Source organism: Mycolicibacterium austroafricanum (genome assembly GCF_902705885.1).
In the GTDB taxonomy this organism is placed as follows: domain Bacteria; phylum Actinomycetota; class Actinomycetes; order Mycobacteriales; family Mycobacteriaceae; genus Mycobacterium; species Mycobacterium vanbaalenii_A.
The window spans coordinates 1-57,671 of the sequence record NZ_CACSIP010000014.1; the positions used below are offsets into that span (position 1 = coordinate 1).

Annotated in this window: 51 protein-coding genes and 4 pseudogenes (1 of these 55 running past the window's edge); 16 read left to right on the forward strand and 39 right to left on the reverse strand. The window is 64.9% G+C overall.

Translation table 11 applies throughout. The annotated features are described in order from the left end of the window. Positions 1-694: 3-hydroxyacyl-CoA dehydrogenase family protein (locus tag BEMPMBAN_RS11175; RefSeq protein WP_234897409.1), on the forward strand; the 694-nt coding region annotated here is incomplete at its 5' end. Positions 695-718: 24 nt separating this feature from the next. Here BEMPMBAN_RS11175 and BEMPMBAN_RS11180 read toward each other — a convergent pair. The 4 genes and pseudogenes from BEMPMBAN_RS11180 to BEMPMBAN_RS32565 all read right to left on the reverse strand — a co-directional run. Beyond that, positions 719-1,081, reverse strand: a complete 363-nt coding sequence (locus BEMPMBAN_RS11180; RefSeq protein ID WP_159230459.1) for a DUF732 domain-containing protein — start codon at positions 1,079-1,081, stop codon at positions 719-721. Positions 1,082-1,327: 246 nt separating this feature from the next. After that, positions 1,328-2,137: pseudogene (locus tag BEMPMBAN_RS11185) on the reverse strand (amino acid ABC transporter ATP-binding protein). A gap of 11 nt (positions 2,138-2,148) precedes the next feature. Next, the gene (locus tag BEMPMBAN_RS32560) at positions 2,149-2,532 is read right to left on the reverse strand and encodes an amino acid ABC transporter permease (RefSeq protein WP_234897417.1); all 384 of its coding nucleotides are present in this window, start codon (positions 2,530-2,532) and stop codon (positions 2,149-2,151) included. A gap of 24 nt (positions 2,533-2,556) precedes the next feature. After that, positions 2,557-3,200, reverse strand: a pseudogene (locus BEMPMBAN_RS32565) (LAGLIDADG family homing endonuclease); the annotation flags it as partial. A 2-nt stretch (positions 3,201-3,202) separates the two neighbouring features. Between BEMPMBAN_RS32565 and BEMPMBAN_RS11195 the strand changes: the two are divergent. Next, positions 3,203-3,702, forward strand: a pseudogene (locus BEMPMBAN_RS11195) (DDE-type integrase/transposase/recombinase); the annotation flags it as partial. Between the two features lie 186 nt (positions 3,703-3,888). Here the strand turns inward: BEMPMBAN_RS11195 and BEMPMBAN_RS11200 are convergent. The 9 genes from BEMPMBAN_RS11200 to BEMPMBAN_RS11240 form a co-directional block, all read right to left on the reverse strand. Continuing rightward, entirely contained in the window at positions 3,889-4,344 is a 456-nt protein-coding gene (locus BEMPMBAN_RS11200; protein WP_159230462.1) for a ribose-5-phosphate isomerase, read from the reverse strand. Next, positions 4,344-6,080, reverse strand: a complete 1,737-nt coding sequence (locus tag BEMPMBAN_RS11205; RefSeq protein WP_159230463.1) for a dihydroxyacetone kinase family protein — start codon at positions 6,078-6,080, stop codon at positions 4,344-4,346. The genes BEMPMBAN_RS11200 and BEMPMBAN_RS11205 overlap by 1 nt, the downstream gene beginning before the upstream one ends. A gap of 38 nt (positions 6,081-6,118) precedes the next feature. Next, on the reverse strand, positions 6,119-7,042 hold the full coding sequence (locus tag BEMPMBAN_RS11210; RefSeq protein ID WP_159230464.1) for a TIGR03621 family F420-dependent LLM class oxidoreductase: 924 nt from the start codon (positions 7,040-7,042) through the stop codon (positions 6,119-6,121). 35 nt (positions 7,043-7,077) lie between these two features. Continuing rightward, positions 7,078-8,241 carry an aminotransferase class III-fold pyridoxal phosphate-dependent enzyme gene (locus BEMPMBAN_RS11215; protein ID WP_234897410.1) on the reverse strand — a complete coding sequence of 388 codons (1,164 nt, stop codon included), beginning with the start codon at positions 8,239-8,241 and terminating at the stop codon, positions 7,078-7,080. Positions 8,242-8,466: 225 nt separating this feature from the next. Beyond that, the gene (locus BEMPMBAN_RS11220) at positions 8,467-9,288 is read right to left on the reverse strand and encodes an ATP-binding cassette domain-containing protein (RefSeq protein WP_159230466.1); all 822 of its coding nucleotides are present in this window, start codon (positions 9,286-9,288) and stop codon (positions 8,467-8,469) included. Next, a complete protein-coding gene (locus BEMPMBAN_RS11225; protein WP_159230467.1) occupies positions 9,281-10,300 on the reverse strand; it encodes an ABC transporter ATP-binding protein in 1,020 nt (339 codons plus the stop codon). The genes BEMPMBAN_RS11220 and BEMPMBAN_RS11225 overlap by 8 nt, the downstream gene beginning before the upstream one ends. A gap of 5 nt (positions 10,301-10,305) precedes the next feature. Further along, positions 10,306-11,190, reverse strand: coding sequence for an ABC transporter permease (locus tag BEMPMBAN_RS11230; protein ID WP_159230468.1), 885 nt, complete (start codon positions 11,188-11,190; stop codon positions 10,306-10,308). Then, on the reverse strand, positions 11,187-12,125 hold the full coding sequence (locus BEMPMBAN_RS11235; protein WP_159230469.1) for an ABC transporter permease: 939 nt from the start codon (positions 12,123-12,125) through the stop codon (positions 11,187-11,189). The genes BEMPMBAN_RS11230 and BEMPMBAN_RS11235 overlap by 4 nt, the downstream gene beginning before the upstream one ends. A gap of 13 nt (positions 12,126-12,138) precedes the next feature. Further along, positions 12,139-13,602 carry an ABC transporter substrate-binding protein gene (locus tag BEMPMBAN_RS11240; RefSeq protein WP_159230470.1) on the reverse strand — a complete coding sequence of 488 codons (1,464 nt, stop codon included), beginning with the start codon at positions 13,600-13,602 and terminating at the stop codon, positions 12,139-12,141. Between the two features lie 678 nt (positions 13,603-14,280). Between BEMPMBAN_RS11240 and yczE the strand changes: the two genes are divergently transcribed. Continuing rightward, positions 14,281-14,880 carry a membrane protein YczE gene (gene yczE / locus BEMPMBAN_RS11245; RefSeq protein WP_159230471.1) on the forward strand — a complete coding sequence of 200 codons (600 nt, stop codon included), beginning with the start codon at positions 14,281-14,283 and terminating at the stop codon, positions 14,878-14,880. A gap of 11 nt (positions 14,881-14,891) precedes the next feature. Here the strand turns inward: yczE and BEMPMBAN_RS11250 are convergent, their stop codons facing one another. From BEMPMBAN_RS11250 to BEMPMBAN_RS11275, 6 genes are all read right to left on the reverse strand, one after another. Further along, complete coding sequence (locus BEMPMBAN_RS11250; protein WP_159230472.1) at positions 14,892-15,860, reverse strand: cyclase family protein; 969 nt, start codon at positions 15,858-15,860, stop codon at positions 14,892-14,894. Continuing rightward, on the reverse strand, positions 15,857-17,677 hold the full coding sequence (locus BEMPMBAN_RS11255; protein WP_159230473.1) for a flavin-containing monooxygenase: 1,821 nt from the start codon (positions 17,675-17,677) through the stop codon (positions 15,857-15,859). Before BEMPMBAN_RS11255 ends, BEMPMBAN_RS11250 begins: the two co-directional genes overlap by 4 nt. A 508-nt stretch (positions 17,678-18,185) precedes the next feature. Further along, positions 18,186-19,082 (reverse strand): pyridoxal 5'-phosphate synthase lyase subunit PdxS, encoded by an 897-nt coding sequence (gene pdxS / locus BEMPMBAN_RS11260; RefSeq protein WP_159230474.1) that lies wholly within the window; start codon positions 19,080-19,082, stop codon positions 18,186-18,188. A gap of 6 nt (positions 19,083-19,088) precedes the next feature. Beyond that, a complete protein-coding gene (locus BEMPMBAN_RS11265) occupies positions 19,089-20,534 on the reverse strand; it encodes an aldehyde dehydrogenase family protein (protein ID WP_200845944.1) in 1,446 nt (481 codons plus the stop codon). Next, a complete protein-coding gene (locus BEMPMBAN_RS11270; protein WP_159230475.1) occupies positions 20,531-21,670 on the reverse strand; it encodes an acyl-CoA dehydrogenase family protein in 1,140 nt (379 codons plus the stop codon). The genes BEMPMBAN_RS11265 and BEMPMBAN_RS11270 overlap by 4 nt, the downstream gene beginning before the upstream one ends. Before the next feature lie 47 nt (positions 21,671-21,717). Then, positions 21,718-22,926 (reverse strand): CaiB/BaiF CoA transferase family protein, encoded by a 1,209-nt coding sequence (locus tag BEMPMBAN_RS11275; protein WP_234897412.1) that lies wholly within the window; start codon positions 22,924-22,926, stop codon positions 21,718-21,720. Between the two features lie 757 nt (positions 22,927-23,683). Here BEMPMBAN_RS11275 and BEMPMBAN_RS11280 point away from each other — a divergent pair. Next, positions 23,684-24,385, forward strand: a complete 702-nt coding sequence (locus BEMPMBAN_RS11280) for an orotidine 5'-phosphate decarboxylase / HUMPS family protein (RefSeq protein WP_159230477.1) — start codon at positions 23,684-23,686, stop codon at positions 24,383-24,385. Here BEMPMBAN_RS11280 and BEMPMBAN_RS11285 read toward each other — a convergent pair. The 6 genes and pseudogenes from BEMPMBAN_RS11285 to BEMPMBAN_RS11310 all read right to left on the reverse strand — a co-directional run bounded on the left by BEMPMBAN_RS11285 (position 24,382) and on the right by BEMPMBAN_RS11310 (position 29,031). Next, positions 24,382-24,993 carry a TetR/AcrR family transcriptional regulator gene (locus tag BEMPMBAN_RS11285; protein WP_159230478.1) on the reverse strand — a complete coding sequence of 204 codons (612 nt, stop codon included), beginning with the start codon at positions 24,991-24,993 and terminating at the stop codon, positions 24,382-24,384. The genes BEMPMBAN_RS11280 and BEMPMBAN_RS11285 overlap by 4 nt on opposite strands. A 106-nt stretch (positions 24,994-25,099) precedes the next feature. Next, a pseudogene (locus BEMPMBAN_RS11290) lies at positions 25,100-25,271 on the reverse strand (IS3 family transposase); the annotation flags it as partial. Between the two features lie 792 nt (positions 25,272-26,063). Further along, a complete protein-coding gene (locus BEMPMBAN_RS11295) occupies positions 26,064-27,551 on the reverse strand; it encodes a 2Fe-2S iron-sulfur cluster-binding protein (RefSeq protein ID WP_159230479.1) in 1,488 nt (495 codons plus the stop codon). Continuing rightward, a complete protein-coding gene (locus tag BEMPMBAN_RS11300) occupies positions 27,548-28,456 on the reverse strand; it encodes an FAD:protein FMN transferase (protein WP_234897413.1) in 909 nt (302 codons plus the stop codon). Before BEMPMBAN_RS11300 ends, BEMPMBAN_RS11295 begins: the two co-directional genes overlap by 4 nt. Then, complete coding sequence (locus tag BEMPMBAN_RS11305; protein WP_159230480.1) at positions 28,449-28,748, reverse strand: hypothetical protein; 300 nt, start codon at positions 28,746-28,748, stop codon at positions 28,449-28,451. The genes BEMPMBAN_RS11300 and BEMPMBAN_RS11305 overlap by 8 nt, the downstream gene beginning before the upstream one ends. Next, complete coding sequence (locus BEMPMBAN_RS11310) at positions 28,732-29,031, reverse strand: hypothetical protein (protein WP_159230481.1); 300 nt, start codon at positions 29,029-29,031, stop codon at positions 28,732-28,734. The genes BEMPMBAN_RS11305 and BEMPMBAN_RS11310 overlap by 17 nt, the downstream gene beginning before the upstream one ends. 135 nt (positions 29,032-29,166) lie before the next feature. On the opposite strand from BEMPMBAN_RS11310, the gene BEMPMBAN_RS11315 reads away from it, so the two are divergent. Together BEMPMBAN_RS11315 and BEMPMBAN_RS32950 are read left to right on the forward strand one after the other, a co-directional pair. Then, on the forward strand, positions 29,167-29,844 hold the full coding sequence (locus BEMPMBAN_RS11315) for a response regulator transcription factor (RefSeq protein WP_159230482.1): 678 nt from the start codon (positions 29,167-29,169) through the stop codon (positions 29,842-29,844). Next, a complete protein-coding gene (locus BEMPMBAN_RS32950; protein WP_272952234.1) occupies positions 29,841-31,238 on the forward strand; it encodes a sensor histidine kinase in 1,398 nt (465 codons plus the stop codon). Before BEMPMBAN_RS11315 ends, BEMPMBAN_RS32950 begins: the two co-directional genes overlap by 4 nt. Positions 31,239-31,436: 198 nt before the next feature. Here BEMPMBAN_RS32950 and BEMPMBAN_RS11325 read toward each other — a convergent pair whose 3' ends face one another. The 8 genes from BEMPMBAN_RS11325 to BEMPMBAN_RS11360 all read right to left on the reverse strand — a co-directional run bounded on the left by BEMPMBAN_RS11325 (position 31,437) and on the right by BEMPMBAN_RS11360 (position 41,413). Further along, positions 31,437-34,541 carry a replicative DNA helicase gene (locus tag BEMPMBAN_RS11325; RefSeq protein WP_159230483.1) on the reverse strand — a complete coding sequence of 1,035 codons (3,105 nt, stop codon included), beginning with the start codon at positions 34,539-34,541 and terminating at the stop codon, positions 31,437-31,439. A gap of 496 nt (positions 34,542-35,037) precedes the next feature. Continuing rightward, positions 35,038-35,493 carry a 50S ribosomal protein L9 gene (rplI, locus tag BEMPMBAN_RS11330; protein WP_159230484.1) on the reverse strand — a complete coding sequence of 152 codons (456 nt, stop codon included), beginning with the start codon at positions 35,491-35,493 and terminating at the stop codon, positions 35,038-35,040. A 28-nt stretch (positions 35,494-35,521) separates the two neighbouring features. Then, a complete protein-coding gene (gene rpsR / locus BEMPMBAN_RS11335) occupies positions 35,522-35,785 on the reverse strand; it encodes a 30S ribosomal protein S18 (RefSeq protein ID WP_159230485.1) in 264 nt (87 codons plus the stop codon). Positions 35,786-35,827: 42 nt separating this feature from the next. Then, a complete protein-coding gene (locus BEMPMBAN_RS11340) occupies positions 35,828-36,340 on the reverse strand; it encodes a single-stranded DNA-binding protein (protein ID WP_159230486.1) in 513 nt (170 codons plus the stop codon). Positions 36,341-36,436: 96 nt separating this feature from the next. Further along, on the reverse strand, positions 36,437-36,727 hold the full coding sequence (gene rpsF, locus BEMPMBAN_RS11345; RefSeq protein WP_003931678.1) for a 30S ribosomal protein S6: 291 nt from the start codon (positions 36,725-36,727) through the stop codon (positions 36,437-36,439). An 84-nt stretch (positions 36,728-36,811) separates the two neighbouring features. Then, complete coding sequence (locus BEMPMBAN_RS11350) at positions 36,812-38,485, reverse strand: glycosyltransferase family 87 protein (RefSeq protein ID WP_234897414.1); 1,674 nt, start codon at positions 38,483-38,485, stop codon at positions 36,812-36,814. Then, the gene (locus BEMPMBAN_RS11355) at positions 38,482-40,986 is read right to left on the reverse strand and encodes a transglycosylase domain-containing protein (RefSeq protein ID WP_200845945.1); all 2,505 of its coding nucleotides are present in this window, start codon (positions 40,984-40,986) and stop codon (positions 38,482-38,484) included. Before BEMPMBAN_RS11355 ends, BEMPMBAN_RS11350 begins: the two co-directional genes overlap by 4 nt. Next, positions 40,979-41,413 (reverse strand): DUF5318 family protein, encoded by a 435-nt coding sequence (locus BEMPMBAN_RS11360; RefSeq protein ID WP_159230488.1) that lies wholly within the window; start codon positions 41,411-41,413, stop codon positions 40,979-40,981. The genes BEMPMBAN_RS11355 and BEMPMBAN_RS11360 overlap by 8 nt, the downstream gene beginning before the upstream one ends. A gap of 134 nt (positions 41,414-41,547) precedes the next feature. Here BEMPMBAN_RS11360 and BEMPMBAN_RS11365 point away from each other — a divergent pair, with 134 nt between their 5' ends. The 3 genes from BEMPMBAN_RS11365 to BEMPMBAN_RS11375 all read left to right on the forward strand — a co-directional run bounded on the left by BEMPMBAN_RS11365 (position 41,548) and on the right by BEMPMBAN_RS11375 (position 44,232). Beyond that, positions 41,548-42,417 (forward strand): DUF1707 SHOCT-like domain-containing protein, encoded by an 870-nt coding sequence (locus BEMPMBAN_RS11365; protein WP_159230489.1) that lies wholly within the window; start codon positions 41,548-41,550, stop codon positions 42,415-42,417. A gap of 120 nt (positions 42,418-42,537) precedes the next feature. Beyond that, complete coding sequence (locus BEMPMBAN_RS11370) at positions 42,538-43,083, forward strand: PadR family transcriptional regulator (RefSeq protein ID WP_159230490.1); 546 nt, start codon at positions 42,538-42,540, stop codon at positions 43,081-43,083. A 69-nt stretch (positions 43,084-43,152) separates the two neighbouring features. Beyond that, positions 43,153-44,232: an inositol-3-phosphate synthase gene (locus BEMPMBAN_RS11375; protein WP_159230491.1), complete on the forward strand. Its 1,080-nt coding sequence runs from the start codon at positions 43,153-43,155 to the stop codon at positions 44,230-44,232. A gap of 102 nt (positions 44,233-44,334) precedes the next feature. Here the strand turns inward: BEMPMBAN_RS11375 and BEMPMBAN_RS11380 are convergent, their stop codons facing one another. After that, on the reverse strand, positions 44,335-44,859 hold the full coding sequence (locus BEMPMBAN_RS11380; protein ID WP_159230492.1) for a helix-turn-helix domain-containing protein: 525 nt from the start codon (positions 44,857-44,859) through the stop codon (positions 44,335-44,337). 65 nt (positions 44,860-44,924) lie between these two features. On the opposite strand from BEMPMBAN_RS11380, the gene BEMPMBAN_RS11385 reads away from it, so the two are divergent. After that, positions 44,925-45,290 carry a hypothetical protein gene (locus tag BEMPMBAN_RS11385; RefSeq protein WP_159230493.1) on the forward strand — a complete coding sequence of 122 codons (366 nt, stop codon included), beginning with the start codon at positions 44,925-44,927 and terminating at the stop codon, positions 45,288-45,290. 85 nt (positions 45,291-45,375) lie between these two features. Here BEMPMBAN_RS11385 and BEMPMBAN_RS11390 read toward each other — a convergent pair whose 3' ends face one another. Further along, a complete protein-coding gene (locus BEMPMBAN_RS11390) occupies positions 45,376-46,602 on the reverse strand; it encodes an enhanced intracellular survival protein Eis (RefSeq protein WP_272952235.1) in 1,227 nt (408 codons plus the stop codon). Positions 46,603-46,664: 62 nt separating this feature from the next. On the opposite strand from BEMPMBAN_RS11390, the gene BEMPMBAN_RS11395 reads away from it, so the two are divergent. Continuing rightward, positions 46,665-47,561, forward strand: coding sequence for an Rv0045c family esterase (locus BEMPMBAN_RS11395; RefSeq protein ID WP_159230494.1), 897 nt, complete (start codon positions 46,665-46,667; stop codon positions 47,559-47,561). Between the two features lie 5 nt (positions 47,562-47,566). On the opposite strand, the gene BEMPMBAN_RS11400 is transcribed toward BEMPMBAN_RS11395, so the two are convergent. Further along, positions 47,567-49,474, reverse strand: coding sequence for a cadherin-like domain-containing protein (locus tag BEMPMBAN_RS11400; protein ID WP_234897415.1), 1,908 nt, complete (start codon positions 49,472-49,474; stop codon positions 47,567-47,569). Between the two features lie 225 nt (positions 49,475-49,699). Between BEMPMBAN_RS11400 and BEMPMBAN_RS11405 the strand changes: the two genes are divergently transcribed. From BEMPMBAN_RS11405 to BEMPMBAN_RS11420, 4 genes are all read left to right on the forward strand, one after another. After that, positions 49,700-51,769, forward strand: a complete 2,070-nt coding sequence (locus BEMPMBAN_RS11405) for a PhoX family protein (protein WP_159230495.1) — start codon at positions 49,700-49,702, stop codon at positions 51,767-51,769. A 53-nt stretch (positions 51,770-51,822) separates the two neighbouring features. Then, the gene (locus tag BEMPMBAN_RS11410; RefSeq protein ID WP_159230496.1) at positions 51,823-52,632 is read left to right on the forward strand and encodes an LLM class F420-dependent oxidoreductase; all 810 of its coding nucleotides are present in this window, start codon (positions 51,823-51,825) and stop codon (positions 52,630-52,632) included. 52 nt (positions 52,633-52,684) lie between these two features. After that, complete coding sequence (locus BEMPMBAN_RS11415; RefSeq protein WP_159230497.1) at positions 52,685-53,350, forward strand: GntR family transcriptional regulator; 666 nt, start codon at positions 52,685-52,687, stop codon at positions 53,348-53,350. Between the two features lie 101 nt (positions 53,351-53,451). Then, positions 53,452-53,889 carry a MarR family winged helix-turn-helix transcriptional regulator gene (locus BEMPMBAN_RS11420; protein WP_159230498.1) on the forward strand — a complete coding sequence of 146 codons (438 nt, stop codon included), beginning with the start codon at positions 53,452-53,454 and terminating at the stop codon, positions 53,887-53,889. A 3-nt stretch (positions 53,890-53,892) separates the two neighbouring features. On the opposite strand, the gene ggh is transcribed toward BEMPMBAN_RS11420, so the two are convergent. Beyond that, on the reverse strand, positions 53,893-55,233 hold the full coding sequence (gene ggh / locus BEMPMBAN_RS11425) for a glucosylglycerate hydrolase (protein ID WP_159230499.1): 1,341 nt from the start codon (positions 55,231-55,233) through the stop codon (positions 53,893-53,895). Between the two features lie 54 nt (positions 55,234-55,287). On the opposite strand from ggh, the gene BEMPMBAN_RS11430 reads away from it, so the two are divergent. Then, positions 55,288-55,953, forward strand: coding sequence for an SDR family oxidoreductase (locus BEMPMBAN_RS11430; protein ID WP_159230500.1), 666 nt, complete (start codon positions 55,288-55,290; stop codon positions 55,951-55,953). A 37-nt stretch (positions 55,954-55,990) separates the two neighbouring features. Here the strand turns inward: BEMPMBAN_RS11430 and BEMPMBAN_RS11435 are convergent, their stop codons facing one another. Further along, complete coding sequence (locus tag BEMPMBAN_RS11435) at positions 55,991-56,848, reverse strand: DUF559 domain-containing protein (RefSeq protein WP_159230501.1); 858 nt, start codon at positions 56,846-56,848, stop codon at positions 55,991-55,993. 98 nt (positions 56,849-56,946) lie between these two features. Continuing rightward, positions 56,947-57,671, reverse strand: the end of a protein-coding gene (gene leuS / locus BEMPMBAN_RS11440; protein WP_200845946.1) for a leucine--tRNA ligase. 2,176 nt of this gene lie beyond the right edge of the window; 725 of the gene's 2,901 nt are visible here — the last part of the coding sequence; the start codon falls outside the window, past its right edge — the gene reads right to left on this strand; it ends in the stop codon at positions 56,947-56,949.

Genomic DNA, 57,671 nt, shown 5'->3' on the forward strand with positions numbered 1-57,671 from the left:
CGACTACACGCTGGCCATCGGCAAGACACCGATCGTGGTCAACGACAGCCGCGGTTTCTTCACCAGCCGGGTCATCGGCACGTTCGTCAACGAGGCGTTGGCGATGCTCGGTGAGGGCGTCGCCCCGGCCAGCATCGAGCAGGCTGGTTCGCAGGCCGGTTATCCGGCGCCGCCGCTGCAGCTCTCCGATGAGCTCAACCTCGAACTGATGGCCAAGATTGCTACCGCTACCCGCAAGGCGGTGGAAGACGCAGGGGATGCCTACACTCCGCACCCGGCCGAGGCCGTCGTCAACACGATGATCGAGATCGGCCGGCCGTCGCGCCTCAAGGGCGCCGGCTTCTACGAATACGTCGACGGCAAGCGCGCCGGACTGTGGGACGGCCTCGCCGAGACCTTCAACTCGGGATCTTCCTCGATCCCGCTGCAGGACATGATCGACCGCATGCTGTTCGCCGAGGCGCTCGAGACCCAGAAGTGCCTCGACGAGGGCGTGCTCACCTCGACCGCTGATGCGAACATCGGCTCCATCATGGGCATCGGGTTCCCGCCCTACACCGGTGGTTCGGCCCAGTTCATCATCGGCTACCAGGGTGCCCTCGGCACCGGCAAGGACGCCTTCGTCGCCCGCGCCAAAGAACTGGCAGCCAAATACGGCGACCGCTTCACCCCACCGGAGTCGCTGACCAAGTAGCCCGCACCGCACCGACAAAGTGTCCTACGCCGGCGGTGCGACATACCCCCCAGCAGAATTCCGCAGCTGCCAGATCATGTTGGGGCACAGGAGTCCAACCGCGTAGGACACAACATAGTTAGCCGACTGCTCGTTGTTGGGTCGGACCTCGTTCTTCACATCTGCAAGGATGTCGGCGTAGCGCTTGCCGTTCGCAACGTCGTCGCAGATTCCGTGGCCGAACCCAAGGGCGTCGTTGTTGGGGAAGTCGAAGTGGCGCCGGACCACAACGTTGTAGGTGTACTCCACCTCTGGGGCGGGAGCGGCACCAGCGGACGGAGCCAGCATCTGCGCCGCGGCGGCGATGACGCCTGTACACAGGGTGACAGCAGCTGCCGAATGGGTCATTTGTTTAACTATAGGCGACGGGCCCGCCCGACATCAGAATTCCGGTATCTCAGGCGGCTCCAGTTCATCTGCGGAGCCATCGGGGCGGGCAGCCTCGACCTGGGGGGCCTTGCGGAACGATCCCCGCAGTCGCGAAGGCGCGCGACACAGGTCACGCGGTGAGATGACGGCCGCCTCCTTGTCTCCCTTTGAAGTCACCTTGGCGAATCCCACGCCAGATCCCGCGGCCGAGTCACCTGCGTTCGCTCAGTCGTCATCCGGATGAATCACCGCGCGTAGGAACTCCGCTGTTCTGGCGTGCTGCGGAGCGTTGAAAATGACCTCGGGCGAGCCCTGTTCGAGGATCCGGCCCTGTTCCATCACGATGACCCGGTCCGCGACTCGGGCCGCGAAGCGCATCTCGTGGGTGACGATGATCATCGTCATCCCCGACTCGGCGAGATCGCGCATCACCTTGAGCACCTCACACCAACTCCGGGTCCAGCGCCGAGGTCGCCTCGTCGAAGAGCATCGCCTTGGGCTCCATCGCGAGAGCCCTGGCGATCGCAACACGCTGCTGCTGTCCGCCGGACAGCTCGTGCGGACGGTTGTCCATCCGCTCAGCGAGCCCCATCCGAGTCAGCAGCCGAACGGCCTGCGCGTCCGCCTCCCGTTTGCCGATCTTGCGCACCCCCATCGGCGCAGCCATCACGTTCTGCCGGGCGGTCAGGTGCGGAAAGAGATTGAACCGCTGAAAGACCATTCCCAGTTCGAGCCGCGCGCGAGCCGCGCCGTTTTGGGATCGAGGCGATGTCGGCCGTCGGTGATGTCCTGAATGACTTTGCCGTCGAACGTGATTCGCCCGTGATCGATGGTTTCCAGCGCATTGATGGTCCGGATGAGTGTCGTTTTCCCTGATCCGCTCGGGCCGATGACCGCGACGACCTCTCCCTCACCGACAGTGAGATCGACGCCGCACAAGACAGGGACTCCGCTGAACGAACGCCGGATGTTCTCAACGACGATCAACGGCGTCGACTGCGGCTCGTCCGCGTGCGCAGGTGTCATAGATGTCATGGTGTGTGTCCCTACGTAGCGATAGCGCTTGCGGACGCTTTACTCTGCGTGCGCGGTCTAGTCAGGTCGAGCCGGTGTTCCAGCCATCGCAGGAACAGGCTCGTTGGGTAGCTCACCATGAGGTACAGAACTCCAATGACCGCATACACCTCCATATATCGAAACGTTTCGGATCCGATGATCTGCGCGGTGAAGAGCATCTCCGCAACCGACACCGTGGAGGCCAGTGCGCTGTCTTTGAACAACGAGACGGCGTAGTTTCCCGTCGGCGGGAGTGCGACCCTCGTCGCCTGGGGCAGGATGACAACCCGCATCTGAGTGAACCAGTCCATCGCCAGTGCTGCGCCGGCCTCCCACTGTCCCTTCTCGACGCTGATGATCGCGCCGCGGAACACCTCGCTCAGGTAGGCGCTGGTATTGAGGTGCCAACAGTCTCGATCGCCTGCTTTGCGAATCTGCGTAATCCTGCTTGAAACACCGACCCGCAGCAGCAGCATCACGTCGTCGATCAATCGGCGGCTTGTCGAGGTAGTAGATCCGCCCCTGAGCGGTCTTTGCATCCCAGCGAACAGATCCATCGGTCGCCCAGAGATGCCGCAGGAACAAGGCCACCTGCTCGTTCAGTACTGCGAATACCTCTGCTGGTACGTACTTTTCGTAACTGCGCAAATCCGTACAAGCCCAGACCGTCTAGCCATTCGGCGATGGGGTTGCGCCTGCCGTGGGTCAGTCGGTACGGCGCGGGGAGTCGCATCGTAGTTACGCGTGCCGCGGCGTACCCATCACGGATGGGTGTCACCCCAAAATGTGCCGCGGCGATGGTCACTGCAGAGAGGTTCGCCTCGTCGATGGATGCGTAGCGGACTGGTTGGCGCTTGATGCGGGATCCGTCGCCGATCATGTGTGCCAGCATGACGACCCCTTAGTCATACATCGCTTCAATCTGAGTCGGCTCAACGAGACGTCGCAGCGCAGCGATTCGGCTCCCCTTGCACAACTTGGTCACGGAGGTCCACCCGTCGAGCTTGCGAACTCTGTGGCTCGACGCCACCGTCAGTTGCCTGTCGGGTGAACCGCCTGCGCGGGGTCGCTACTGCGGACGTTCTGGTCAACCAAACTTCCACTGTCGTGCGCCAAATACGTTGTGGCCAAATGTATCAACGATACATCGTACCCGTGAAGGGTGGATGTACTGCTGCGCGGTCCTGGATGCGTTCAGCCGCAGGATCGTCGGCTGGTCAATAGATTCGAAGGTCGACGCCACCTTGGTCGTCAACGCGTTGGATAGAGCCATTCGTAACCGCCGGCCGCCTGCTGGCGGCATCGTCCAGGCTGACCACGGAACGCATTTCACATCATGGGTTTTCGGCGAAAAGGTCAGGTCATCGGGACTGCTGCCGTCGTTCGGATCATTTGCTGAAGGCCTGGACAGCGCGATGATGGAGAGCTTCCGGTCCTTCATGCAGACCGAACTACTTGACCGCGAGAAGTGGAAAACCCGCGTCGAGCCCGCCAACGCGATCGTCGACTACATCGAAATCTCCCACGACGGGCAACGCCGCCACTAGGCGCTGAAATACCGCACCTGATCGAAGACGAACTATCCCTCACCAACGACAACCCGACCGCCGTCAGCTAGCCATCAGGACTGAAACCCAACAGGTAGGGCAGGTCGAGATTTCACCTATTTTGTGCAACAGACCCGCGACTGTAGGAGTGGCTACTAGTCCCGGTCGTGCTCATCACGTCGTTCATTCGTAACTACAGATGACGTCGACTTTGGCGGCGGATTTGCTGGTGGGGTCGAATTCGTAGTCCAACCACTCCTTGGCCAAGCGGCGAGCGAGCTCGAGACCGATGACCCGCTGCCCCATGCACAGCACCTGCGCATTGTTTGACAGCACCGAGCGTTCGACGGAGAACCCGTCGTGGGCGGTGACGGCACGGATACCGGACACCTTGTTGGCGGCAATCGCCACACCCAGGCCGGTGCCGCAGATCAGCAGCGCGCGATCGGCTTTGCCGTCGGCGACCAGGCCGGCCGCAGTTACCGCAATGTGCGGATATGCGGTGTCCTCGCCGGTGCCGACGCCGACGTCGGTGACCTCGACCACCCGGGCATCGGCGTTCAAGTCGCCCTTGAGGGCCTCCTTGTACTCGAACCCGGCGTTGTCGGACCCCACCACGATCCGCAGATTGGACGGCATTACTTGTCCCCTCCTGAGTTCAGGGTCCCAGCAATGGTGTTGGCGCACATCGCCAGCGACGTGGCTCCGGCATCCGGGGTGCCGATGCTGCGTTCGGCCAACGGCCGTGCGCGACCGATCTTGGGCCGCAACTCCGCCGTGGCCGTGGCAGCGTCAGTGGCGGCCTGCGCGGCGCTCGGCCACGCGTCCCGCCACGACTCCCCTTCGCCAGCCCGGCGCTCCATCTCTTCGATGAACGGCAGCAGGGCGTCGAGCATCGTCTTGTCACCAGGGGCCGCACCACCGAGGCTGATCAAGGCGTCGTAGCCGTCACGCAAACCAGCAGCCACCGTCGCCGCCGATGGAGTCCCGGTGTCCCCCAGCCGAGCGCCCAATGCTGAAAGCATTGCACCCCAGAGAACTCCGGACGTACCGCCGGCTCTGGCCGCCCACTCCCTGCCGGCCGCGGCGAGCACCGACGCGGGGCCGCCTCCATCGGTGGCAGCCTTGTCCGCTGCTATCCGCGCAGCCGACGAGCCCTTGACCATGCCGCGCCCGTGGTCGCCGTCGCCGGCGACGGCATCGATGCGGCCCAGTTCGTCTTCAGCGTCGGCCAGCATGTCGGCGATGGCGTCGACGGCCCGAGCGACGAACTGACCACAGCGCCGGCCGTCGCCGTCGGAGAGCTCCGCGAGCACCGGTGTCTGCACCGCCGCGTCAGCGGCGGCGTCTGTGCGCTTCTCCCCCGCCTGCTCGGACACGGCGGCGCCTTTGCGATAGGCCGGGGTGTCGGCAGAGGCGGTCCAGTACTTCTCGAGTTCGTCGTCGAGCCACATCACCGTCAGCGAGCATCCCGCCATGTCGAGACTGGTGACGAGCTCGCCTACCTCGGGTTCGATGATCTCGAAGTCTTTTTCGCGCAGTAGTTGTGCGGCGGTGCCCCACACCACGAACAGTTCCTCGTACTTGGTGCGGCCCAGCCCGTTGAGGATCACCGCGATGCGCCGCGACGCGTTCTCGGGGAGGTCCTCGAGCACACCCCGGACCAGGGTTGCGGCCAGTTCCGCCGCCGACGGCATCGGATGGTCTGCCACTCCCGGCTCACCGTGGATGCCTAGCCCTAGACCCATGTGCCCCTCGGGGACGGTGAACAGCGAATGGTCGGCACCCGGCAGGGTGCAGCCGTCGAACGCCACCCCCAGGGTGCGGCTGGCGTCGTTGGCGGCCTGCGCCACCCGCACCACACCGGCGAGGTCCAAACCGTCCTCTGCCGCAGCCGAAGCGCACTTGAACACGGTGAAATCCCCGGCGATCCCGCGCCGCTTGGCTTCCTCCCCCTTCGGGGCAGAGGCCACATCGTCGGTGACCGCGAAGTACACCGCTTCGATGCCCTCACTCTCGAGCTGCGCAACGGCCAGGCCGAAGTTCATCACGTCACCGGCGTAGTTGCCCGTGGTCAGCAGGACACCGGCGTCACCGTGCGCCGCGCGGGCCACCGACGCCGCTTCCTGCGCTGAGGGCGAGGTGAATATATTGCCTACCACTGCACCATCAGCGAAGCCCGGGCCTACCATGCCGCAGAAAGCCGGGTAGTGCCCCGACCCGCCTCCAATCACCACCGCCACCTTGCCCGACGCCGTCCTGGTCGCCCGCACCACGCCGCCGGGCACTCCGGCTACGTAATGGGCATGGGCATCAAGAAACCCCACAAGCATGTCTTCGGTGAACTGCGCCGGATCATTGAACAGCTTTGTCATGGCCAATCAACTCCTGAACGATGAAAACGCTTGAGCTATCAGGCAAGCCGGGAGAGTACCGCCTCGAACTCACGGGCAGCGGGCTGCTGCAGGGTGTAGTAGGAGTAGCCCCAACGCTCGCGGCGCTCATGTAGTCGGTCGACGATCTCATCGACCGATCCCAAAAGGACGATCGGCGAGTTCAGGATGTTTTCCACGTCGGCTCCGAAGACCGGCTCTAAATGTGCCGCGTCCGCTCGAGGGTCGGCGACCACACCGGCGTGCCGGAGCCAGGCATGGAACTCTATCTGAGGCATTCGTTCTCCAGCCGCGCTGCGGATCCATTCGAACTTTCGGTCAATTCCCTCTGGCAGACCATCGGCCGGGTTCCGGCGCAGACTCGATGCCAGTGTGGGATTGACACCAATGATGTCGGCGTGAGCCGCGGCATAGGTCAACATCCGCTTTCCGCCACCGGCAATGAAGATCGGCGGGCCTCCCGCTGTCTTCGGCTTCGGAGTTCCGTCCAGTTCGCTGATGTGATAATGCTGACCGTCGAAGCTGAATGAGTTCGCGGAGAATGCCCCTTTCAGGACGGTGACGTATTCCATCAGACGATCCACCCGAGTACCGGGTTCGTTCATGGCGATACCGGATGTGCGGTAATCATTGACTTGGTAGCCGGCACCCAGACCGACCTCGAGCCGCCCCCCGCTCAGCATGTCGATCGAGGCGAGCTCGCGCGCGAGAACCGCAGGGTGTCGAAAGTCTGTGCATAACACCGCAGTAGCGACATTGAGAGTGGTGGTCGCAGCGGCGGCCGTAGCCATCGCGGTGATCGGCCCATAACCTTCGTCGAAATGGTCCGGCGCAAACATCGTCGAGTACCCGACATCTTCCAGGTAACGGGCGGACTCCGGCCAGTTCATCCCCTCGAACGGACCCATCATCTCGACACCGAATCTGATTCTTGGAGTAGCCATGAAGAGTCCTTTCGAGGCGAGATTTCGGCAGGGGCTCAGCCGACGCGAAGCGACAGATAGCCGAAAGCGCCGTCCGACGCGTCGAGAGCGCGGTCAATGTCGTCGGAGGTATGAGCCGTAGACAGGAACCAGTTGTGGAACGGATGGAACAGCGCACCACGACGCAGAGCTTCTGCGCTCCAAATGTACGCATAATCCAGCGGTTTGCCATCGGTGAAGCGCATGAACGGCATTGCCGGCGGGCCGCTGACGACCACGGAGAAGCCGTGGCTTGCGGCCTGCTCTCGCAGGCCGTTCATCAGCTGCTCACCGCGGGCCTTCATCACGCTGGTTGCATCCATCTCCACCATGGCATCGAGACACGCGATACTGGCTGCCATCTCGGCCGATCCGTACCAGAAAGAACCGGTCGCATAGATCGATGAGGCGGCGTCGGCCAACGATTCGATGCCGGCGACCGCAGAGAGCGGGTATCCGTTGGCAATGCACTTCGAGTAGCAGCTGAGATCGGGGCTGATACCTAGTGGCTCCCAGCTACCCTTGACCGACACCCGGAAGCCTGATCGCACATCGTCGAGGATCAGCACCGCACTCTTCTCGTCACAGATCTTGCGGATTGTGCGCGCGAACGCGAGATCCACGGCAATCTGGTCATTTTCAGTTTCGTGACGGTGCGGCGTGATGATGATCGCCGCGAGATCCTCACCGGCGAGAGCGACAGCCTCTTCGAGGCTCACCAGGTCGTTGTAGGTGAACTCGATGATGTTCGCGCGGTCCTCAGCGGTGATGCCGGCAGGGCCCGGCGTGTACCACGGCGTCGAACCGTGGTAGGAACGACGCGCCTTGAGTACCTTGCTGCGCCCGGTGGCTGCGCGGGCGATGGTGGTGGCCACCGTGGTGGCATCCCCGCCGTTCTTGCCAAACATCGCCCAGTCAGCGTGTTCCACCAGATCGACAAACTTCTCAGCCAGCTCAACGCTTTTCGGAGAGGGGCCGTAGGCCAGGCCACGATTGGCCAGCTCGGAACGGTAGGCGTCGTCGATGATCGGATTGTTATAGCCGAGGATCATCGGACCCCACGAGCACATCAGGTCTATCGCTTCGTTGCCATCGACATCCCACACCCGCGACCCACTGCTGCGCGAGTAGAACTGCGGAAACCCCTCGGGGTAGTTGGGCGCTTTGATGTGGCCGTACATGCCGCCCGGGAGCACTCGGCCGGCCCTCTCCCGCCAGGCCAGGTCGACGGTGTTCGGCAGATCCGCGGCCCGCACCGGGTTGCGCGTCTGAGGTCGAGAAGGCGCGCCGACCGGCGCTCCAGCATGGTCCATGGTTGCTCCTTCGATGTACGAACTGAATCAAATCTAGGACACATGCCCTAACTTGTCAACGCGGTTTCTCCAACAGCATTGGCACTGAGTGCTTTACAGGTCGCGTATCCGTTTGGCGGGGTCGACATCCGGGTGAGCGGCGAGGAGTTCTTTGGTGTAATCGTCTGTCGGTCTATGGAACACCTCGGCGGCCGGGCCGTGTTCCACGATCCTGCCGTGATGCATGATCGCGATGCGGTCCGAGACCTGTGCCAGCACCGCGAGCTGATGGCTGACGAAGAGAATCGACAGACCGAGCTCGTCACGAAGATCGAGGAACAGGTTGAGCAACTGAGTTTGGACGGACACGTCCAGTGCGCTCACAGCCTCGTCCGCGATCAAGACCTTCGGCCGCGCAGCCAACGCGCGTGCAATCGCCACCCGCTGTCGCTGCCCGCCGGACAGGTCCCGCGGCATCCGCCCGGCCGTGGACGGTGACAGCTGAACCTGGTCCAACAGCGCAGCGACAAACTCTCTGGGGTTCTCGGCACCGTTGATGCCGTGGACATGGCCCACTTCGGCGAGCGCCTTGCCTACTGTCATCCGAGGATTGAGAGAGGCATAGGGGTCCTGGAACACCATCTGCATCTGGCGTCGGATCCTGCGCAGTGCTGCGCCTTTGGCGACCAGGACGTCGATGTCACCCAACAGGACGCGCCCGTCGTCGGGCTCGACAAGCCTGATGAGACAACGGGCAAGCGTAGTCTTCCCACTACCGGATCCGCCTGCCAGTCCCATGATCTCACCGCGTCGCAACGAGAAGGAGACGTCGTCGACAGCCGCACGAACCGCGGCTGTCACCGATTTCCTTCGAACACCGCGAGGTGCCGAGAATCGCTTGGACAGGTTCTCGACCACGAGCACGTTGTCAGTCAACCAGACCACCGCCGATCGCCACCGGCCCCAAATGGGTTTGCTTGTCGCGCCCCGGCGAATCAAACAGACAGGCCGAGTATCTTCTGACATCTACTGGCCGTAACTCCACTGCGGTGTCCAGGCAATCGTCCATGACGAATTCGCACCGTGGCGCGAAGACGCAGCCTGTCGGCCGCGACCGTGGATCAGGAGGCTGTCCGGGCAGCGCCCACCGGTGGCGATCGTCGCCTTCGGGCACCTCCAGTTTCGGGACTGTCGCCAGCAATGCCTTGGTGTAGGGATGCCGCGGATCATTGTAGATATCGTGCACACTGCCGGATTCGACGATGGTGCCTCCGTACATGACGAGCACGCGGTCACACATCTGTGAGATCACGCCGAAGTCATGCGACACAAGCAACATCGCCATACCCAGGTCGCGCTGCATGGTCGCCAGCAGCTTCAGGATCTGTTGTTGTGTAGTGACGTCCAGGGCCGTAGTCGGTTCATCCGCCAGCAGCAACCGCGGGTTGGCCGCCGTGGCCAGCGCGATCATCACTCTTTGGCGCATACCTCCACTGAGTTGGTGTGGATAGGCGGCGAAGTTCCGCTCCGGGTCGGGGATACCGACACTCTCGAGGAGCTCGACTGCCCGCTCGCGCGCCGGCTTCCTGCCGAGACCGACGTTCAGTCTCAGTGTCTCGATCAGTTGGGAACCGACCCGCACCACCGGATTGAGGGCGCTGAACGGATCCTGGAACACCATGCCGACCTCGGTCGCACGGAAGCGCCGCAGATTGCCATTGGACATACCGAGAACATCACGACCATCGAAAGAGACACTCCCGCTGCTGATTCGACCCGGTTGTTTGATCATGCGAAGAACCGCACGACTGGTAACGCTCTTGCCGGACCCGGACTCGCCCACCAATCCGAGAACCTCTCCCGGCTCGATGCGGAAAGTGATCCGATTGACCACGGTGACAGGCTCTGATCGATGGCCGAATTGCACCGAGAGGTCCTCGACGCTCAACAGAGTCATTGTCTGGCCCCCGTCAGTTCGCCATCGTTGAGTCCTTCACCGAGTAGCGCCACGCCGATCCCGATCGTCACCAGGACAAGGCCCGGCATCGTCGCCACCCACCACGCATCGAGAAGAAATGGTTGACCATCGGCGATGATCGCACCGAGTTCAGGCTGAGGAGGGCGCACACCCAGACCGATGTAGGACAGGCCGGCCAACAGCAACAGATTGGCCATCAGGTCCACAGTCGAGTACACCAAACTGGTACGGATGATGTTCGGAATCCCATGACGGAAGATCACTCGGGTATTGCTGAATCCCAGGGCAAGTCCGGCCTGCATGAACGGCATCTCCCGGATGCCGAGCATGGCGGAACGCGCAATACGCGCATACAGGGCCCAGGAGATGACCGGCACCGCGACGAAGAATCCGGTCAGACCGGGACCGATCACGGCAATGACGGCCACGACGAGCACAAGGAACGGAATCGACAACAGGACATCGATGAACCGCGAGATCACCGAGTCGATCATCCCACCGTGATAGCCCGCTATCGCGCCGAGAACCACCCCGACGGGAAGCGGGGCGTAGGTCACCACCAACACCACGAACAGGTCGAGTCGCAGTGCGTACAAGCACCTACTCAGGACATCTCGCCCACTTTCATCGGTGCCCATGGGGTGCTGCAACGACGGCGGCCGCAGCGGCGAGACGAAGTTGAGCTGATTCGGGTCGTGCGGTGCCACCACCGGCGCGAGCACCGCCACTACCACCAGCGCCAGCACGATGACGGCACCGACCTTGGTCGACACCGACTGCTTCCGCCAGACCTGCGCCCAGGAACTGATCTGCGTACGTTGTGTGCCCGCGGCATTCGACCAAGACGGATCGAGTCTCATCGTTGGATCCTGACTCGTGGGTCGAGGGCGGCATGAAGAAGATCGGTGGCGAAACTCGCTGTCACGACCACGATGCCCGCCAGGACCGCTATTGCCTGAACCATCTGGTAGTCCCTCTGGAAGATCGACTGCACGAGTAATGAACCTGTCCCCGGAATCCTGAACACTGATTCGATCACCACCGTTCCGCCGATCAGGTAGGCAAGCAACGTCGCCAGAACCGTGATGGTCGGGATGACGGCATTGCGCATCGCGTGGCCGAACACGATCCGGTGTTCGGAAAACCCGCGGGACCGCGCTGCTTCGATGAAGTCTGAACCGAGAACCTGAATCAAGTTGGAGCGCAGGGTTCTTGTGATGATGACGATCAGCGCGCATCCCATGGTCAGTGCCGGAAGTGTCAAGCTGCGGAGCGCTCCAGCGGCGCCGTCCTCATATCCCGACACGGGAAACCAGCCGAGTTTGAGCCCGAAGAACAGCGCCAGCATGAGTCCGAGCCAGAAAGCCGGCATTCCGTAGATGAAGGTCGTGATCAACCGGATACCGTGATCTGCCGCTCCGTTCGGGCGCAGCGCGGACCAGATTCCGAGCGGGACGCCGATCAGCACCGCAATCAGTAAGGCGTAACCGAGTAACAGCAGGCTCGGAGGCAGCCGCTGGCCGAGGATGTCGGTAACCGAGGCATTCAGCGCGATTGACCTGCCGAGATCCCCGTGAATCAAGTCGGCAAGAAACGACTGGTATTGAGCAAGCAGCGGGCGATCAAGGCCGAGGTCGGCGCGCACCTTCGCGACTGTCTCTTCTGATGCCCGCCCGCCCAGTGCCTGGCGAACGGGATCGCCAGGCACCAGGTGCAGGATGAAGAACACCAGAGAGGCCAATCCCCAGAGCACCACCACACCCAGTGCCAGCCGCTGCATGATGTAGCGGGCCATTGTCAGGTCAACCCTATCCGCCGTTGGACGGGGCCAGCCATGTCTCTTGCAACATGTCCACCCCCATCGCGTTGGTTTGCGCATTGCAGACATCGAGCGCATGGGCGTTGAGCAGTGGGAAGTTCAGCAGATTCAGTGCGGGCTGCGCGTCCATGAGCGCCTGCTGGATCACCGGCCACTGTTCGGCGCGCGAGGCGTCATCCGGCGTCGTGATGAAGGTCTGGACGAGTTTCTCGACCTCAGGGTCTTTCCACCCCGTGTGGAAGCCGTTGTTGGCAGAGGGGATCCCGTAGAACGTCGCATACTCATCGGGTACCGCGACGTCGCTGCTGACCTGCGGGTAGCCGAATGTCATCTCGAAGTCGTCAGCGGAGACGTTCGCGGACATGGTGGCCGGATCCACCTTCACGAGTTCCAGTTGCACGCCGATCTCGGCGAGGTACTGCTGCAACGCAAGCGTCAGCTGGTTGTAGTAGTCGATGCCCGACGGATATTCCAGCTTGACCGAGAAGCCCTCCGGATACCCCGAGGCAGCCATCAGTTCCTTGGCCTTGTCGACGCTGAACTCTATGGGCTTCACCGTCTCGGGGCCGGCGTCATACCGCAGCGCGGCGAACAGACTGTTGGGAATCGTGCCCAGTCCGCCGAATATCTGTTCATTGATCTCCTCGCGGTTGATCGCGTGCGCGATCGCCAGCCGTACGTTCTGGTCGGCGAGCGCAGGCACCTCCTGGCTCATGAAGATGGCGAACCACGCCGGCCACTCATGGCTCTGCAGCACCAGGTTCTCGTTCGAGTTCACCTCTGAGATCTTGGAAGGTGTTATGCCGTCTGCGATCTGCGCTTGACCACTGATGAGAGACAGCATTCTGGCATTGGCATCCGTGGCGAAGTTGAAGGTAACCGAGTCGAGGTAAGGCTTCCCCTCTTCCCAATAGTGTGGATTGCGTGAAAGCATCAGGCTCTCCCCACTGGTGAACGAGTCGACTTGGAAAGGTCCCGATCCGACCGGCTTCTTCCAGAACTCGGCCCCCTGCGCCTCGACGAGTCGTTTGGGAACGACCAATGCGGGGAAGATGGCGATGTTGTCGAGGAAGGCCGGAATGGGCTCGGTCAACGTGACCTCAACGGTGCTGGGGTCGAGAATCGTCGCGGACCCGTAGCCCTTCGCCATCAGACCCATGACCTGGTTGATGTCTGGATTGCCGAACCGGTCGAGGCTGAACTTCACGTCCTCGGCGGTCACCGGATCGCCATTACTGAACTTCGCGTTGGGATTTAGCTTGAAGGTGTACGTGGTCGCGTCATCGGAGACCGTCCAGCTCTCGGCGATTCCCGGCACTATGTCGCTGTTCCCAGAAGGATCATACTGGACCAATCCCTGGTAGATCAGTCCGACAGCGAAGATGTCTCCATTGCCGTTTCGGATATCGATCGGGTCAAGAGTGAGCGTCTCGAATTGCCTTGCGTAGACCAAGCTTCCACCCTGCACGGGGGAACCCTCGCACGCCGGCTGAGGACGCGATGTGGGCGCCGCGCCCTGCGACTCTTGTCCGGCGTCGGACCCGCAAGCACTGACTGCCAGTGTGAGCCCTACGCACCCAGCGAGCATTCTAGCGGGCACTCTGCGCATGATTCGATCCTCCGGTATGAGACGTGTGAGACATCGGCAAGGGTGAACGACGATTCTTGGTATCGAGCTCATCCGGTCTACTCGCCCAGAACGCGAAGCGTTACCGAAGTGACAAGGCGCCCTTTGCCAGAAGGCGCGACCGGCGTTACTTTCCGAACTTCTGCCACAGGTTGGAAACACATCCGAATTCGACCAACCTGCCGAAACTCGGATGTGACGTTAACCACTCCGCATGAATCTAGGGCAGCTGTACCAGGTTGTCAACACGCGGGACGGACTGTAACTCGGCTGCAACATCAGCACTGCGCCAAGCTTGTGGTTCCACGGCCCTCGACGCAGGCGACTCCGCTCAGTTCCGCAATATAGGTCAGATGTCCTATATTCACTTCGTCGACTATGACGAGGAGAATCCGTGCATCGTGCCGCTCAGCGAGGCATCCACACGCAGTCGGGAGTCAGCCCTGCCGACTCCGGGCTGGCGAGCTGGACCAATCTGGTTTGGTGCGTTGGTGTCTGCAGCGCATGACGGACCGAGCGCGCTGGGTGCACCGTTTCGGTCAACTCCAGCTGGGCCTCGTCTTCTACGGTGTGAGCGCGGCCTGCCAGATCCAGTCCGGTCTCGGGCTTGACCCGTGGGACGTCTTTCATCAGGGTTTGGCTCTTCGGGCGGATGTTCAGATCGGCACGATGGTGATCATCGTCAGTGGAGCCGTTCTACTGCTGTGGATCCCTCTTCGACAGCGGCCGGGGCTGGGCACCTTCTGCAGCATGTTCGTCGTGGGCCTCTCGATCAACGTCGGACTGGCGGTTGTCGGCCAGGCACACCACGTTGTGGCCCAGGCGATGCTGCTGGCGGCCGGGATCGTCGGGTCGGCGCTCGGCTGCGCGATGTCCATCTCGGCGGGGTTCGGGCCGGGACCGCGGGATGGCCTGATGACAGGTTTGGCCGCGAGAACTCCACTGTCCATCCGGCAATCGAGGACACTGGTCGAGGCGGTGGCGCTGGTTGTCGGTTACTTCATGGGCGGCACCGTGGGTGTCGGCACAGTTATCTACGTGATCACGATCGGACCGTTGACACAATTCTTCCTCGAACTGTCGACACCCTCGAAATCACGCTGATACGACGCCGTTCATTTGATGGCGAGCGCGTTTGCGGGTGATCCGACTCCACCGGCGATGTGCAGCGGAGCGCTGGCCACCATGCACTCGTAAACGTCATCTCGGCTGCAGTCTGCTGCCAGGGCACGGAGATCCCACAGCTCTCCGAGTGCCATCCCGAGCTGGCCGATCAGGATGCGGTGCAGGAAGCCGAAAGGCTGCGCCGAGCGACCCAGGTCCGCCGGCCACACCTCCACCGCAAAGTTGTCCGCAGCGATCGCGCCGATCCGGTTGTCCCAGAGGTAGGCGGCCATCTCCTCGGTGTGGTCGATCCCGGGAGAAGTGAGATGGTGCGGCAGAATCTCACGCGCCACCCGGTCCTGCTCGGCATACCAGGAGAGAAAGCCCGTATGCAACAGCAGAATACAGCCCTGCGAGTACTCGATGCCGGCTGCCTGGCGTGCTGCCTCCAGATCGTCGACCCCAAATGTCACCGCACCTGCGCCAACTGCACCGCCTCGCCACCGGCCTGCACAGAACCGTGCGACGTCGATGACAACGCCGCGGCCCACGATGCCCCGCGCGGCCCACGTCGCGATGCTGTTGCGCCGACCATCAAGGACTTCACGGAGCGTAGCCCCGTTGTAAAAGTGTTCGCCCGCATAGGCGACGTGGCCCAGCGCGTCCCACTGACTGGACACCTGTGGATAAAAGGAGTCGATGGCGTCGTCGACATCAGCAAACCCGCCCATATCACCCTGAATAGTGCGCCGCGACAATGGTTCTCTCGCTGTGTCCAACGGGGGTTCAAAAAAATCGAGCGGTGCGTTCAACGCAAAGACCCGACCGGCACGAACCGCCTGCGTGGACGCCTTCACAGCCGCGGCGTCAATCAGGTTCAGCGTGCCCAACTCGTCGGCCGCACCGAAGACCCCCCAAGCACTCCGGCCTCCGTCCGCAGCCGTAGGCAACTGGTGGTAGAGCGGCAGGTCGGCAGTCACCTGTGGTCCATACCGTCGAGCCCGGGCCAGTGATCGTCGGTCACGATCCCCGCATGACGGGCCTTGATCTGCAGCGCCAGATAACGTGAGTAGTGCCGGGACAGCGCAAGGTTGCCACCATGGATCCATAAGCCCAGCGCCGCGGTCGGTTTCCACATATTCCGTAGCTCTCCTTCCCACGGGCCCGGATCACCGTAGCGCCCGGATCCGATACCCCAGATCGGCCCCACCAGATCGGCGATCTCGTTGCCGAAAATCGACCGAACGCTGTCGTTCATGTTGCCAAACCCTGTTGCATACACAATGACTTCAGCGGGTATCTGCTCGCCGCTGTCGAGAACTACTCCGTCGCTGGTCAACTCACGAACGGCATGGCCGGACCGCAGCTCGATAGCTCCATCGATGATCAGCTGCGAAGCTCCCACGTCGATGTAGTACCCTCCACCTCGACTGAGGTACTTCATCCACAGGCCAGAGTCATCATCTCCGAAGTCCACCTTGAACCCGGCCTTGTCAAGTGCGCGGTAGAAGTCGTCGTCTCGCGCGCGAATCTCGTCCCACCTGGGCCGCTGGAAGCCGGGCATCAGCTTGGCCGGGATCGCGGCAACCGTCAGGTCCGCTTTGTCCGTGGTGATGCCCTTCCCCAGTGCCTCCTCGGAATACAGCGGGGCCTGACTCAGCTCCCGCATCGTGTCGACCTTGACAACCAGGGTCGAGCTGCGCTGGATCATGGTGACCATGGCACCCGCCTCCCATAGCGCGGCACAGATGTCGTGCGCGGAGTTGTTCGAACCGATCACCACGACCCGCTTGTCCCGGTACTGCGCCGGCCCGGGATGGCGACTGGAATGATGCTGATCGCCGACGAAGACATCCTGACCGGGGATCGAGGGCGTCATAGGTTCGCCAGTCACTCCGGTGGCAAGGATGATGTGTACCGGCCTGAGCACTCGCTCGACACCATTCCTGTTCACCGTCACCGTCCACCCCTGCCGCTCCTGGTCCCACTCCGCGCCGGCGCACACGGTCGAAGTCCAGACGTCGATGTCCATCAACTCGGCGTAAGACGAAAGCCAGTCGGCCATCTTGTCTTTGGGCGTATATACCGGCCACGTCTTCGGGAAGTCCAGATACGGTAGGTGGTCGTACCAGACCACATCGTGGAGACACAGGGTCGGATATCGCCGACGCCAGCTGTCGCCGGGCTTGTCCAACTGCTCGATCACCAACGCGGGCACGCCGAGATGCTTCAGCCGTGCCGCGACTGCGAGGCCGCCTTGCCCCGCACCCACGATCAACGCGTAGGGCTGGACCTCCGCGCCCATAGCCTCACGTTCGGCCACCCGCCGTTGGAGCCAGGTCTGCTTGTTCCGTCTCGCGACGTGATCGGCCCCGAGGTGCCGCCGAGGTCCTGACATCTCCTCGTGAGCCGTCAGCTCCTGAAGCGCGGTCAGCATCGTGAGCGCCTTACCGCCTTGGATCCGCACGTGAGCCCGCCCATGACCGGCCTGGGTTTCGAAGTCGAGCCAACAACTCGCCACGCCACCGATGCAATCGGCAGCGGGCCAGTCCACACTACGCCGAAATGACAGCACCCATTCGGCCTCAAGGGCTTCCGCCGCCAACAACCGGATCGATTGAGGTCCCTCCGCGGTCTGGATGTCCCATGCCATCGCGAGAAGGTCACGCCAGTAACAGTCGTCGTGGAACAGCGCAACGAGATCGTCCACGTCTCGGCGGTGCAGTGCGGCGTTGAACGCAGCAAGCCACCTATCCACCTGGTCGGACGCATCGGGTACGGGGACAGGGTGGGTCATACTCGCCGCCTATTGTGTTGACCACTTCCGTGGGCCGACCGGCCTTGCGCCGGTGGTGTCACAGACTCCGCCCGGAGCATGTGATCAAGAACGTTCTTGAAGGCACGCGGGGCATGGTTGTCACCTTCATCGACGAGAAGCGCACCGAAGTACGCGATGGAGCCGACGGAGAAGACAGAGCCTCCGGCAGGAGTATCGAAATACGCTTTGGTCGTTCCAGTAGTCAGATTTCGCAATTCTGCTCCTCGGTCGGACTCCAAGGTCAGCTGCCACTCCCAGTAAATCTAGGGCATGTGTACAAGAATGTCTACGGAAAGGACGCATTGAGTTTCTGCACTTCTCACGAAACATGCTGCGCGCTTTATCTACTCATTACGTTGAGTGTGTCTCGGCAGAGGTGTGAACACATAGATTGTGTTGGTGGTTCGTCGAAGTGGGTCGGGTGGGGGCCAGGTGCTTGTTCTGCAACCATCCAGGCGCCCTGGCTCGGCCCGCGTCAACGCCGGGTTCACCAGCCGCGTTCGGCGAGGCGGTGCGGTTCCGGGATGTCATCGACATTGATCCCGACCATCGCCTCACCCAGACCGCACGAAAGCTTGGCCAACACATCCGGATCGTCAAAAAGCGTGGTGGCCTTCACAATCGCCGCGGCGCGCTGTTCGGGGTTGCCCGACTTGAAGATCCCCGACCCCACAAACAGACCCTCGGCACCGAGCTGCATCATCATCGCCGCATCCGCGGGTGTCGCGATACCCCCGGCGGTGAACAGGGTGACCGGCAGCTTGCCGTTGCGGGCCACCTCCACCACGAGATCGTAGGGCGCCTGCAACTCCTTGGCTGCCACGTACAACTCGTCCTCGCTCAACGACGTCAACCGGCGGATCTCGCCTCCGATCTTGCGCATATGAGTGGTGGCGTTGGAGATATCGCCCGTGCCGGCCTCGCCCTTGGAACGGATCATCGCCGCACCCTCGGTCAACCGCCGCAACGCCTCACCCAGATTGGTCGCGCCACACACGAACGGCACCGTGAAACGCCACTTGTCAATGTGATTGGCATAGTCCGCCGGAGTCAGTACCTCCGACTCGTCGATGTAATCCACCCCCATCGACTGCAGGATCTGCGCCTCGACAAAATGCCCGATCCGAGCCTTCGCCATCACCGGAATGGTGACCGCATCGATGATCCCGGCAATCATGTCCGGGTCACTCATCCGCGACACCCCACCCTGGGCACGGATATCGGCGGGCACCCGCTCCAGCGCCATCACCGCCACCGCACCAGCGGCCTCGGCCATCCGCGCCTGCTCCGGGGTGACGACGTCCATGATGACGCCGCCCTTGAGCATCTCCGCCATGCCGCGCTTCACCCGAGCGGTACCCGTGTGACCTTGTGGTTCGATCAATGCCCTTTACCCCGCTTCCCTGCTGTAGGTCGTGTAGGTCGTCTTGGACGTGGTGTAGAAGTCACGCGCAGCGGAGCCCTGCTCGCGGGGACCATATGAGGAACCCCCGAGTCCTCCGAATGGAACGTGGAAGTCCACTCCGGCGGTGGGCAGGTTCACCATCACCATTCCGGCCCGCGCATGCTTCTTGAAGTGTGTCGCCGTGGCGAGCGAGTCCGTGACGATTCCTGCTGTCAGTCCGAATTCCGTGTCATTGACAACTGCCAGAGCCTCGTCGTAGTCGGCTACCTTCACCACCGAAGCGACCGGTCCGAACACCTCTTCACGGTTGATGGTGTCTGAGTTGACCGTCTCAGTCAGGAGTGCCGGTTCGAGGTAGAAGCCCGGTGTTGCCCGATCGAGTTGAGCTCCGCCGCTACGTACCGCACCCTCGCTCACTGCGAGGTCGATGTAGCGGGTCACCTGATCCAGTTGCGCCGCGCTCACCACCGGCCCGATCTGCGTAGCCTCGTCGCGCGCATCGCCGACCACCAACTGCGCGCGAGCCCTTTCGAGACGATCGACAAAAACATCGTGGACTTTCTCTAGGACGACAAGTCGCGACGATGCGGTGCAGCGTTGACCGGTCGAACCGAAGGCCCCTTCGACCGCGATGCGCACGGCAAGGTCGACATCGCAGTCACTCGTAACGACGAGGGGATTTTTCCCACCCATCTCGAGTTGCACCCGCGCCTGATGCGCTTGCGCGGCTTCGAGGACCTCCCGGCCCACCCCCGTCGATCCGGTGAACGTGACACCGTCAACCGCAGCAGAACCGACGATCGCCTGCCCCACCTCCCGTCCGGAACCGACGACGAGGTTCAAGACCCCCGCGGGAAGACCTGCGCGTTCGAGAGTTTCCGCGAGCGCCCATGCGCTGCCGGGCACCATCTCCGCCGGTTTGAACACCACTGTGTTACCGAATGCCAGAGCCGGAGCTATCTTCCAGGCTGGAATTGCCATGGGAAAGTTCCACGGTGTGATGACCGCTACGACCCCCAGCGGCTCCGGCACGACGTCAACCTCGACTTGGCTTCGGACCGAATCGACGTGTTGACCGGAGGTTCGCAGTGCTTCGCCGGCAAAGAACTTGAAGATGTGCCCAGCGCGAACCACTTCTGCGACCGCTTCGCGACGGGTTTTGCCCTCTTCGCGTGCGAGCAGATCTCCGAGTTCGGCGCTGCGGGCGCGGAGCTCGTCCCCCACCCGGTCGAGTATCTCGAACCGAGTCAACACACTGGTGTCACGCCATTCCGGTAGTGCCTCAACCGCAGCCTCGACTGCGTTGACCGCCTGCGTTGCATCAGCTTTGGCGTGAACTCCCACCACATCACGAGTGTCGGACGGATTGATATTGCACAGCTCGGAATCCCCGCTGGCCCAGCGCCCGGCGATCAGATTGCGCCTGATCACTGGAACGCCGGTTGCCCGGTCAACGCTTGGCCGATGATCAGCGTGTGCATCTCAGAGGTGCCCTCGTAGGTCAGGACCGATTCGAGGTTATTCATGTGACGGATGACCGGGTACTCGAGTGAGATTCCGTTGGCGCCGAGTATGGTTCGCGCCGTCCTGCAGATATCCAGAGCTGCCCTCACATTGTTGAGCTTTCCCACACTGATCTGTACGGGATGCAAACGTCCTTCATCTTTCGCACGTCCGATTGCAAGTGCGAGCAATCCTCCCTTGCTGAGCTCGATGCTCATGTCCACCAGCTTCTGCTGAGTCAGCTGAAACCCGGTGATTGGTCGACCGAACTGTGTCCGCTGCCCGGCATAGTCGAGCGCGGCCTCAAAGGAAGCCCGACCCGCACCCAATGCGCCCCAAAGGATTCCATAGCGCGCTTGGTTCAAACACGACAACGGTCCGCGCAGACCGACAGCGTCGGGCAACATCGCGGTCGACGGTAGCCGGACTCCCTCCAGGATGAGTTCACTGGTGACCGACGCGCGCAGCGACATCTTGTGTCGGATGGCATTCGCGGAGAATCCGGCAGTTGTGGTGGGTACGACGAATCCGCGTATCCCATCGTCAGTGCCTGCCCACACGATCGCGAGATCGGCGATGGAACCATTGGTGATCCACATCTTCGACCCGTCGAGCACCCAATCCGATCCGTCCCTGCGGGCGCGCGTCTTCATCGCGGATGGATCGGATCCGACATCTGGTTCGGTGAGTCCGAAGCACCCGATCGCGGTACCCGCCGCCATCGTGGGCAGCCAGTGCTCTTTTTGTTCCTCACTGCCCCAACGATGGATGGCGAACATCGCCAGCGAGCCCTGCACGGAAACAAGCGAACGGATCCCCGAGTCAGAAGCCTCCAACTCCATGCACGCCAGCCCATAGTCGACTGCTGACATTCCGGCGCAGCCGTAGCCGTGCAGGTGCATACCGAACAGGCCGATCTTACCCAGTTCCGAAGCAAGACCGGGCAGATCATCGATTTGTCCGCGCTCGAACCAGTCGCCGATGTAAGGGTCAATCAACTCCTCGCAGACGGCTCGTACTGTCGAGCGCACTGCACGCTCGTCGGCAGTCAGATGGTGATCCATTCCGGCCAGGTCGTAGGGGATCAGTTCGGTGCGATGTTCGCTGAGTGTCACTCTTTGACAACTTTCCCTAGTAATGTCGCTGGGACCATTCCCACATCGGCTCTGGGCTCATCCAGCCACCGGCAGAGCTCCGTAGCGTCTTGACCCAACACCGGCGGCGCTACTGGCGGGCGAATCGCACTGTGTGAGTATTTGATCGGGTGAGCGACCTGATCGATGTGCGCCTCCGGCATCGACCAGAGCGGCTCCAAACCCAGATCGGTGGCGAGCTCGAATGCGGTGCTCAAGGTGCCCACCACGCCTGCCGGCACGCCACTGGCGACAAGCCGGCCGGTCCACTTCGACGCGGTGTCTGCCGCCAGTCTGGATTCCAGCGCCTCTCTAAGACTCTTCCGGTTGGCCACCCGATCGGAGTTGAGGGCGAACCGCGGATCAGTGCTCAGATCAGGCAGGTCGAGAACCTCAGCGAGACGGCGGAACTGGCGATCATTACCGCAAGCCACCGCGAGGAATCCGTCCGAACATTGCAGGGTTTCGTAGGGGGCGATGGAAGGGTGCAGGTTGCCCAGCCGTTCGGGCGAAACACCCGTCGCAAGGAACCCTGACGCTTGGTTGACCATCCCGGCAAGCAGACTCGTCAGCAGCGATACCTCGATGTGTTGACCTCGCTGGTCACGCTCCCTGCTCCGCAGTGCGGCGAGAATCCCGATCACCGCATCCTTGCCGGTTAGAACATCGACCAGCGCGACCCCCACCTTCATCGGTTCCCCCTGAGGGTTCCCGGTGACGTGCATCAAACCGCCCACTGCTTGAACTACGAAGTCGTAACCGGGAAGACGGGCCCCGGCACCGCTGCCAAACCCGGTGATGGAGCAGTACACCACGTCGGCATTGCCCGCGAAGACACTGGCGTAGTCGAGCCCGTACTTCTCCATGACGCCCGCACGGAAATTATGTATCACCACATCCGCACGTCGAGCCAGTTCCTGGGCACGACGCAGATCCGTCTCATCGTCCAGAGCCAATGTCAGGCTGTGTTTGGATCGATTGACCCCGTCGAAGTAGGACGACCCGCCCGGAGTCCACGGTGGGCCCCACCCCCGCGTGTCGTCGCCGCTGTGCGGTCGCTCGACCTTGACGACAGTCGCGCCGAGGTCGGCAAGCATCATTGTTGCCAACGGCCCGGCCAGAACGCGGCTGAAGTCGGCGACCAGGACTCCATCCAGGGGCGGCGCAGCGACTGCGGATTCAGTCACGGTCGAACCCTTGCGGTGCGTACTACGGATTGAGCTGTCTGCGTTGATCTTCGGTACCTCGGTAATCGTCTGGCAGCTGGGGCGGACTGTTCCCGGATGCCCACTCGGCTCAACACCTGGGTCAGCCTTCTCGCATTCCCCTGGCCGGTTCCGGTCAATATAGGTAGCGTGTCCTAGATTCTCCGAGATTGCAACCCCGGATCGGTCAGGTTCCGCAAGCCTGCCGACACCAAGCGGCGGCAGCATTCGATAGGCCGAGCAGTGCCGCGAAACCTTGACGAAACCAGGGCATCTGTCCTATTTTCATTTCAACCGCGCGTCTGCGATGAGCAGAGCCCTCAGGAAGGGAACGCAATGGCACCGGATTCCAACACGCCCGGCACGGCTGTGGATTCGACCCTGGCGAAAGCTAATGGCAGCGGGTTTCGCCGAGTCACCGACGATCACTGGCGGGCAAGGGCCGACAAGGTGATCCCGGGGGCATGTAAGGCCACATCCAGGCCTCGAGGTTTCCCAACGGATACCCTCAGTTTTCCTGCGCTTCGATGGCGAGACTATGCAGCACGCCTTCCGGTGGAGCGTAGAACTCCTCCGGCGAGGCGTGCTCGTGCACCCATGGCACAACTGGTTCCTCTCGGCCGCCCACACCGAAGCGGACATCGACCTCGCCCTCCAAGCAACCGAGCGAGCATTCGCCCTCGTACAAGCTCAGTCCTATTTCTTCGACCGCAGACAGTCACCACAACGTTAGGAAGACATGACCGACAAGACAGAATTACATCAGCAGGTGGCACGCCCCGTCGTCCAACTCTGTATCGACGTCACATCGACTGAACAGGCAATGGACATTGCAGCCATGGGGCTTCGTGCCGGCGTGGATTGGCTGGAATGGGGTACGCCACTGGTCTCGTTCGCAGGGATCAACAACTTCGATGCGCTGAACCGACAATTCGGCTCATCAGTGACCTTCCTGGATGCGAAGATCATGGACGCGTCGGTCCGGTACATGGAATCCGCTGCGCGCCTGGGGATCAATCTCGTGTGCATCTGCGCGAGCGCCTCTGATGCCACCTTCCGTGCCGCCATTGCTTCGGGTCGTGACAGCGGTGTCAAGGTGGTCGCAGATCTCTACGCGGTTGCGAACCCAGTTGCCCGCGCCCGCGAGCTGGCCGACATCGGCGTGGACTACATCTACCTTCACTACGGCTACGACCAACAGACCGAATCTTTGGCTGCAAACCCAACGATCGACCAGATCCGCGAACTCAAGGACGCGGTCGAACTACCGATAGGTGTGGTCACATTCGACCAGGATTCGGGCAGGCGCGCAGTCGAAGCGGGTGCGGACATTGTCCTGATCAGCCATCCCTACCTGATCGGTGACGATGCCGAGCGATTGCTCACCGAATACGTCCGGCACGTCAAATCCGCGGCACTCGTTGGGAAAACAGAGATTTAACGATCACTGGCCGACGTTGGATCGCCTGGCAGGGCTTCCATGAGGGCCAGGAGCCCAATCTTGAGCCCCTGAAACTGAGCGTGATTCGGCGATGCCAGGCGGTACAGGCCGAAACCATCGGTGAGCGCAGTCAGAATGGGTGCCGCCCAGTCGAGGTCCTTTCGCCGTGAGGCGGTGACCAAGGTGCTTCCGGGGCGATGGGTTGCGGCCAGTGCTTTCTCGACCTCCTCCCGGAGCGCAGGTTTCTGGTCAGCGAAGAGATACGCTTCGAACTGAAGCTTGTCGTACTTCGGGGCTGCTTTGACAGCGTGGTCTATGTAGGCGTCGACGGCTTCTTCACGGGACATGTTCTCACGCTCGATTCGCTCGCTCAGAGCGACCAACGACGCAATCATGTTGTTCATGATCGTTCGGAAGGCCTCGACGAAGAGGTCATCGATCGAAGGAAAGAAGTAACTTGGGGCGGAAGGAGAGACACCGGCCCGCTTGGCCACATTTCGGTGGGTGACCCCAGAAATGCCGCTCTCGTAGATCAGATCGACCGTCGCAGCGAGTATCTCGGCGCGGCGCGCTTCACCCGGCGCGTATCTGCCTTTCGGAGACGACATAGAAGCATTTTAGACTGCCACCGACCGGCTAGAAAGCGGCTCACCTGCGAAAGCAGCTGACGTGTCGGGTCTGGTTGAATCGCCCTGGGTTTCCCGGAGGCTCGGGCTATTGGATTCCGATCAAGGGTTGGTCGGTCCGGTATGCATCGTAGAACGCGGCTTCGAACTCCCGGGATGTCGCCGAGGTAGCTGTGCAGTCTGCTGGTGTTGTGCCAGTACACCCAGCCCAGCGTGGCCAGTTCGACGTCCTCGACGGTCTTCCACGGCCCGCTGCGGGCGTGGCGTCAACGAGGTCCTTGCCGGTGATGAACGAATTGTCGGCATAGAGCGGGCCGCGCGTTATTCCACCCCGTACAAACCTGCCCTCAAGGGCCAGGTGCAGCTGGTACGCCGCCACAACGCCTAGCACCAGCCCAAGGCCGCCGCCGTCGTGGTAGCCGTCAGAATCATCGCCAGCGCGGAAACGAACGGGTAGGCCAGGGCCCACGTTGTCGCTGAAGTACAAGATTCGCATCGACTCATCCCAGTCCAGTCTGGGGTCTGATAGCTGCAGCCGCGCATCGTCGTAGCGCAGAAGATCGTCCCGAAGTTCATCATCGGTAAGTGTGCTAACGCACTCTGCGAAGCCCAACTTGTCGATAAAGGCTTCCACAGAGTCACCTAGAATCGGTTCCTGGGATTGGCCATCGCGGTACAACTCTCGCCCGGCCTCGCGGCTTTCGAGAAACTTCAAACGCGTTCCTCGCGTCTAGCGCGGTCGCGCGCCAGAATTTCTTTGATGTCGTTCTTCATCTCGCGATGCTGTGATCTGCGGCGACGGTTGATGTCTCACGGCGCTGCACCGCCGGTTTGTCTCACTTCATCTCCTACGGGGGGCCGGCCCTAACGTGGAACGTAGGAATTGCGGTGGGAACCCCAGCCCAGCGGTTGGGCGAGGCACATTCGCCACTGCGGCACAGATTTCGCCTCTGTGTGGATCGCGGCGTGCAACCGGGCATGCTTCAGTTAGTTGTCTGTCGTGTTCCCAGCGCCTCAAACCACGATCGACGGCTGCGGCGCGTGTTGCCCCACTATAGATCGAGCGTCAGGGAAGTGGTGTGTGAGCGGGACACGCACGGATAGATCACACCCGCCCTGTCCTTGTCCTCCTCGCTCGCAACGGAGTCCAGGTGCTGGGGTTGGCCGGCGATGACGCCAACTTGGCATGCGCCGCAGATTCCTTCGCGACATGACGAGTGCACGGGCAGCTGGGCGCGTTCGAGCGCATCGAGCAGCGACTGGTGCTCTGAGACGTGCACGTGGGTGTTGCTGCGTCTGCAGGTCACCTCGAAGGCCCGCCGCGGCGGGTACGGCTGTTGCGGTGCCGGGGTGAACCGTTCAATGTGCAGACGCGGCGCTGGAACGAGGGTCGCCAGTTCTTCGGTCATCGACGCCGGCCCGCAGCAGTACACCGCCGCTGTGGTGCCGTCGAGGATCCGCGCAAGGTCAGGTCGCACGCCAGTCTCATCGCGGGCGTAGACGCTGACGTGCTGCGGCCACCGCTGCTTCAGTTCGCGGCTGAATGCCATGGTGGCCCGACTGCGGCCGATATAGACCAACCGCCAGCGCCGATGCGCAGGCAGCGCTTCGATCATCGCCTTGATCGGCGTGATGCCGATCCCACCGGCCACGAACAGATAGTCCTCTGCGGGCTCCAGCATGAAGTGGTTGTCCGGGCCGGAGACGTCCAGGATTTTCCCGGGCACCGCGTTGGCGTGCAGCCAGGCGCTGCCGCCGCGCGAAGGCGCCGCGAGGTGCACGGCGATTCGATATCGGCTGCGGTCGGCCGGATCGCCGCACAGTGAGTAGCAGCGCACCAATCCGTTGGGCAGCTGCAAAGTCAGGTGGGCTCCTGGCGTCCAGACCGGCAACTCCGTCCCGCCTTGCCGCGACAGGTCGATGCCGAGGACCTCGCGGGTCAGCGGATAAGTCGCGGTGACGGTCATCGGCTGCGCCGGCGCAGCCTGTGGTGGCGGCGGGAGCGGCGTGGCAGCCGTAGAGGTCAGCACCCGCACGAGCACCGCGACGGTGGTCAGTCCCAGCAGGATGAAGGCCACCAGTCGATAGCCCCAGGCGCCCACGTCGCTGCCGGACCAGCCAGCATGGAAGGAAACCAGGATCACCGATATGTAGCTGCCGTAGTGCAGCGCTTTCCAGAGTCGCCGCGGCATCTTCGGCCGCAGCAGCGACGATCCGTAGACGGCTGCCAGCAGGTAGAACGCGACGATGCCCAGGGCTACCGGCCAGGGCCGGTAGGCCGCCGCCAACGGCACGAAGATCTCGGTGAGTGAGAAGTGCGTCCAGCCGTCGAGCATGAGCGACAGCATGTGTAGCCCGGCCATGATCAGCGCGGTGCCGCCGAGCCAGCGATGCAGATCCTGCAACCACGCGGGGTTGTCGATGGACCGCAGCACCCGCGTCGCCAGCAGCACACCCCACAGCACGGAGCCGGTCATCGCAGCCCAGGCCACCAGGCCGCTGGCACGGGCGACATACCACCACAGCTGCGGATCGGTCATCGGAAATCTGGCCAGTTCGCCGAGCACTCATGCCGCTGACCGGCGTCGACGACCAGTCCGGCGGCACCGACGCCGGGCAGCCAATCCAGTAGCCGATCGGAGTCGCGCACGAATGCCAGCTTGGCCAAAGTCTCGGCCCTGGCACCGGTTCCGGCGATGACGGTCGAGGTGACCGTCGGGGTGACCGCACTGACGCCGGTGCCGGGGTTGATCACGTGATGAGCCGGACCGTCGGGGCCGGCCCAGACCCGCACGAGCCGACTCGACGTCGCCACGGATCCACGGGCGAGCCGGATCACGCTCAGCAGCTCCCCTGGCGTGAATGGGTCGGCGATGCCGATCGTCCACGCCGTGGCGTCGGGTGCCAGTCCGGCGACCACCAGGTCGCCTCCGACCTCGGCCAACACCCCGTCCGCGCCGCGGTCGAGTGCGAGCTCGGCGATCATGTCGGCCGCGAGGCCCTTGCCCAGCCCACCCGGGTCGAGTGTGGTGCCTAGCGGAAGCCGAATGTCCAGGCCGGCGATGTCGATGCCGGCGACCTCGCCCGGCCACGTCGCGGTGTCGGGCAACGTCGTTCGCCGTGACGCATCGACGCGGCTGGTGTCGTAACCGTTGGCCACCAGCCGCGGCAGCACGGTCGGGTCGAAGTCGCCGTCAGTCAATGCCCACGCATCGATCAGTTCGGTCACCAGTCGCACGGTGCAGGCACGCACCCGCACCGGACGGCCCTGGGACCAGTTCAGCCGCCACACGTCGCTGCTCTCGCGGAAGCGGCTCCATGACTGCTCGAGCTCATCCAGAAGCCCGAAGCAGTCCTCGAGGAGCTCCGGCGGTCCACCGACCAGGGTGATCGCGGCGGTGCCACCCATCGCCGGGCGGACGCTCTCCAGCGTCTTCTCAGCCACCGGAGGCTTTCGACACACCGTGGGGAACAACGGGTTCAGCGGACAACGGCGGCGGCGGCGACGGGGCAGGGACCGCCGCTGGTGCCGGGCGCGTGGGCTGGATGGCTGCGGTGGTCGGAAGGCCGCCCCCGGCTCCTGTGTCGATACTCGGCGTTACTGCCGGCTCGGCCGCGGCCGTACTCAGCGCGTGAACGGTGAAAAGGAGCGCCCCGGCCGACAGCGTGGTGGCGGTGAGTTTGGACCATCGAGCAGGCGACTGCCGCGGCGTGCCGGGGTCAGTCGTCGCGCTCATGCTCGGCCTCTTCGGGTTCCGAGTGCTCGTCATCCCCGTGCTCGTCATCGCTGCGCGGCGACACCACGGACGTCGGCGCAGTCGGTGTCAGGGCAGGCACAACTTCCGGCGAGGCCGTCGGCGCCACCGCCGGCTGCGCTCCGTCGGGGATCAGTACCTCGTTGGCCCGCCCGATGTCGGGCGGGGGCGAGGTGTTCAGAATCCTGGTGTTGACGGCCAGCGCGGCCCCTCCGACAATCAGGACGAACACCACCGAGACAATCACCGCCACTTTCGATCTCATGAGTTCACGCTAGATCCCGGCCGGTCAAGGATGGTCCCGGCGATATCCAAGAAACGTCCAAGATCGCGCGAAGCCTCAGCGAAGACAATGCGCGCGATGCATCGACCCGGGCGGCGGCAGGTCCATAATACGGACGTGCGGGTACTGGTGGTCGAAGACGACGCTGCGGTCGGCGCCGCGCTGTGCGACGGCCTGGGCAGAGCCGGCTTCGAGGCGAGCCGCGTCGGCACCGGCGCCGACGCGGTGGCGAATGTATCGGCGGCTGCACCGGATTTCGTGCTGCTGGACCTTGGGCTGCCCGATATGGACGGCACCGATGTCTGCCGCACGATCCGGGTGCTCTCACAAGTGCCGATCATCGTGGTCAGTGCCCGCAGCGAGGAGATCGATCGCGTCCTGGCGCTGGAGATGGGCGCCGACGACTACGTGGTCAAACCGTTCGGCATGCACGAGCTCGTGGCACGCATCCGCGCGGTATTGCGGCGCACCGCAGTTCGCGACGGTCACCTCGACCAGGACACCACCCGCACGATCGGGCCGCTCAGCATCGACCGCCGCACCCAGCGTGTGCATCTCGGCGAGCGGGAGGTGCATCTGACGCCCAAGGAGTTCGACCTACTGTGCTACCTCGCCGAAGATCCCGGCGCGGTGCACCGCCGGTCGGAGATCCTGCACCGGGTGTGGGGCGCCAACTGGTACGGCACCAGCAAGACCGTCGACGCGCATGTGGCCGCAATCCGTAAGAAGCTCGGCGACCCGCGCTGGATCGAGGCGGTCCGCGGGGTCGGCTTCCGGTTTGGGATTCCGTCGTGAAGTGGCGGCTGATGGCCGCGTTCATGGCTGTGACCTTTCTCGTCCTCTTGGTGCACGACATCCCGCTTGGCGCCTACCTGGAGCGTGTCGAGCGCGAACGCATCGTGACCGCACTGGAACGCGACGCCTTTCTGCTCGCGGGGCGCAGCGAGGACGCCCTCGAAGCAGCGACGTCACCCGATCCGCGCGTGAGGGCCGACGCGCACCGCTACCGCCAAGCCAGCGGAGCGCGGGTGGTCATCGTCAACGCCGCCGGCGATCCAGTCGTCACCTCAGACGACGACCAATCCGCCGCGGGCATCTCTTACCGGTCGCGACCCGAGATCGCTACGGCTCTCTCTGGCGACATCGCGACAGGACAACGTCAGTCGGTCAGTCTGGGCACCGACCTGCTTTATGTCGCCGTGCCCGTGGTGAGCGGCGATCGGGTGATCGGGGCGGTGCGGCTGACCTATCCGACGCAGGTGGTGGCCGATAAAGTGCGCGGGCAACTACGCACACTGTGGCTTGTCGCCGGTATCACGGTGCTACTGGCTGGGGCGGTGGCGTTCGTCCTCGCAGGCACGGTAACGCGGCACCTGCGGCAATTGCGCGCCACCACCGAACTGCTGGCCGAAGGGCGGCTCGAGGTGCGTGCGCCCGAGCCTGGCGGGGCGCCCGAAATCCGTAGCCTGGCAAGGTCTGTCAACAAGATGGCCGCTCGGCTCGAAGACCTGCTGCGCCAGCAACGCGCGTTCGCAGGCGACGCCTCCCACCAGCTGCGCACGCCATTGACGGCGCTGCGCGTGCGCTTGGACAATGCCGCCGACCTTGTCGACGCCGATCCCGAAGCCGCGCGCGATACCATCGCCGAAGCCCAGGACGAGGCACTGCGCTTGCAGCGGATCGTCGACGCGCTGCTGATGCTCAGCCGTGCCGACGATGCCGCAATGCCGTCGCAGGAGATTGACCTCGCCGAGATCGCCCGCGCGCGGGTCGAACAATGGCAGCCGCTCGCGGAAGAATCCGGGGTGCACCTCGGCGTGACAACGCCAGAATCGGCCCCAGCGCTGGCCGTACCCGGGGCCGCCGAGCAGATCATCGACAACCTCATCGACAACGCACTCGCCGTGTCCCCGGGCGGCAGCACCATCGACGTGACCATCACAGCGGCCCCCACCGTCGACGCCGTCGACCTTCACGTGCTGGATGAGGGTCCTGGCATGTCCCCCGAGGACCGTGCCCGTGCTTTCGATCGGTTCTGGCGCGGACGCACCGACACCGCCGGCAGCGGACTGGGCCTGGCCATTGTTGCCCGGCTCGCCCGCGCAAGCGAAGCAGCCGCCGAGTTGAGGCCACGCGCCCACGGCAGCGGGCTAGATGCGCATGTACGGTTCGTGCGCCCGAGGACCTAGCCGAGGGCTATGTGGTCGTACTCCTGACGATGTGACCGGCAGCCACTGCCCGGAGCCGGCACCGATTGCGGGACGCAGATCGGGTAATTCGGCTGAGGGCCGAAGGTGGTACAGACACGGCCCTTCTCGCGACGGGCTCGAAGGAGCTGCACCCGTATGCCTGACGGCAACGACTTCGTGCATCCGAGAAACCACCGCCTACTGCTTGGCCATGTTCGCGAATCGCGACAAATGCAATTGGTGCGCAACGGTTATCGTCTTCGTCGGCCCGTTACGGTGCTTGCCGAGAATCAGGTCGGCTTCCCCGCCACGCGGATCGTCACGGTCGAACGCGTCCGGCCGATGCAAAAGTATGACCATATCCGCATCCTGCTCGAGCGAGTTGTGAAGCGTAATCCCTTGCGCTACAAAGTTACTCGTACCTGGAACCGTTCCGTCGTAGACGTCCTGCTCACCGATGCTGGTGACCTCCACGATCTGGTCCCAGTAGACATCGTTGGTGGCGAGGTCGTGGAGACCACGGTCTTCGAGCACCGCCGCGGCCCGGTGCAGCCTGGCTCGACTCGGGGCGTGCTTCCACATTGTTGAGCCGCAGAACTTGGTGTTCATCGCGGCCGCGAACTGTCGATGTGTCATTCGGCGCTCGGTCAACCTCGTCCGCACCTTCGCCCAGACAGCCTGGGGGACGGTGTCGGCATTGGGGTTGCGCACGAGTTCCCGAAGATTTGACAAAACCTCCTCGGCTGCAATGCTCTTCACACCGTGCACGCCGATGTATCCGAGGAATTTGGACTGACTCTCAGCACCCGCGATTGTCAGATGCCACGAATCCCGATAGCCGGCTTTCTTTGCGCGGTAGACCCTCGACGCGATCCCGAATCGCAGCAGCAGATGCATCACATCGTCCACCAGCTGTCGGCTCGTCGAGGCGTAGTAGACACGTCCAGTACCCAGCTTCGCGTCCCATCGCACCGACCCGTCGGTCGCCCACAGATGACGCAGAAACAGTGCGACCTGGTCATTGGGCAGCGCAAAAACCTCTGCCGGAACGAATTTCTCGTAACTGCGCTTGCCGAACAGCCCCAGCTTGTCCAACCACGCCGCAATCGGGTTGCGCTTGCCGTGCGTCAGCCTGTATGGCGCCGGCAGTCGCAGCGTGGTGACCCGCGCGGCTGGATACTCATCGCGGATCGGCGCCCTGTCGAAGTATGCCGCGGAGATCTCGACCGCCGTCAGGTTGGCCTCGTCCACCGACGCATACCGGATGGGCTGGCGCTTCACGCACGAACCGTCACCGATCATGTGCGCCAACATCACGACCTCGGAGTCGTGCATCCGCTGGGTCTGCACCGGCTCGGGCACCCGCCGCGGGACGGCAACCCGGGCACCAACCGTCAACTCGCCCAACGGCGTCCAGCCATCATACGTCATGAACGGATGGTTGGCCGTCGCCTCCACCTCACGGCCGGACGCCAACCGAACCTTGAACACCTCTTTGTGCCCGCTGTAGAACACGTTCGTCATCGGCCGCGCGACCATCCGCTTGCGCTCATCAACCGACCACACCAGCGGGCGCTCCCCGGTACGCATCAGCTCGCCGAACGTCACCTCGGCGCCGGTGTCTGCCCGCAGGATTCGAGTGTTCGCGGTCAGGCATCCCGACTCACGAAGATCGGACACCATCGGCTTCTTGTCGGTGCGCTGCTCGGGACCACGGTTCAGCTGGCTGATCGCCACCACCGGCACTTCGAGTTCCTTGGCCATCAGCTTGAGGCTGCGGGAGAAGTCCGACACCTCCTGCTGGCGTGACTCGTACTTCTTTCCCGACGACATCAGCTGCATGTAGTCCACGACGATCAACCGGAGGCCGGCCTTCTGCGACAACCGCCGAGCCTTGGCCCGGATCTCCATCATCGTCAGGTTCGGCGAATCGTCGATGAACAACGGGGCTTCGCTGATCTCGCTCATCCGGCGTGCCAACCGAGTCCAGTCGTCGTCACTCATCCGGCCGGAGCGCATGTCGGCGAGCTTGATCTTGGCCTCCGCCGACAGCAGCCTCATGACGATCTCGGACTTGCTCATCTCCAAGCTGAAGATGACGCTGGGCAACTGGTTCTTGATCGAGCACGACCGCATGAAATCCAAGCCCAGCGTGGAGTTGTGCGTCGGCACCATCCCGCGGCCGGCCAGGTACAGGTGCTCGGCGTTGTCGACCTCCACACAACGTACCGGGACGGTGCCGACTCGGTGGATCCGGTCGACTCCCACTGCAGCCCGGCCAGGTGCCAGGAGAACGCCACCGCGCGCTGACGAGTCCCGATGCCGTGCGGCAGCGGTCACGGTGTCGGCGCTGGCACGCAGCATCCCGGTCGTCCGGATGCCGAGGGTGGTGGGCCACTGGTGCTGTTCGTCGGCGACGATCACGGTGCCGTCGGAGAACTCGATCTCGTAGCATGGCCGACCGAGCAACACGTCCGTCGCCGCCACCACGCGCGTCGGCAATCCGTCGGCGTCGAGCAGCCGGTCCCCGACCCCGACGTCGCCCATCGTCGTCCAGCCGTTGGGCGTCGGCAGCGGGGTGTCGAGCGCCAACGCCTTCCCGACACCAGGGCGCGCGGCGATGATGATCATCTGCCCGGCGTGCAGGCCGTTGGTCACTTCGTCGAGCTCGACGAACCCCGTCGGCACGCCACGGGACATGCCGCCCGAGGACGCGATCGCGTCGATCTCGTCCATCGTGGGCTGCAGCAACTCCTCGAGCGCGACGAAGTCCTCGGACGCGCGCCGCTCGGTGACGTCGTAGATCTCGGCCTGGGCACGGTCCACGACGTCGTTGACGTCCGCACCGTCAGCACCCGCGTAGCCGTACTGCACGACGCGGGTGCCGGCCTCCACCAGGCGCCGCAGCAGCGCCTTCTCGGCGACGATCTCCGCGTAGTAGCCCGCGTTGGCCGCTGTCGGCACCGTCGAGATCAGGGTGTGCAGATAGGGGGCGCCACCGACGCGCCGCAGCATGCCGCGGCGGTCCAACTCGGCGGCCACGGTGACGGCATCCGCCGGCTCCCCGCGCCCGTACAGGTCCAGGATCGCGTCGTAGACGATCTGGTTCCCGGGCTTGTAGAAGTCGCCTGGGCGCAGCTTCTCGAGCACGTCGGCGACGGCGTCCTTGCTCAGCAGCATCCCGCCGAGCACGGCCTGCTCAGCGGCGGGATCCTGCGGGGGCTGACGACCGAAATCCTCGTTCGGCGGGGCATCCTGCCTCGAGGAACCTCCTGACCGCCCCAGGTCATCTACGACAGCCACGCAGCGCCTCACCCTCCTGATCGCGATCGAACTCACATTCGATATGCGGCATGCTGCGACTCTAAGTCCGAGCCCCGACAAATCCCCCGTTCGGGACCCCTGCTGTTCCCGCGAGGGCCAACGCTAGACGTTGCTGGGGGGGAATCAAGTCGACCCTGTTAGTGGGCTTGTGGATGGAGTGTGCATAGGTCCGGTCAGGGATGTTGAGTCGCTGTGGACAACTTGTGGATCAACGACATTGTGAGCCACGTTTGCGCAGATGAACGCACCATAGGCGGTGGTGAGAACTGGGGATGGGAAATTGCTCGGCGTGTCGTGTTCGGTTTCGTTTTCGGGCGTGTTGTGTTTCGCGCCGGGGCCGCGCAGGTTAACAGCCGGTTAGGTTCGCTGTAGGTCGTTTCCCGGGGAAAGTTCGCCACGGGTACAGCAACAGCCGGGTGAAGACCATTGCTGGTCCTCACCCGGCTGTTTCAGAGCTGGTGCTGCTAGCCCGCGACTAGCGCGCCACCACGTTCAGCGATACCTCGGCATCCACGCTCGGATGCAGCCGCACCCCGACGGCGTGTGTGCCGACGGTCTTGATGTGAGCCTTGGGCAGGTTCACGGTCCGCTTGTCGAGGTTGGGCCCGCCGGCCTTCTTGATCGCCGTGACGACATCGGCGGCGGTGACGGAGCCGAACAGCTTGCCGGAATCACCGGCTGCCTTCGCAGTCAGCTCGACGGTCCCGAGACCCTCGATCGCCTGCTTGATCTCGTTGGCGTGCTCGAGGCTCTTGACGCCCTTGAGTTCCTGGGCGCGGCGGATATCCGCGGCCTGGCGCTCGGCGCCGCGCGTCGCGACGATGGCGAACCCGCGGGGCAGCAGGTAATTACGGCCGTAGCCGTCCTTCACCTCGACCGCGTCCCCGGCTGCGCCGAGGTTGTCCACCTCGGTGGTCAGAATCAGTTTCATGTCTCTTGTCCTGTCTGGCTTCTCGCGCTTACCGCGTCGACGAGCTGAACGGCAGCAACGCGACCTCGCGGGCGTTCTTCACCGCGATCGCGATATCACGCTGGTGCTGAACGCAATTGCCGGTGACCCGGCGGGCACGGATCTTGCCGCGCTCGCTGATGTAGGTGCGCAGCAGCTGGGTGTCCTTGTAGTCGATGTTCTGCAACTTGCCCTTCTTGGAGCAGAACACGCACTTGCGGGTCTTGACCGGCTTTTCCGGAGCCGGACGCCTCTTTGTGGAGGACTTCGCCATGTCTCTATCTCTTTCTAAAAATCACTGATGAATTCGGGTTGATCAGAAAGGCGGTTCGTCGTCGGCGCCACCGAACGAACCCGACGCGGGCGCACTGCCCCACGGGTCGTCCTTGGGTGCCTCGGCCGCCGGACGGGAACTCGCGGCCGCGCCGCCGCCCCCGCCGAAGCCGCCGCCTCCGCCGCCGCTGCGGCTGGCCTTGTTGACCTTGGCCGTCGCGTACTTCAGCGACGGACCGATCTCGTCGACCTCGAGCTCGACCACCGTGCGCTTCTCGCCCTCGCGGGTTTCGAACGACCGCTGCTTGAGCCGGCCGCTGACGATCACCCGCGAACCGCGCACGAGGCTCTCGGCCACGTTCTCGGCAGCCTCACGCCAGATGTTGCAGCGGAGGAACAGCGCTTCGCCGTCCTTCCACTCATTGGTCTGACGGTCGAACATGCGCGGCGTCGACGCGACCGTGAAGTTCGCGACGGCCGCGCCCGACGGCGTGAACCGCAGTTCAGGGTCAGCGGTCAGGTTTCCGATGACCGTGATGATGGTGTCACCAGCCACGAGGTCCTCCTGGGAGTGGGTTGTCTGCTGTCCGCCAAGCGCTCATCGCCGACGTTGGGCGCGAGCCTACGCAGAGGTTCCGACGAACGGCAGCACTTAGTGCTTGTCGGTCCGCATGACCTTGGTCCGCAGCACGGACTCGTTGAGGTTGAGCTGACGATCGAGCTCGGACACCGTCGCCGGCTCCGCCTTCACGTCGACGATCGCGTAGATACCCTCGGCGTGCTTGGCGATCTCGTAGGCCAGCCGCCGACGTCCCCAGATGTCGACCTTGTCGACAGAGCCGCCATCCTTGCGGATCACGTTGAGGAACGTCTCGAGCGACGGAGCAACGGTGCGCTCGTCGAGAGTGGGGTCGAGAATGACCATGATTTCGTATGGACGCATGTGGAACCCATCACCTCCTATGGTCGTGTGCGGCCACGGACTGTCCGTGGCAGGAGGGTCGCCTGCGTCGGCAACCGGGCCAGGCTACCCGAACCCGCGCTGATCTGCGAAATCGCCGGCCGAACGGGCTTCGGTTCGGGCGTGTTTGTCGTCGCCCACCGGCGACGGCCACGCCGAAGTCGCCGGAAGTGCCGACGGCCGCGGCTGCAACCAGTCCGGCAGCCAGCGCGGCGGCGCGTCGGGGGCCCGGTCGAACACCCCGCCCGCCGGGTCGTCGTCGACACCGTCGCGGCGCACCAGATCTAGATCGGGACGGTAGATCTGCCGGATCACCAACGCGCACAGCGTGATCACCGCGATGTCACGGAGCAGGACGGTCGCAGTGAACGCCTGCTCGGGCAGGCCCATGTTCTGTTCACCGAACAGGTACAGCATCCGCGGAACCCAGACCAGCATGTCGATGGTCATCCAGGCCAGCAGAATGCGCCGGTGCGGCAACGCCAGCACCGCCAGCGGCACCAGCCAAAGCGAGAACTGCGGGCTCCACACCTTGTTGGTCAGCAGGAACGCCGCCACCACCAGGAACGCCACCTGCGCCACCCGGGGCCGTCGCGCGGCCGTCAGCACCACGTAGCCGATGGCGATGCAGCACGCCGCGAACAGCGCCGCGCTCACCGCGTTCAGCACCATCGGGGGCTCCCAGAACCCGAGGTCGGGGTCGAAGCCGCGCCACCCGGTGAACGACTTGACGACGTTGTAGATCGAGTCCATGTCGTCGCCGCGACGGGTGTTGAGCCGGAAGAACTCCGACCACCCGCGCGGGAACAGCACCATGATCGGCAGGTTCACCGCCAACCACGTCACCACCGCCACCACCGCGGTGCGGGTGACCTCCCGCAGGCGTCCCGTCCGGATCGCCAGCAGGGCCAACGGGATGAGCAGCAGCAGCGGGTAGAGCTTGGCCGCCACCCCGAGTCCGATCAGCACGCCGGCCAGCGCAGGTCTTCGTCGCGCCCACGCCAGCAACGCCCCTGCGGCGAAAGCTGTTGCCAGCGCATCAAAATTCGTGAAGATCTGGAAGATGACGATCGGTGAGGCCGCGACCAACGCGGCGTCCCAGATGCGCCGCGGCCCGGCCAGCATCGCGGTCGCCCACAGCGTCGTCAGCCAGGCCAACGCCAGACCGAACGCCGCGATGTTGAAGAACATCACCACCTCGGCGACGATCGGCACCGACACCAGCTTGGTCAGCGCCGTGTACGTCTTCGCCAGCGACATCGACAGGTACTGGTAGACACCCGTCAGCACCGGATACTCCATGTAGCGCACCGCCGGGCTGCCGTCGTACTGCACGTGGGGTTGGCCTGCGCTGTCGGTCTCCACCCAGCTGGACTTGTAGGGAAACCTGCCCAGGTTCAACAACTCTGCCGTGTACAGCGGCACCGTGTCCGAGTAGCACAGCTGGTAGTAGGCGCGCTGGTTCTCCCAGTTGCCCACCCGCTGATCGGCCGCGCCGGTGCCGGTGGTCTGCAGGCACGCCGCCTTGGTGGAGTAGCCGAGGGCCAGGAACACCAGCGCGATGATCACCATGACGCGCAGCGGGGTCAGGAACCGGGCACGCCCGATCAGCGCGTGCCGGCCGACCGGGCCGCCGATGGTGCCGGACAGCGCGGCGCCGATGGTGTCGGTGCGGCTGGGCAGATCACGGTCGTCGAGGCTTCGCGGGCTGCCCGCCGATTCAGACGCCGGTTCGGTCACGGGGGCGGCGGCGGACCTGGTGGAGGCGGTCCGGGCGGCGGGAGTCCAGGATCCGGTGGTGGTGCGCCCGGAGCGACGGGAACCGGCTCGGGCGCCGGTGGCTCGCCGACCGGAGGCGGTGGAGCGGCCGGCACCGTCGTCGGGGGACCCCACGGGATGGTGATACCGGGGGCGATCTCCAGCGTCGGCTGGATCACCGTCTCCGAGGCCGGCGGCGGGGGCTCGGTCTCCGACGGTGGTGGTGGCGGCGGCGCCTGCGGCACGCCTGCGTAACCGCCGATCTCCTCGGGCTTCGGGAACGACTCGTTGTCGGTGCCGTCGAGCGCGCCGTCCATCGTGGTCTTCCAGATCTGCCCCGGCAGTCCCGACCCGTACACCGAAGAACCCGACGCAGTCACGAGGGGCTTGGTGCCCTCGGTGGTGCCGACCCACACCGCGGTCGACAGCGACGGGGTGAAGCCGACCATCCAGGCGTCGCGGTTGGCACCGGTGTCGCCGAGTTGGTTGGTGCCGGTCTTGGCGGCCGACGGACGTCCGCCCGCGAGCGATCTGCCGGAATACCCGGCGATGGGCTGCATGGCAGAGGTGACGTTGTCGGCCACATCTTTGTCGATGCGCTGCTCGCCGGTGTTGTCCTCCTGGCTGGCGTCGAACAGCACGTCGCCCTCGGCGTTGACGACCCTCTGCACGAAGTGCGGTTTGTGGTAGACGCCGGAGGCGGCCAGCGTGGCGTACGCCGATGCCATGTCGATCACCCGGGACTGATACTGGCCCAGCACGATCCCGTTGTTCGGCGGGCCGCCCTGGCCGTCCTCGGACAGCGTGTGCTCCACCCCGGGGAAGCTCTCGGCGATGCCGGCCTGGTGTGCGGCGTCGGCGACGTCCTGCGGTCCGTTGTCGAGTTGCAGCATCAACCGGTAGTAGCTGGTGTTGAGGGACCGCTTCAACGCCTCGGCGATGTTGCAGGTACCGCAGCCGCCGCCCTCGACGTTGCTGATCTCGATGCCGTTGACGGTGACCGGCGAACTGTCGACCTGGTAGCCCAGGCCCATGCCTTGCTGCAGGGCGGCGACCAACGCGAACACTTTGAACGACGAACCCGTGGGCAGGCCGGCCTGCGCGAAGTCGAAGCCGGTGGCGTCCGATCCGCCGTAGTAGGCCTTGACGCCGCCGGTCCTGGGATCGATGGACACCACTGCCGACCGCATGTCGGGGTCCTGGCCTTCCAGGTACTCCTCGACCGCGTCCACCGCGGCGGCCTGCGCCTGGGGGTCGATCGTCGTGGTGATCTGCAGCCCCTCGGTGTTCAGCGTCTGCTCGTTGATGCTGAAGATCTCGAGCAGTTCGTCGATCACCTGGCGTTCGATCAGACCGTTGGGCCCGGTGGTCTGGTTCTGCATGCTCGCCAGGTCCGGCGGGATCGTCGGGGGATACACCTGCGCGTCGCGGTCGGTCTGCGATAGCGCGCCGATCTCCACCATCCCGTCCAGCACCCAGTTCCACCGCACCGCCGACGCCTCCGGATCCACCGCGGGATCCAGTACCGACGGCCGTTGGATCAGGGCCGCGAGCAGCGCTCCCTCGGCGACATCGAGTTGCTCGACCGGCTTGTCGAAGTAAGCCCGCGACGCGGCCGCCACCCCGTAGGCCCCGCGACCGAAGTAGATGATGTTCAGATACGACTCCAGCACCTGGTCTTTGGACCACGCGCCGGCCATCTTGGTTGAGATCACCAGTTCCTTGGCTTTGCGGACCAACCCGCCCACCCCGGAGCGGGCGTCACCCACGAGTGCGTTCTTGACGTACTGCTGGGTGATCGTCGATCCGCCCTGCAGATCCTCACCGAAGATGTTGTTTTTCGCCGCGCGCAGGAAGCCGGTGAGGGAGAAGCCCGGGTTGGAGTAGAAGTCCCGGTCCTCGGCGGCCATCACCGCGTCGCGCACGTGCACCGGGATCTGGTCGATGTTGACGTCGATCCGGTTGCCCTCGGGCGGAACGATCTTCGACAGTTCGCTGCCGTCGCTGGCCAGGATCGTCGACACCTGCGCGGTGCGGATGTCCCCGGGCTTGGGGACGTCGACGATCATGTAGGCCATCCCGAAGGTGAGCAACGGCAGCACGATCAGCACGACCACCGCGGCGGCCAGACCGCGTCGCAACCACTTCCAGTTCACCTCACGGCGGTGCCCGGGCGGCTGGCCCTCCCCGCCTCCGGTCGGTCCTCCTCCACCGGGCGGGCGGCCCGGCGGCGGTGGCGGTGCCTGCTTGGGCGGGGAGCCGTCGAGCGCACGCTTGACGGCGTCGATCGGGTCACGCAGGTGCGCCGGAGTGCCCTCCCGCACCGGGGGCAGGATCGCGGTCTGCCGGTCGTCGGGGGCGCCGCGGTGCGGACGGCGCGGCGGACCGCCGTCTCGCTGCGGGGGTCTGGCGCTCACGCCCTCAGCCCTCTGCGCCCTCCGGGCGTCGTCGGCTGACCGGTCGTGGCGCCCTTCGCTATTCACTGGCCGTGCGCGCACGACCGCGCGCCGTCTGAGTTCCTCGCGGTCCGCGCGAGCCCTTCGGTGGGGGCACTTCGCCGAGCTTGTACGACTTGACCAGATGATTCCAGCTGCAGGTGCGGCACACCTCCACCACGTGGACGGAGAACTCGTCGTAACGGGTTGCCAGCATCACCAGCTCCTCTGCGGTGCGCGCCGAACCGGAGACCGCCCCCAGGTGCTCGCCGAACACCCACGACACCAAGGTCAGCTGTTCCTTCCGGCAGATCGGGCAGATCACCGAGCTGGGCTTGCCGTGGAACTTCGCGGCCCGGAGCAGATACGGATTGGCGTCGCAGACCTCCGTGACGCCGGTGCGTCCCGAATAGACCTCGGCCAGCAGCGACCGCCGTCGCAGGGCGTAGTCCACCACCTGTCGCTGCAGTCGCACGAGGACCAGAGTACGTCGGCGCTGCGACCACCGACGCGTGATGTGCCTCCCGGGAGCGCCTCGAACGCGTTGGTCGACGGTCAGGATCGCGTCTGGCCTGCACTGTCGCCGGGTGAACTCTTACGATCATCGGCGTGGCTCCCGGCAGCTCGACGAGGCGGACGTCGTCAACACGCGCCAAAGACAGCGACCGCAACGACACCTGCCAGATCCTCGACACCGCGCTGGCGGAGGGCCAGCTGTCGATGGCCGAGCACGGCGAGCGGGTTAAGGCCGCGACCACCGCCGCCACGCTGGGCGAACTCCAGCACCTGGTCGCTGACCTGCAGACCGCCGCCTCGCCGGTGCAGCTGCTCGACCTCAGCAGCCGCCGCCTGCCCTCGACGTCCGACGGCTGGGGATTGCGTGCCGCGGCCGCCGGGGTGCTGGTGGTGCTCGGGGTAGCCATCGGTTGGGGGTTGTACGGCAACACCCCGTCACCGCTGAACTTCACCTCCGACCCCGGCGCCAAGTCGGACGGCATCCCCGCCACGGTGCTGACCCCGCCTCGCCAGCTGCATTCGCTGGGCGGACTCAACGGCCTCTTCGAGCAGATGACGCAGAAGTGGGGCGACACCTTGGGGTACTCACTGACCGTCTACCCGGACTACGCCTCACTGGAGCGTCCCGATCCGAGCGACGACCGGCGGGTGTTGCGCTACGTCTACCGCGGCGGCTGGGGGGACCCCCAGTCCTCGGCGAAAGACGACGCCGACGTGCTCGTCGACCTGGCCGCGTTCGATGTGCCGGCGATCGTGGGCATCATGCGCGGAGCACCGGAGACGCTCGGTATCAACGCCGACGACGTCGACAACGTCTACCTGTCGATCGATCCGAGCAGTGACGGGACGGCACCTCCCGGGACCGTCGACCTCTCCGTCTACGTGTCCAGTGAGTTCGGCAGCGGCTACCTCGAGATGAATCCCGACGGGAGCCTCAAACAGGTCCGCTATCCGAGTAACTGAGTGCCGGTCGTTCGCTGCACCCGTGACACCGATGTAGCGGTGAATATATCGGCGCGATACACTTTCCCAACGTGTTGAGCTGTCGTAGCGACGGCCCGGTTGTGCGAGGAGGTGGCCCGAATGCTCGAACTCGCCGTTTTGGGTCTGCTGCTCGAATCCCCCATGCACGGCTATGAGCTGCGGAAACGCTTGACGGGCCTGCTCGGCGCGTTCCGGGCGTTTTCCTACGGGTCGCTCTATCCGGCGCTCCGGCGGATGCAGGCCGACGGCCTGATCGCCGAGGACCCAGCCCCTGAGGGCACCGTCAAGGTCCGTCGGGCCCGCCGTGTCTACCAGCTGACCGACGCCGGCAAGCAACGCTTCACCGAGTTGGTGGCCGATACCGGCCCGCAGAACTTCTCCGACGACGGTTTCGGGGTCCACCTCGCGTTCTTCAACCGCACTCCCGCCGAGGCGCGGATGAGGATTCTCGAGGGGCGCCGCCGTCAGGTGGAGGAACGCCGAGAGGGCCTGCGGGAAGCAGTCGCACGGGCAAGCAATTCGTTCGACCGGTACACCCGCCAGCTCCACCAGCTCGGGCTGGAGTCCAGCGAGCGGGAAGTCAACTGGCTCAACGACTTGATCGCGGCGGAGAAGTCGGCGCAGGGACACGCTGAACAAACCTGAGCACGTCGGCAAGCACAGCAGTGAGCAGTACCAAACAGCAGTCGGAGTAGGACAAGAGGAGAAAACGTCATGACCGCAAGCAATGACGTCCGGGTCGCGATCGTCGGCGTGGGCAACTGCGCGTCCTCGCTCGTGCAGGGCGTGCAGTACTACAAGGACGCAGATGAGAACGCCAGCGTTCCCGGCCTGATGCACGTCAAGCTCGGCCAGTACCACGTGCGCGACGTGAAGTTCGTCGCCGCGTTCGACGTGGACGCCAAGAAGGTCGGCTTCGACCTGTCCGAGGCCATCTTCGCCTCCGAGAACAACACCATCAAGATCGCCGACGTGCCGCCGACCGACGTCGTGGTGCAGCGCGGCCCGACACTCGACGGGATCGGCAAGTACTACGCCGAGACCATCGAGATCTCCGACGCCGAGCCGACCGACGTCGTCAAGGCACTCAAGGACGCCGAGGTCGACGTCCTGGTCTCCTACCTACCGGTGGGCTCCGAAGAGGCTGACAAGTTCTACGCCCAGTGCGCCATCGACGCCGGTGTGGCGTTCGTCAATGCGCTGCCGGTGTTCATCGCCTCGGACCCGGTGTGGGCGAAGAAGTTCGAAGATGCCGGCGTGCCGATCGTCGGTGACGACATCAAGAGCCAGGTCGGCGCCACCATCACCCACCGCGTGATGGCCAAGCTGTTCGAGGACCGCGGCGTGCAGCTCGACCGCACCATGCAGCTCAACGTCGGCGGCAACATGGACTTCCTCAACATGCTGGAGCGGTCGCGGCTGGAGTCCAAGAAGATCTCCAAGACCCAGGCCGTCACCTCGAACCTGCAGCGCGAGTTCAACACCAAGGACGTGCACATCGGCCCGTCCGATCACGTCGGCTGGCTCGACGACCGCAAGTGGGCCTACGTCCGGCTCGAGGGCCGCGCCTTCGGCGACGTGCCGCTGAACCTGGAGTACAAGCTCGAGGTATGGGACTCCCCCAACTCCGCCGGGGTGATCATCGACGCCGTCCGTGCCGCGAAGATCGCCAAGGACCGCGGCGTCGGTGGCCCCGTCGTCGCCGCGTCGGCCTACCTGATGAAGAGCCCCCCGCAGCAGCTTGCCGACGACGTCGCGCGCACGCAGCTGGAGAACTTCATCGAAGGCAAGTAGCCGTTTCCGCCGGAACTGTATTCCAGCACAGCATCTTTCGAGATTCTCAGGCTGGAATACAGTTCCGGCGACAATCGGGAACCCTGGTTTGGGTTCTGACACTCAAAGATCCGGCATCAGGATCGTGGTCAGCATCCGGCGGGTTCGCCGCGGCGAGCGCGTGTTCGCCATCCGGGCAGTGAGCGACTCGGTGATCTCCCGTCGGAGGTCGTCGAGTTCGTCGTCGCTCAGCCACAACGCCACTTGGCTGTAGCTGACACCGTCGCTCAGCACGTCGACCTCGGGTCCGTCGAGGTAGCGGTCGAAATCGGCCAGCAGGGTCGCCACAAAAACTGTGAATGCCTGCCGGTGCTCCTCTACCGACATGGCGCGAAGCGCCTCCGGCGTGACGACAGCATTGGGAAAGTCGAGCGCGTATCGCCGTTCGACGGCCCCGCGGATCCGCGTCTCGCCGGTCACCGTCAGCACCCCGCCGGCCGAGAGCTTTGCGACGTGTCGATACAGGGTCGCGACCGGAATATCACCGAGGCGAGCGGTGAGCTCTCCCGTCGTGAGCTCACTGCCATCAAGCAGGGCCTGGACAATCCGGATTCGGACCGGGTGCAACAGCAGGTCAGCCGACGACATCAGACAAGTATGCCCCTCTGCTATCATTATCAATATCGATAACATTAGGAAGGGATCGGGTTCTGATGGCCGAGATTCGCCGCGCCGACGGCTACCTGCACGTCGTCCTGACACCACTGGAGAAGGTCGCTGCGCTACACGGAGACCTTCGGGTGCCGTTGGCGTCGGTGACGTCGGTGACGTCGGTGGGCGTCACCGACCGCCCATTGGATGACGTGAAGGGTTTTCGCGCACCGGGACTGCACATTCCCGGCCGCACCAAGATCGGCACATGGCGCCGCGCGGGCCGGCGAACCTTCGCCGTCGCTCGGACGCGGCAACCCGCACTCCGGATCGAGCTGACCGGTGAGCGCTACGACGCATTGGTCGTCAGCGTCGCCGACACGGCATCGGTAGCCGAGGAGATCCGTACCACGCAATCGGGCCTTTAGGACACGCGGTCACTTTCAGCCGGAACTGTATTCCAGCACAGCATCTTTCGAGATTCTCCTGCTGGAATACCGTTCCGGCGAAGACCTAGAAGCCGAAGCCGAGCTCAGCCGGGACGTCGGTGGCGAATGCCGCATCCAGCGCAGCCACCACAGCGGAGTCGCGACAGCGCAACCGTTCCGCTCTCGCGAACGCCGCAGCCCGGTGCGCACCCAGGTACAGGCTGCCGAGCACCGACAGATCCAGATGCGCGTCGGCGGCGGCGTCGGTGGGCACACATCGGGCCCGGCCGCCGCTGACATCCAGCGCGAACCTGCCGCCCCCGCCGAGCACCCCATCGGACACGTCGAGCACCACCGACAGGTCTGCTGAATAACTGCGTGCCTGCAGCACCGCGGGGATGTCGAGCATCCGCAACCACAGAGCGTCGTCGACACCCGTGGTGCGCACCAGTCGGTGATCGGTCAGCAGGTACGGCAGCACGTCGCCGTGAGTGGCCCCGACGTTGACCGTCGCCATCAGGTCCATCCCGAGAAGGGCACGCCACAGCGCGATGTGCGCCTGCGGGGTCACCGCGGTGAGCTTGGTGATCTCCACGGTGCTCTTCTCCTCGCCGCTGTGCACGCGGTACAGGGCGAAGCCGTCGGCGTGCAGCAGACAGAAGTACGCGCTGCCACCGCCCCGAAAGGCCTCGCGGTCGGCCAGCACCTCATCCCACAGGGCACGCGGGCTGTGTAGACCGCCGGGGGTCTGCAGCCGCCACCGCTCGTAGATCTCCTCGAGATGGTCACCGTGCTCTGCTGCGCGGACGACGCGCACACCGCCGGGGTCAGGCACGTCCCGGTGGAAAACGGCGGCGCGCCGGTCGATGGACCGCCGGTGCAGCACCGTCGCCGGCCCGTAGCCGAACCGGCCGTAGATGCCGGCCTCGCTGGCCTCCAGCCCGGCCAGCGGATACGGCTTCGCCGCCATGCGGACATGCAACTCCTCGAACATCTTTCGCAGTGCCCCGCGCCTGCGATGAGTAGGCAGCACCGCCACCCAGGAGACCCCGGCCATCGGCAGCAGTGCCCCGCCCGGCACCGTCACCTGCAGGTCCAGGAACAGCGCCATCCCGACGACGTCAGGACCGTCGCATACGACGACGGCGCTGTCCGGCGGCATCATGCTGCGCCACACGTCGACGGCCTCCGGTGGTTGCCATACGCCGAAACACGTTGCGCCGACCAGCGCCATCGCCGGCCAGTCCGCCTCCCCTGCGCTACGGACGGTCAATTCTGTCGGGGTCTGTGAGGTGTGCGAGGTGTCAGCCACGATCCAGACGGTGGCACAGAGGTGCGCAAATTGCACCTGAGTATCCCCGGTAGGGTCGCACCATGGACGATGCCGACGACGAGCTGGCCAGCCTCTCAGAGTTCATCTTTCTCAAGGAGAACGCCCGCCAGGCCGAGGTCACCGGTCCGCTGCCGAGCGCGACGCGGGTCGACTCCGGCCCGGTGAGCGCGCTGAAGTTCGGCGACGATACCCCGCGCGTGGTGTTCCTGCATGGTGGCGGCCAGAACGCCCACACCTGGGACACCGTCATCATCGGCCTCGGCCTGCCCGCGTTGTCGGTGGACCTCCCGGGGCACGGCCGCTCGGCCTGGCGTGAGGACGGCGACTACGGACCCCACCTCAACGCGGTCGCCGTCGAACCGGTGATCCGGGAGTTGGCACCAGACGCCGAGCTCGTCGTGGGCATGTCGCTGGGCGGGCTGACCGCGCTGCGGCTGGCCGTCTCCGCACCCGAGCTGGTACGCAAGCTCGTCCTCGTCGACGTCACCCCGTCGGCGCCGGAGCGGCACAGCGAGATGACCGACGCCCAGAAGGGCACCGTGGCCCTGGTCCAGGGCGACCGTACGTTCCCGACCTTCGACGCGATGCTCGAGGTGACAGTTGCCGCCGCACCGCACCGTGATCGGGAATCCTTGCGGCGCGGCGTTTTCCACAACGCCAAGCGTCTCGACGACGGCACCTGGACCTGGCGTTACGACACGATCCGCAAAGGCGAGGGCTTCGAGGGCCTGTGGGACGACGTCCCGAATCTCAGCACTCCCACCACGCTGATCCGCGGCGCCAACTCGTTCTTCGTCAACGACGACGACGCGCGCGAGTTCGCCCGCATCGCACCCGGTTTCCAAGGCGTGCACATCGTCGAGGACTCGGGGCATTCGGTGCAGAGTGACCAGCCGCGCGCGCTGGTGAAGTTGCTGCGTGCTGTGCTCGCCGGCTGAGCGTCTCAGCGCCTGGCGGATGGTGTCTTTCGCGGCCGCAGCCCGATGAACAGGAGACCGACGAAAGCGGCCGCATAAGGCGGCGATTGCGGCATGACGACGTTGTAGCCGAGATCCTTGAGGATGCCGAGCTCGATCGCACTCAACACCCGGACACCCAGACCGGTATCAGTCGCCGAGTTCATCAGCTTCTGGTCGTCGTCGGTGAAGGTGAAGTCATCGAGGTGACTCATCGAGCTGCCCCCCGACCAGGGATCGGGCGTGAACAGCGGAATGAGGCCGCCATAGGCGGCGATGGCGTTGGCGCCCCCGAAGAACAGCCCACCGTCGTCCCCGATCAACTTGGGGTCGTCGGAGCTCCTCCACCGGTAGAAGGCGCCGATCGGCCTGGTGCCCTTCTCGGTCACGAGGAACCTGTCGAAGTACGCCCATCTGCGTTCGGTGTTCTCACCGGGCGCATCCGTGTAAGACAGGAACCCGAACGAATGCAGGAGTTCGTGGATGGCGGTCGAGACGAAGTCATACTCGTCGCTTCCGACGTCCTCACCGAGGCCCCAGGCCGTACTCGCCCAGTTCCAGTCGATTTCGCCGTCGGCTTTCGCGCCGTTGGAATCGACGCCTGTCAACAGCTTGTTCTGCACCACCGTCCGCCAGTAGCCCGCTGCTGTGCTGACCAACCCGCTTGCCGCGCTGGCGAGAACGTTGTCCCGGTCGTCCAAGCCGACGGTGTAGGTCAGCGTCACCGGAGCCGTGACGAGGAAATACTGCGTCATCTGATCGGCCACCTCTTGAAGGGCCAGCTGGCGCTCTGGCGTCCAGCCCGTTCCGTCGTCGGTGAACGTGAAGTCGAAATTGATGGCGCGCTGGTTGATCAGCGAGTTCGCGCGCGTCCCGATCGGCCGGAACAGATCAAGCAGGTTGATGTGCAGGCCCGCGTCGATGGCGACGACCCGAAAGGTGTCGACGCCGTTGAAGTCCGAATCCGGTGTGTAGGTGTAGGTGCCATCCTGGTTCAGCACGAGCGAACCCGTCCTGGGCGCTCTGGTCAGTCGGTAGCGGATCTCGTCGCCCTCGGCGTCGACCGCACCCACCGTGCCGGTGATGGGGCCGGTGAGTCGGCCGCTGATCTGGATGGGTGCGACTGTGGGCGCCTGATTGAAGAACGCACGCCGGAGAGCAAGGAACGACGCTTCCAGTTCGGCCTTCCTGTCGTCGTCGACGTCCAGTGAGTCGATCCACGCCTGGTTCCTGGCGGTCCAGTCGCTCATGATCTTGGCGACGGTCTCGTCCCAGGTGCGCCGCGGCGCCAGCCACGGGGGCGCCGGAACCGGTTCGGCCGCCGTCGTGGTCATCGACGCGGTCGAACCCGTGAGCTCCGTCGACTGAACCGTCTGCAGCGGGCGGGTGCTGTCACTGACAGCGTCCTTCCGGTCGACCTCGGGATCGCCGGCGTCGTCTGCGGATTCATCTGCGCGGGTGGCAGATTCGATCTCGTCGGGATCGGCGTCGGCGTCGTCGGTCACCGCCTCCCGGGCGGCGTCATCAGCGGCGGCGTCATCAGCGGCGGCGTCCTCCGCGGCGGCGTCCTCCGCGGCGCCTTCCTCCGCGGCGGCGCCTTCCGCTGCGCCGGTGTCCTCGGAGTCGGCGTCGCGGGCGGCGGTGCCGCCACTCGCTGACCCGTCCCCGCCCGCGGCCGACCGCTTCTCTGTCCCCGAGGACACTCCGGCATCCGAACTGGACTCACTCGAGGAGGCGGACTCGGTGCTTTCGGCGCCCGCAAGCCCGACTTGTGGGCCGACCACCGACAGGCCCCACAGCGCCGCGCCCATACCCGCCGAGGCCACGCCGACCTGCAGCCAGCGTCTGACCGCGAACCCCTCAGCCCGACGTCCGCGCTGAGCAGTCTTCCCCACCAATGCAGCCACTATTAACCCCCTCGTAAATCCCCACGGTTCCAGCAGGGTACCGGGGCCCGGTGGCTCGCCGAGCAAATTTGCTGAGACGCCGCAGGACCAATTTGACGGGTCAGATCATGTTCACCTGTTGGTCGCCTTGTGCTCGCCGAGCTGCCGTAACTTTCCGCTGGTCCTGGCCGACAGCCCCCGGCCGGAATCGCCCGTGGAAGGAACCGGATCGTCATGGCGCTTGTGCCGCTCAACCTGTTCGTCAGCCACAACGGAAAGTCCAAGCGACAGCACATCACCTGCGTGTACAAGTGCGGTGACGCCTGCTCGAAGCCGGCGCCCAACCGCAGCGACAACGAGTACTTCGGCGACATCGCCAAGGCGGTGTCGAGGCGGTCGATGCTGCAGGTCGGTGGTGTCGCCGTGCTGGCCGTCGGCGCGGGATCGGTACTGGCCGCCTGTTCGTCGGACACCCAACCGGCCGCCACGTCGACATCGTCAGCCGCACCCGCAGAACCTCCGGCAGGCATGAACTTCACATCGGTCGCCCCCAACAGCGAGGACGCGGTGCTGGTTCCCGACGGCTACGAGCAGTCCGTGGTGATCGGGTGGGGAGATCCGGTGCTGCCCGACGCACCGGAGTTCGACGTCGCGGCGCAGACGGCGGCCGCGCAACGGCAGCAGTTCGGCTTCAACAACGACTTCGCGGCCCTGCTGCCTATTGACGGAGCGCAGGACCGCTTCCTACTGGTGGTCAGCCACGAGTACACCACCGAGCAGTTCATGTTCCCCGGATACGACCCCGACGCCCCCACCCGCGAACAGTTCGACATCGCGATGGCAGCACACGGGCTCAGCGTGGTCGAGGTCGAGCGCACCGCGGAGGGTCTCAAGCCGGTGATGGGGCGCTACAACCGGAGAATCACCGGCGACGCGCCGTTCACCCTGGTCGGTCCCGCCGCCGGCAGCGACTTCGTCAAGACCGCGGCCGACCCGGCGGGCCGCTCGGTGGCAGGCACCCTGAACAACTGCGCGGGTGGCGTGACCCCCTGGGGCACGGTGCTTTCCGGCGAGGAGAACTTCAACCAGTACTTCGGGGTTCCCGACGGGACGCCGGAAGCGCCCCCCACTGTCGCTGACCAGATGGATCGCTACGGCATCGCCTGGGAGCCAAGCGAACGCCTCTGGGAGAGCTTCGATCCCCGCTTCGACCTCGCCGCGACACCCAACGAACCCAACCGGTTCGGCTACGTCGTCGAGATCAACCCCTGGGATCCCGCGTCGACGCCGGTCAAGCACTCCGCGATGGGCCGCTTCAAGCACGAGGGTGCAGGGATCTTCGTCACCGACGACGGCACCGTGGTCGCCTACATGGGCGACGATGAGCGCTTCGACTACATGTACAAGTTCGTGTCGAGCAAGAAGATGCAGCCGGGGCGCGACCCCGCTGCGATGGCACACAACATGACGATCCTCGACGAGGGCACCCTGTACGTGGCCAAACTCTCGAGCGACATCCCTGCAAGCGAGATCGACGGCTCGGGCAAGCTGCCGGCGTCCGGATCGTTCACCGGCACCGGAACCTGGATTCCGCTGTTGCGCAGCGACCCCGACGGCCAGGCCGAATCGTTGGTCGACGGGATCACTCCGCAGGAGGCAGCGGTCTTCACGCGTTTCGCCGCCGACAAAGCCGGTGCGACGAAGATGGACCGCCCCGAGGACTTCGAAGCCAACCCGACGACCGGCAAGGTCTACCTCGCGCTCACCAACAACAGCAAGCGTGGCACATCCGGCGAGGCGCCGGCCGATGCCGCCAACCCGCGCAACGACAACAAAAGCGGACAGGTCCTCGAGATCACCGACGACAATGCGGGCACCAGCTTCAGGTGGGATCTGCTGCTGGTCTGCGGTGACCCCGAGTCCGCGGACACCTACTACGGCGGCTTCGACAAGACGCAGGTCAGCCCCATCTCCTGCCCCGACAACCTGGCCTTCGACAGCCACGGCAACCTGTGGATCTCCACCGACGGGAACGCCCTGGACTCCAACGACGGACTCTTCGCCGTCGCGCTCGAAGGCGCGAACCGTGGAGAGACCAAGCAATTCCTGACGGTGCCGATCGGTGCGGAGACGTGCGGGCCGATCATCACCGATGACCTGGTGACGGTCTGCGTGCAGCATCCGGGTGAAAACGACGACAGCAGCATCGACAACCCGGTCTCGCGGTGGCCCGAAGGTGGCAACGGCACGGCGCGGCCGGCCGTGGTCGCGGTGTGGAAGAACGACGGTCAGATTGGCGTCTGAGCGCTTGCGCGAAGACGAACAGCTGCAGTGAGGTTTGTGGCTACCTTGACACCATGACGACCTCTACCCGCCGCATCCGGATCGGCGTTCAACTGCAACCTCAGCACGCACCTGTGTACAGCCACCTGCGCGACGCGGTGCGCCGCTGCGAGGACATGGGAGTGGACATCGCGTTCAACTGGGACCACTTCTTCCCGCTGTACGGCGACCCGGACGGCGCACACTACGAATGCTGGACGATGCTGGGCGCCTGGGCCGAGCAGACATCACGCATCGAGATCGGCGCGCTGGTCACCTGCAACTCCTACCGCAACCCACAACTGCTGGCCGACATGGCCCGCACCGTCGACCACATCTCCGACGGCAGGCTCATCCTCGGTATCGGATCCGGTTGGAAGCAGAAGGATTACGACGAATACGGGTATGAGTTCGGCACCGCCGGCAGCCGCCTCGACGACCTCGCCTCAGCGCTGCCGCGCATCGAGTCCCGGCTGGCCAAGCTCAACCCGCAGCCGGTGCGCGACATCCCGATCCTGATCGGCGGCCAGGGTGAGAAGAAGACGCTGCGAATGGTCGCCGAGCACGCCCACATCTGGCACGGCTTCACCGATGCGTCCACCTACCCGGGCAAAGCCGAGGTCCTCGACCGTCACTGCGCCGACATCGGCCGCGACCCCGGGACGATCGAACGGTCCTCGGGCGTGCCGGAGGGCAGCGTGGACGCCGCGCTCGCCGGTGCCGGGTCGCTCGTCGACCTCGGCGTCACGCTGCTGACGGTCGGGGTCAACGGACCCGACTACGACCTGACCGTGGCACACGCGCTGTGCCGCTGGCGGGACGAGCGTCTCGCCGACGCCGGCTGAACCTTCCGAACCGCTCCGCCGGAGGCAGCGGCCGTGAGACACTGGCGCCGCCATGCCCAAGAAGTATGGGGTCAAAGAGAAGGACCTCGTGGTCTCTCACGTGGTCAATCTCGTCCTGACCGGGAAGCTGCGGTCTGGAGATCGGTTGGACCGCAACGAGATCGCGCATGAACTCGGACTGAGCCGGGTGCCGGTGCAGGAAGCGGTGATCCAGCTCGAGCACGACGGGATCCTGTCGACCCGCTATCACCGTGGTGCGTTCGTCGAACGGTTCGACGAATCCACGGTCCGCGAGCACCACGAGCTCTACGGACTGCTGAGCGGGACTGCGTCGGCACGGGCGGCCGCGGCGACGGACCCCCTGATCGTCGCCGAACTCGACAGTGTGCTCACGCTGATGCGCAACGGCAAGGACTCCCGGCAGTTCGACGCGCAGGCGCGTCGGTTCCGCGCGGTCGTCAACGCCGAGTACGCGGGACCGCGGCTGCAGGCGGCGATCGACTCGTCGCAGACGTTGATCCCTCCCACCTTCTGGGCCGGCTATCTCGAACACCACGACGCGCTGCTGCCGTCCTACGAAGCCGAACTCGCCGCGATCCGCGCCGCCGAGCCGGAATCGGCGCGGGCGGCGTGCATGCAGCGCTCGGAGGTGATGGCCGGGATCCTGCTCTCGGAGTTGGTTCGCCGCGGCGTATTGTGTCCCTCACGATCGGATTGACCGCTCGGCGCGACTGCGCCGAGGGTTGCCGGCAAGTTTCTGCCGCCATAACTGTCGTCCACGCAACTTGACAGCCTCAGACAGGTTAGACTGGCTGAATTATGGGGACCGAACCGCAGGTCAGCGAGCTTGCAGGCGAACTGCAGCGCGTGCTCTCGAAGGTGCTGTCCGTTCTCCGTCACACCGGCCGAACCTCGACCTCCGGCGACCTCACGCTGGCGCAGCTGTCCATCCTGCTGACGTTGCTGGACCAGGGCCCGATCCGGATGACCGACCTGGCTGCCCACGAGCGGGTCCGCACCCCCACCACCACGGTGGCGATCCGCAGGCTCGAGAAGCTGGGGCTGGTCAAGCGCTCGCGTGATCCATCCGATCTGCGGGCAGTTCTGGTGGACATCACCCCGGAGGGGTTGGCGCAGCACCGGGATTCGTTGGCCTCCAGGCAAGCTCATCTCGCGGCCCTGCTCAGCAAGCTCAGCGAAGAGGAGCTCGACGCGCTGGCCAAGGCGCTCGCCCCGCTGGAGCGGATCGCCGAATAGCGTTCAGCCCAACCAGTCCAGCACCGCGGCCGCGGTCCAGGACTGTTGCATGCTGCCCAGCGGTTCCCCGGTGAACGGCTCGTAGTATTCGGCGAAGGTCCCGTCACTGGCCTGGCGGAGGCCCTCACGGCGCAGGATCGACGAGCGCTCCGCCCAGCCCCTCCTGGCGAAGCACCAGGAGAACAGCCAGGTCATCACCGGCCATACCGGCCCGCGCCAATACTCACGCGGCCGGAAGTCGCGCGACACCGGCGACGTCGACGGGATCAACGCGTAGGCGAGGTCGGGGTGTCCGCAGAACCGTGGCCCCTCCAGCAACCGCAGCAGCGCCCGCTCGCGGTCATGCGGCAGGCCCCCGCACAGCAGCGGCGCGAACTGCGCGACTGTCTCGGTGGCGATCCACTGTCCCGCGCGGACGTCGTAATCCTTTGCCGCACCGGTGCGTTCGTCGGTGGTCGCGATGACACCGGCGCGGAACCGATCGGCCCACGCGTAGAGGTCCTTCACATCGCTGTGCGGCCGCTTGTGGTCCTCGCCGATCTCGGCGAGCACCTGGCAGGCGACCGACAGGATCGCCGAGACGAACACGTCCTCCACCGCGAAGCTCACTGCCTTGGAAAGCAACTCGTCGTCGTAGCGCGCTGCCTTCATTTCCTCGACGAGCCACAGGTACCGGTCGTACTCCACGTCGCTGGGCCGCTGGCTGGCGTCGGTGTTGATCTTGTTGTCCTCGCGCTGGTACTCGGGGACCTCGCCGGGGGCCACGTTGGCGTAGGCGCTGTCCCACCGCGGCGAGTTGTCCATCCCGGACTCCCAGCCGTGGTACACCGTGACCCGGCCGTTGCCGTTCTGGTCCCGGCACTCGGCCAGCCAGCGATGCCACCGCACCAGATCATCCCAGCGCCGGTCCAGAAACGACTCGGCGACCGCGCGGGTCGACCGGCCGCGGGTGCGGGCGTGGTCGAGGATGCGTTGCACCGCGATGGCATGCACCGGCGGTTGCGTGATGCCCGACGTGTGGCGGGTCCGCGGCGCGTCCGTCGACAGCGCCGAGCACGCCCACCGGGCCGGGCCCGGGAAGTAACCGTCCACACCGTTGGCGAACACGATGTGCGGGATCATGCCGTTGCGCCACTGTGCCGAGAGCAGTGTGTCCAGTTCGACCACCGCCCGTTCCACCGACAGCGGGGCCAACCCGATCGACACGAAGGCCGCGTCCCAGCTCCACATGTGCGGGTAGAGCAACGGTGCAGCGGTGGTCATCGCACCGAGGTCGTTACCGCGCAGCAGGTACGCAGCGCGGGCCGCCAGTTGCGTCGGGGCGAAGCTCGGATCGTGGGGCATCGCTTCAATAATGCGACCTTCGCGTCCGAAGTGCAGGATCGGTAGTGTTCGGGTGTGCCGACCGCCATGATCACCGGAGCCTCCGGAGGCCTCGGATCCGCTCTCGCCGATGCCCTGGCCCCGACGCACACCCTGCTGCTGGCGGGCCGTCCGTCGCCGCGGCTGGACGCCGTCGCCGGGCGTTACGGAGCCACCACCTGGCCGATCGACCTGGCCGATCCGGACGCCATCGCCGCGGTCGTCGAACCCCTGGTGGAACTCGACGTGCTGATCCACAATGCCGGCGTCGCCTACCCGGGTCGGGTGGCGGAGTCCTCGATCGACGAGTGGCGTTCCACGATGGCCGTCAATGTCGTTGGCGCGGTTGCGCTCACCCTCGAACTGCTGCCGGCGCTGCGCAGCGCGGCCGGGCATGTCGTGTTCATCAACTCCGGCTCCGGGATCAAGCCGTCGCCCGGCCTGGCGTCGTATTCGGCGAGCAAGTTCGCGCTGCGGGGGTTCGCCGACTCGCTGCGCAACGATGAACCGTCGCTGCGCGTGACGTCGGTGCATCCCGGGCGGATCGCGACCGCGATGCAGGAGGACCTGGTGGCGTACGAGGGCCGCGACTACGACCCCACGCAGTTCCTGAGCGCCGGGACCGTGGCGCGGGTGACCGCCGACGCGATCAACGCCCCCCGTGATGCCCACATCCACGAGGTCATCGTCAGGCCCCGCTAGTGATTTCGGCGTGTTTCGTCAACGCCGGCGTGACCGATCACGCCCGAATCGCCGCGCGGATGGTCGCCAGCACCCTCTCTGGATACTCGGCCAGATCGAGCCAGGTGAACCGCAGCACCTGAAAACCGAGGAGCGCGATGTCGTTCTGCCGCCGGCGGTCGGTCTGGAAGCTTTCCTGGTCGACGTGGAACGCCCACCCGTCCACTTCGATCACGACCTTTGCCTTTACGAACAGCACGTCGGCCTTGTATCGGCCGACCCGCCGATTCGTCCGCCACCCGGTCAGCCCAGCGCCCTTCAACAGCGTCACAAGGAGTCGCTCAGCCGCCGAATGCGCGCCGTCGGACGCTTCCTGCAGCAACCTCCTGGCCGCCGGCGCGCCGTATCGACCCTTGTTCCGCAGCTGAGCGGCCCATAGTTGGCGCAGTTCGGCATCCTGCTGCAACGCCCTGTCCATGACGCTACGCCCGCCTCGCCCGCGCACCGCGGCCTCGATCGCAGTGAGTGGCAGGGCCGTGACACGCAGGCCCCGAACCGCCTCGATGTCCGCCGGTGCCAGATCGCGGCGACGCACCCGCGCCCCGGACCGCGCGCGACCGCTCGAGTTGCGAGGAACAGTCACTTCGACGACGGCCGGGGCGAACCTCGCCAGGCCCTGCCACCACGCCGCGGCCAGGCCACTTGCCGTCGCGTGAGCGCCGAACGCCCAGACCGCGGCGCGGATGCGGGCGGCATCGGTGAACGGCCGGTCGTCGACGAAATACACGCCCCTTGAGCACTGCCGCCACAACCCTGCATGAACGCGCCGGTTGATCGACTGCCGGCTCAGTCCCACCGAGCGGGCCTGCGCAAGCGTGATGACCCCGTCATGACGACGCAGATACTCGTTCAACACACATGTGCTGACGCGCTACTGCGCTGATCGGTTCCATCACGGCCGATCCGGGCGCAGTTGGTCAACCGGAGCGTGACGACATGCGCCGAAATCGCGGGTCAGAGGACGACGTTGACCAGCCGGCCCGGGACGACGATCACCTTCTTCGGCGTACGCCCATCGAGGAACCCGACGACCTTCTCGTCCGCCAGGGCCGCGGCCTGCACCGTGTCACCATCGGCGTCGGCCGCGACGGTGACGCGTCCCCGCACCTTGCCGTTGACCTGAACCGGGTACTCGACGGTGTCCTGGACCAGGTACTGCTCGTCGGCCACCGGGAACGGTCCGTGGGCCAGCGACGCGTCATGGCCGAGGCGCGACCACAGTTCCTCGGCCAGGTGCGGCGCCAGCGGGGCCACCATCAGCACCAGCGGCTCCAGCGCCGCCCGCGCCGTCACCGACTGCTTCGTCAGATGGTTGGTGTATTCGATCAGCTTGGCCGCCGCCGTGTTGTTGCGCAGCGCTGCGTAGTCCTCGGCCGCGCCGGCGATGGTTCGATGCAGCAGCCGCACCGTCTCGTCGTCCAGCTCATCGTCGGTGGTGAGCGTTGCCCCGGTTTCTTCGTCGACGACCAGCCGCCATACCCGTTGCAGGAACCGGTGCGCGCCGACGACATCCTTGGTGGCCCACGGCCGCGACGCTTCCAGCGGCCCCATCGACATCTCGTAGACGCGCAACGTGTCGGCACCGTAGTTGTCACAGATCTCGTCGGGGGACACCGAGTTCTTCAGGCTCTTGCCGATCTTCCCGAACTCCTGGTTGACCTCGATCTCACCGTCCGCGC

Coding starts and splice junctions, on each gene's coding strand:
- BEMPMBAN_RS11180 (WP_159230459.1), bottom strand. CDS start 1,081: ATGACCCATTCGGCAGCTGCTGTCACCCTGTGTACAGGCGTCATCGCC.
- BEMPMBAN_RS11200 (WP_159230462.1), bottom strand. CDS start 4,344: ATGCCGTCCAATCTGCGGATCGTGGTGGGGTCCGACAACGCCGGGTTC.
- BEMPMBAN_RS11205 (WP_159230463.1), bottom strand. CDS start 6,080: ATGACAAAGCTGTTCAATGATCCGGCGCAGTTCACCGAAGACATGCTT.
- BEMPMBAN_RS11210 (WP_159230464.1), bottom strand. CDS start 7,042: ATGGCTACTCCAAGAATCAGATTCGGTGTCGAGATGATGGGTCCGTTC.
- BEMPMBAN_RS11215 (WP_234897410.1), bottom strand. CDS start 8,241: ATGTACGGCCACATCAAAGCGCCCAACTACCCCGAGGGGTTTCCGCAG.
- BEMPMBAN_RS11230 (WP_159230468.1), bottom strand. CDS start 11,190: ATGAGACTCGATCCGTCTTGGTCGAATGCCGCGGGCACACAACGTACG.
- BEMPMBAN_RS11235 (WP_159230469.1), bottom strand. CDS start 12,125: ATGGCCCGCTACATCATGCAGCGGCTGGCACTGGGTGTGGTGGTGCTC.
- yczE (WP_159230471.1), top strand. CDS start 14,281: ATGACGGACCGAGCGCGCTGGGTGCACCGTTTCGGTCAACTCCAGCTG.
- BEMPMBAN_RS11255 (WP_159230473.1), bottom strand. CDS start 17,677: ATGACCCACCCTGTCCCCGTACCCGATGCGTCCGACCAGGTGGATAGG.
- BEMPMBAN_RS11270 (WP_159230475.1), bottom strand. CDS start 21,670: ATGGATCACCATCTGACTGCCGACGAGCGTGCAGTGCGCTCGACAGTA.
- BEMPMBAN_RS11280 (WP_159230477.1), top strand. CDS start 23,684: ATGACCGACAAGACAGAATTACATCAGCAGGTGGCACGCCCCGTCGTC.
- BEMPMBAN_RS11285 (WP_159230478.1), bottom strand. CDS start 24,993: ATGTCGTCTCCGAAAGGCAGATACGCGCCGGGTGAAGCGCGCCGCGCC.
- BEMPMBAN_RS11295 (WP_159230479.1), bottom strand. CDS start 27,551: ATGACCGATCCGCAGCTGTGGTGGTATGTCGCCCGTGCCAGCGGCCTG.
- BEMPMBAN_RS11305 (WP_159230480.1), bottom strand. CDS start 28,748: ATGAGCGCGACGACTGACCCCGGCACGCCGCGGCAGTCGCCTGCTCGA.
- BEMPMBAN_RS11310 (WP_159230481.1), bottom strand. CDS start 29,031: ATGAGATCGAAAGTGGCGGTGATTGTCTCGGTGGTGTTCGTCCTGATT.
- rplI (WP_159230484.1), bottom strand. CDS start 35,493: ATGAAACTGATTCTGACCACCGAGGTGGACAACCTCGGCGCAGCCGGG.
- rpsR (WP_159230485.1), bottom strand. CDS start 35,785: ATGGCGAAGTCCTCCACAAAGAGGCGTCCGGCTCCGGAAAAGCCGGTC.
- rpsF (WP_003931678.1), bottom strand. CDS start 36,727: ATGCGTCCATACGAAATCATGGTCATTCTCGACCCCACTCTCGACGAG.
- BEMPMBAN_RS11370 (WP_159230490.1), top strand. CDS start 42,538: ATGCTCGAACTCGCCGTTTTGGGTCTGCTGCTCGAATCCCCCATGCAC.
- BEMPMBAN_RS11375 (WP_159230491.1), top strand. CDS start 43,153: ATGACCGCAAGCAATGACGTCCGGGTCGCGATCGTCGGCGTGGGCAAC.
- BEMPMBAN_RS11380 (WP_159230492.1), bottom strand. CDS start 44,859: ATGTCGTCGGCTGACCTGCTGTTGCACCCGGTCCGAATCCGGATTGTC.
- BEMPMBAN_RS11385 (WP_159230493.1), top strand. CDS start 44,925: ATGGCCGAGATTCGCCGCGCCGACGGCTACCTGCACGTCGTCCTGACA.
- BEMPMBAN_RS11395 (WP_159230494.1), top strand. CDS start 46,665: ATGGACGATGCCGACGACGAGCTGGCCAGCCTCTCAGAGTTCATCTTT.
- BEMPMBAN_RS11405 (WP_159230495.1), top strand. CDS start 49,700: ATGGCGCTTGTGCCGCTCAACCTGTTCGTCAGCCACAACGGAAAGTCC.
- BEMPMBAN_RS11410 (WP_159230496.1), top strand. CDS start 51,823: ATGACGACCTCTACCCGCCGCATCCGGATCGGCGTTCAACTGCAACCT.
- BEMPMBAN_RS11415 (WP_159230497.1), top strand. CDS start 52,685: ATGCCCAAGAAGTATGGGGTCAAAGAGAAGGACCTCGTGGTCTCTCAC.
- BEMPMBAN_RS11420 (WP_159230498.1), top strand. CDS start 53,452: ATGGGGACCGAACCGCAGGTCAGCGAGCTTGCAGGCGAACTGCAGCGC.
- ggh (WP_159230499.1), bottom strand. CDS start 55,233: ATGCCCCACGATCCGAGCTTCGCCCCGACGCAACTGGCGGCCCGCGCT.